Here is a 47,843-nt window from a genome sequence, read left to right on the forward strand (position 1 = left end):
GAAGATGACTCCTGTCGAGGACTCCAACGTGGGGCTCATAGGTCTCCCTCCTGCTAGAGTGAATGGATCCCTGCATTCTAGAGGAGAGATAAACTGCGTATGGTCTCGCTTCCGCTTATACTATGGCAGCGAATTTGCCAGTCGCGTCATGGATGCCTGGGCCTATCGCCACGACATTCACCTCGACTTTATTCGACCAGGCAAGCCGGTCGAGAATGGGTTCATCGAGAGTTTTAATGGGCGGCTTCGCGATGAATGTCTGAATGTGGAAGTCTTCTTCACGCTTGACGGTGCGCGGGAGACGTTGGCGCGGTGGCAGGCAGACTACAATCTCTGCCGCCCACACAGTGCACTGGAAGATCAGGCACCGGCAGCCTTTGCGGCGGAGTGGGCCATGACCGACAATACCGCCGGCGAGTCCCCTGAATTATTGGAGACCGTCACGTGAGCTATGCTAGGTTCGCATCGCCGCATAGGCGGCTTAAACCGATCACGCCCAGGCCAAATCCTCAGGTCTCGATCGGTCTACATTTGCGGGGCGGGTCAAACACCGCCAGGCTCCACCTAAGAAAGAAAACATTCTGTCTAACCAACCGGGGCCACCTCTGGCTCAACTTGCCGCCTTCGATCTTTACGAGCTTGCTGTCACTGGTGCCTTAGTCGAAGAAGAGGAATCCGAGGAAGAGGAAGCAAAGGGGGGCAGCGAGGAATCTGAACCTGAGAAACCGCAGAAATCTAAGAAATTGAGGAAAGTAGGCGGAATGAAACGCGACATACTGTTTGTTGAGAGATGTCTAGATCTCCTTAAGCCTGGTGGCCGCATGGCAATTGTACTTCCTCAGGGCAATTTAAATAATCTAGGAACTCGTGCGCTTCGTGCCTATATGGCTGGACGCGCGCGTTTGCTCGGAGTCATTGGTTTACATGTAAATTCCTTTAAACCGTTCACAGGCACTAAGACAAGTGTCGTTTTCCTTCAAAAGTGGGGAGATGATGGGGGTGAACTTCTTCAAAACTATCCTGTGTTTATGGCGACGAGTCAGCGGAGTGGGAAAAACAACAGTGGAGAATACGAATTTAAAACGGACGACAAGGGCATCCAGATAGATGAGGACGGCGTTCCCGTTACTGAGAGCGGGCGCCCCGCGGCCATCGATCATGATCTCGACGACATCGCTAATGCCTTTGTAAAGTGGGGACAAAAAGAAGGGCTCCATTTCTTGGCTGAAAATTAGCTATGGCTATTGTTGCAACAGTTGAGATCAATCAATTGCTGGACTATCGCTTTGATGCAGAGTGTTACCGGCCAGAGCTGCAAGAAGCTGAACGGCGTGTAGCGGCGCTGAAGCCCCGTACACTCGAAAGCGTAGCTACCATTTCCGATGGGAACCACGTTTCCATCGCTGGTTATTTCCGCAGTTCGGGTGTGCGCTATCTTAAAGGCGCAGAGGTTGCGGATGCGTTCGTGGATGATGCAGAACCCACGTATATACCTCCTAGCGTCTATTCTGATATTAAGCGAGCACAGGTCTTTCCTGGTGATGTGCTGCTATCAGTTATTGGATCTGTTGGACCAGTTGCGCTCGTCACTGAGAAGTATGATCGGTTGAGTTGTAGCTGCAAGCTGGCAATTCTCCGCCCATACGGGATAAGTGCCGCACTGCTGGTGGCCTATCTGCTTTCACCCACTGGACAGGCCCTGTTATTGCGCCGCAATCGTGGTTCGGTTCAACAGGGGGTTGTACTTCCCGATATCCGGAGCTTTCCAGTCCCGCGCTTCAGTAACGGCCTACGTATTAAAGTAGAGGAGTTAATGTCCGAGGCAGCGAAAGAGAAACGGCGTGCCGATGTGCTCTATCCAGAGGCTGAAGCAGAGTTGCTCGAACGACTGGGTTGGAAAGAATTGCAGCAACAGCCTCACGAACTGTCGTATGTAACTGACTTTAAGGAAGTGTTGAATGCAGTTCGTGCAGATGCCGAGTTTTTCGAGCCGCGGCATAAGCGGCTTTCTCATCAATTGCAAAAAGCCGGCGCATTAAGAATCAGCCAATTCTGTGAGAAGCCATCCCGAGGTGTACAGCCGCTTCTCGTCGAAAACGGGGAAATTGCTGTGGTAGACAGCAAGGCCGTGCGGCCATTGGGCGTCCAGCCTGCGCCGTCAGAGAGAACAACGCGTGCTTTCTACGCAGAACCGACGAATGCGAAGGGGCGCGTCCGGAGTGGGGATGTATTATTGAACTCCACCGGTCGCGGTACCCTAGGGCGCGCGGCCCCTTATCAATCTACCTTACCTGCTCTATGCGACAACCACCTAACGATTTTGCGTTCCGATCCTGATTTATGCCATTACAAATACCTCGCACTCTTTCTTAATTCTCCTGCTGGGCTGGCGCAGAGTCTCCAATTTCAGACTGGTTCTTCTGGTCAGCTTGAGATTTATCCAGAGCATATTCAGCAGTTCCAAGTCTTCCTCCCGCGTCAAGGTAACGGCAGGGTAGACCTCGCATGGCAGCAACGCCTCGCCGCTATGGTTACAGACGCCCGAGAATTGAAGAACTCCGCACGCACTAAGCTGGATGAAGCCAAACGCTTGGTTGAAAGAGCCATAATGGCTTAGACCTATTGGTGGAAGGTCAACTTACTTGGTTTTGGTTCTGGCGACCGAGAGCCCAGCCCAGCAATACTTACATGCAACAAAGAAGAATAAGGGGGTATGTGTGGCCGTAAAACCGGCATATAACAGAGCTGCTTTAGCCAGGTTTCCCGCCACTTTATATCACTGGACGAATATCGCTAAGTTGCTGTAATGGATGAAGATAGCGAAACCACGCACTAGCGTAAGACGTCTCAAAAGTGGCTCAAATCAAATCCCGGCTTTTGGCACTAGCCATCGGCATATCTCGCAAGTCATAGCTGTTTCTCCACCTCTCCTATGAGCCTGCCCGCAGATACCCTCAACGCTTCCGATAGCTTCAGGATCACTCTGAAAGTAGGGGACTTTAGTCCCCGTTCAAGTTGACTTATATAGGTCCGATGAACCTCCACTCTGAACGCCAGCTCCTCATGAGAAATGCCCAAACGCCTGCGCATGCGCGCAATTGCATATTCCGACGAAGTCGGCCACCGATTCCGAGAAGGCTCGAAAAAGTGGCCGACTTCGTCTCGGGATCAGTGGCCGCGTTCCGTCGGAACGGGTGGCCGACTTGCGTCGGAATCAGTGGCCGGCTTGGGTCGGAATACGCACGCAATCTCGTTACCCCCCAAATTATCTCAGGGGTCTGCCCGCTGGCCACCATGCCAACGATCCTACCCAGATAAATACTATCGACTACAGACTATAGTATTCACCTGCCTTACATTGCCTTCTTTTAAGGAATGAACCAAACCGAAAGGATATCTTCAGCACTCACCTTGACTCTTTTTTCTGCAACCTTGGAAGAATCGGAAGACGAATCCATGTAAATAGGCAGATCGAACGGCCTAGCCCGTCGACACAACCTTAATGAGCACGGCGACAAACACTCTTTCATTTAAAGAGATCGGAGATTGCCCAAGGCCTTGGAAGGCGAGACACCTGTGGCGAGAAAGAAGAATGGCTGAAAATGAAGATGGTCCGCCGATTGTCGATGTCGCGGACAGTATCGTCAATGAACAAGACCGGGACAGAATGCTACAAACCGTTCAGCGCAATGCACTGCTTCATGATGATCTAAAGAAGGAAGTTAAGAAACACTGGCCATTCCAGTGGCCATTTCGAGAGAAAGTCTAAGCATGTGGATTCGTCACATCGTTGAAGATTTATACTACCTGCGCAAATATTGATCGATAGTCCATGGCGGTTAATGGGAATCTTGTTCGGGTACTATTTCTGAAGCGTCATCTGTTTCTGTATTCATACTATTCCAACCTTCAATGATAGCCACAAAAGTTGGTCCTTATGCCGCTTGGATGTGGAAGTAGCCAGAAATAGGGTTACAGCTAGTCAAAACCGAACGTTGATCACCTCCCCCAGTGGTTGCAACAAAGGAGTCTTCTTAAATGCCCGATAACAAATGGCCCCATGCAACAGAATGGAAGAATCTTTCCATAGGATTGTACTCGCTTGCGATTCTTGTTTGGCTGGGTGCTGTGTTGATGGGGAAGGTTGTGGAATCCTTTGGAGAAATAACGTTGGGGATAACCAAAATCCTATGGGAAGGGCTATTCGGCATAAGGGAAGGAGGCGAGCTGGCCATGCTGTGGTTGCTAACGGTAGCAGTCACTCTCTATAGCCTCACTCGAACTGCCAGTTTCTTATATGAGTATTGGATGGATCGTCGGGTGGTCTATAACATCCTCAAGTGCCGAGATTTTGCGCTTGAAGGCTATGTGAAGGCAGTTCATCGGGAGACACGACATATGAATCTACGCCTTGCTTTCGCTGAAGTTCGAGAGCGTGCAGAAAATGTACTTGTAATACTTAAAGAGATAGAAGCCGCACAACAATCGAAACATTCATAAGCTTGACACTACCAAACTCATTTTAAGTTCAGACGTCCTGTTATCCCGGCTTCCTGCTCATGACCGACGAAACTCCTAATTAAGCACGTAAACCAAATATTAGCTTCAAACTGGGGTCGCATCCTAACTGGACCCAGCAGGATTTAAACGATGCCATGCAATCGGCCTCATGGGATCATTCCCCTTCACTGTAAATGTCTCAACAAGCCCTACTTGCCTGAGGAGTGCTATGGCTGATCTGACTCGCTGTGAATCGAGCTGATGACTTAGCCAACGAAGCAGTCGACTATGGGGAATCATTCCATTACATTTCAAAAGAACACGCATAACAAGTAAAGCATCCCACCAGCCACGAGCATCCTCTGACATCGCGAATCTATTCTTTACAGTTCGAACCGACGCTCCTTTCCGCAGCGGCTCCATAAGGTAGATAAGCGGCGGACAATTTCGATATATCTGAAAAACAATCGGATCTATCGCCATTTTTTCGCACACGACCTTCAAGAGGGCCTTTGACTCCTCTCGTTCAGTCCACCAATCCTCAAGGACCGAAAACAGCTCAGCAACCATTCTCTTGTCTGCCCAGTCGATTTCTTCGATAACTTCCAACAACTCTCCCTCTTGTTCCTTATCTGCCATGGCTTGAATTCCCATCTGTCTTTTTCTAAATAACGGACCTCAGCATCCAAGCAATGCAACCAGCTGAGACAGCCCCTAAGCCTTTCGAAGACACTGTCTGTACTGCGTCAGAAACAGGGTACTGCTAGCGGCAATGATGAGGGCCGATACTCAGCCGAGAGCTTCTGCTTGATCGAGCATTCCAGCCTTGCGAGATTTTTACTCCGCCTGACAGGACAGCTTTCCTAGACATGCTATTCACTCTTCACTATTCACCTGCCTGCTGCATCAGGAGTGAATGAGTGAATACGGTGAATGGGTGGATGAGTGAACGGGATGAACGGTGAACAGAAGGAATGGTGAATATATATATTAAGATTACATGGCGGATGCATGTGCAGCTGCATAAGTCCCATCTTCCTTGCTCACTACATGTCCATCTCTAAGAAGAGCTCTGACGAGATGCTTGACGCTATCATGCGACAACTCACAAGATGCCGCGATCTCCTTTGGACTCATTGCCCTTCCTGCCTTTTCCAAGAAGCCTACAATTGCCTTACGCTCAGGGCTCAGCATCGATTTCGAGTCAACTTTCACTGTCTTCCATTCACAAGTTTCTTCGTCGAATGAGAGATTTATTTCTTGTTCGTCAAGGTCTCTCCCAGTGACTATCAACGCGGCATCTCGTGCACCTCGCCTCCGTGTCAGTATTGCGATGGAATCCGCTGCGCCAGTGAGTCCTGTTGAACCCAGAACCGTGTCTACAGCGTCTGATGCTTTAGCCTTGCGAGTGTGATGAATGGCCACCACCGCCAGGTGATGCTTTTGCCCAAGAGCCTGTAACATTGCTCCCAGCATTCCATCTTCTTCATATGCGTCAGCGTTTTTTACGTGTGGCGGGCGCAGACGAGCGAGCGTATCCGTGATGATCAACCGACAACGACTATGCATTTTCACCCAATCCTCCAGTAGTTCCAACCCGCCGTCCTTTAAGCGAGGCCATTCCGTTACTAGGTGCAGACTGTCCGGGGCAGGTGCGCCACCTAGAATTTTCTTCAATCGATCCTGGAGCCGTCGCCGGTTATCCTCCAAGGCTAGATAGAGCACCTCACCCGCCTCAACCTCGATCTCTCCAAACACTCTCCGCCCATTAGTAATCGCGAGCGCAATGGACAGCGCCATCCAACTCTTGCCCAACTTCGGCTTTCCTACGAGCAGGTTAAATCCCTCAGGAATCAAGTTGGGCACAGCCCATCTCGGCTCAGGCAATTCAATACTGACAAGTGCAGACGCGGAGATAATTTTCGCGTGAGTATCCCTCCCTGCTCCTAGCGTCTCACTCACGAGGCTCATCCCGGCAGACCAGCATGTGATCAGCGGTCTCATAGGCTGCTTTGGCAAGCTCCCAATCTTCTAGATGCGGCGCAAGTGCCTGTAGGGCAAACAAGGCAAATAAGTCCCGCAATGTGAGTTCAGCAAGTGTAGGCATAATCTTCTTCCTCATTTTGTTTGTGATTCAAACTATAGGCTTTCTTTGCTCAGGAGCCCGCATCCATCTGTTCAACCTGATCAATTGCCCGAGCAAATCCTTTGGCAAGAATTCGATTTATCGACTCCTCGGGAATCCTCACCGCGCGTGCACCTGGCCTGACTGTATCAATGCGTTTTTCGAGAATCATTCGACGAATAGTAGAGGCCCGAAGGCATAATTTTTCAGCCGCCTGCTGCACGGTCAGTAACCTTCCAATGTGACGCATACGCTTCCTCCCAAGTGGTTATTTGCTCATGTATGGCGTTCTATGCTACAAAGCCACTACGCATACAAGAAGATAGGATAGGCTAGTTTTTAAAAGCAATAAATCGTGATCTCTCGTTAGGGGAAAAATCACCGCAATCAGAATAGTCGCGGCTTTTCCCTCATACGAGCACTGAAATCCCCTACTCATGGAGCAAAAGATGGATCCAACGACAAATGAATCTGACCATGTGCCTTTGGAAGCGCATTCCGAATGGTCCGCCCATGCGAGACATTATGAAGAGTTAGAGAAGGCTCAATCTCGGATCGGCAGGACGCCGCTTAAGACAATGCAATGGGCCATGGGGCTCCAAGCGATTACAGAGGAACGGCTCGCAAGTCTGTCGAAAGGAGACTTTGAAAATCTCTCCTATGAGCTCGCTCTATTTTCAATCCTGGGGACGCGAAGACTACAACGAATCAAGGCTGGTAAGACCATTCTTATGGACGGCACATGGGGAGGAGCCAACTGGGGAGATAAGAAATCATTTGGCGAGTCTATTCCAAACTCACGAGAAGTCAGAAATTTGTTGGTAGAACTGACCCGATTGATTGAAAACGTACTCACCTATAAAAAAGCGGACATTACACTTGATCAAACAAAGATCGTCATATGGGTGGGAAAAGATTGTGGTGGACTCATCACCCTTTACGGACGCATTCAAGATCGATTTAAGTTTCATATCGCCCAGCTTCTAGCCGACTTCGGTTCAAGGCTCAAACGATGCGCCGCCGATGACTGTTCAAAAAGTTTTGTCTCTGTGAGAGAGAAGCAGCTTTACTGCTCAAAAAAATGTGAAAGCCGGATCACGACCCGTCGGTTAAGACACGCTCAGGCTGGCATAGAAAAACAAATCCCCGCGCCACAACCCAAACTCAATAATAAGCACCATCGGACATCTTTGCCTGATAACGTCGCAAATAAAAAAGGAGCGTCACATGGCCAGACTAGGCGGTAAGGACAGAGGCATTGTCCAACGCAAAGACAGAAAAGGTTGGTGGGTGCGACTCTATGCGAATGGCCGCCAACAGTGGTTCAAATGCGATACGAAGTCACAAGCCAAGGCTTTGTATGGCCGACTCAAAGCCGAACATCGGGAAGGGAAGTACTTTAACAAGGCAAAACCGGTTCCCTTTCGAGAAATTGCCGAAGAATATCTCCATGTCACAGATTCCCGTCGCCGTCGAAAAGGCGATGATCGATCACGCATGAAACGCTGGCTCAGTGCGTTTGGGGAACAAGATGCCGCAACCATTACTGCCCGACAAATCGAGAAAGTTTTGACAGATCTACAAGCTGAGGGAAGGAAGCCGGCAACCCTCTTGCGACATTTGACGGTACTGAAAGCGACATTTAATCGAGCGAGGCGACTAGGCGTCTTGCGAGAGAATCCAGCCGCCTTCATCAAGACTGCGAAGCCCAACAATGTCCTCATTCGATATTTGACGGAGGTACAAGAATCTCAGCTATTCGAAATGCTCCCCGTTGCTTACCATGATGTCGTCATCGTCGCCATGCATACAGGTTTGCGACAGGGCGAACTGCTAAGACTGACGTGGGCAGATATTGACTGGAATGTGGGAGTGATCACGGTCCAGGAATCCAAGGCGGACGAGCGGCAACGGATTCCGATGAACTCGACGGTGGTTGGAGTGCTCTCCAAGTTGAAGGGAGAAGGGGTGCCTGCCCCACTCGATCCCGTCTTTGGCCATGATGCCCGATACCTGCGACGGGCCTTCGAAAGGGCCGTGAAACGGGCTGGCTTGAGTCCCTTTCGCTTTCACGACCTGCGGCATACCTTTGCCTCACGGCTTGCCATGCAGGGAGCCAATGACCGCACGCTTATGGCATTGGGACGGTGGAAGTCCTCGGCGATGCTGACCCGCTATGCGCACCTGTCTCCAGCCCACCTCTGGGAAGCCGTCGAAGGGCTAACCAAAGAGGGAACCGTGACCAAAACCGTAACCGAGCCAAACGTGGAATGTGAAGAAGCCGCGAAGTTATTGAATGATATGGTGAGTCGGCTGGGATTCGAACCCAGGACCCTCGCCTTAAAAGGGCAATTCTCAAATGAGAATTATTCTTATACTTACAAGAGCTTATGGAAAAATTCCCACATGAGAATAACAGCGAAATAGAGAACGACATTTCAATAGGTTACAAGCCAAATCAATTTCTGAACAGTTGATTGAAAGATAAATAAATATACTTAACATCATTACTCAAACTAGTTTTCTCACATGGGAAAGGCCGTTAGCCTCCCGTTTCTCACTTGAGAATTTCATTTCCAGGCAAATCGCCAGACCAATTTTCCTAGATCTCGGAAAGAAACCTGCCTTAACCATGATCTCAACTTGACACCCTCGCACCATGTCGAAGCCAAGGCCTCCAGCCTCTCAATAAGAATCGAAACACCGCCCCTTTGGCAGCAGCTCGCGTTGGTAGCATGAGGAAGCTTGGGAGTAATTCCACGAGTGACACCAGAAGGGAGATGTCCTATCGGGCAAAGGCATTCCACTGCGGCTCTTGATGTGATCCCTCGCGAAGCGATCCGTCACAACGGCGGGAATTTCCACCAGGAAGCCAGTCTACGACGCATTAACACGGACAGAATCGCGGGACCCAGAACAGAAGCATCAAAGGGAGGCTCCTGGAAAGCAACCCATACCACAAAATAAATAATTTATTCGTTATCAGACATATAAATATTAACTTACTGTTTCAAATTATATTATTAAGTTGACATAAGTTCTCATATGCCCATATACTTTCCCCTGAGATTAGGCTTTTTGCTTTTCCAACAAAGGAGAGACAGCAACCGCACACCACCCCATCACTTCCGTCAATACCCATACCCTTGGCTTCTTCCGCCTTTCCACAGGGCGGTCAATTGTCGTTGATCGCCCTGTGCCTAGGTGGCGTCAATCACGCTACCCGCATCGACTGGAATGTCCCAGACGAATTCGGAGTACGCTATGGAAGCCTCTTTACAGGGTTCACGGGCTAATCGCCTGTCAGGTTCTGAACATCCCTCATCGACCGTACGATGCGGCAAGGATACAGGTGCGTCCGCATCGCACACGGACCAATCTGTTCAAGCCGACAAAACCACAAAGCAAGTCGATAAAGAAAATCCGCTCAACCTCGAGCCCCATCCTATCCTCGCTGAAATCATTGAGAATACCGCAGAGCCAAACGCCATCGACGCGTTCTCCAAAGACACATTAGAGGCACTAATGGCCTCCCTTCCCATGGTCGAAGTCGTCAGCATGAAGGGGCGGTACTGCGTAATTCGCGGATGGGAATTTGTCAGATTGGCTCGTCGACATAAGGTTACATCCTTTTTGATACAGATCCTCACCTTTTCCACGACAGAGAGACTGCGTGATTACATCTACCTGACTTGCCTCCTCGCCACACAACTCGTTCCCGTACGAGAGCTGAGCGCCTTCCGAGCCAGCCTGAACAAGATGCAGATCAAGTCAAAGTCCAAGCTGCTTACAGGCTCGCCTGCGCAGCAACTCATGAATGGCTTGCCAATTTCGACAGGTTATCGACTGAAGGGCCCGACTCCTGGAACAACGCGTGGGAGAAAGAAAAAGCCAAAACCTGCTGACGCTGACATGATGGACGGATCGTGTGTTTGCTGGGGTGCGTGCTCGCCAAGCCGTAGCAGTAAATCAGAGGACTAAACTCTCATGAACTCTCAGACAGAACACATCCTCACCCAGCTCTATAACACTTTTATTGCGATGGACTACTGGCCCCATGTGCCATTTCGGCTTCGCCCCATATGCCTAAGCATGCAACGATTGATCGGCATCGATACGCGCACTCTTTGCTTGTCTAAGGAGGACAGGGAGGCGGCGGCGGAGCTTGACCATGCCTTGGTTGGTGTGTTTGTGGCGTTCTTTTTGCCTCCCGCCTCCGCCTCCGCAATCGCGACGGTGTTGACCGAACTCGAGTGCTGCCTAAGACACTTCATTCTTCTCAACCCCGCACTTGCGAGCGCCGAACAACATATCCTCCAAAGCTTTAATCGGATCCGAAATCATATTGAGCTTTTATCAGAACAAGAGTCTCCTGACCTCCAACGCCTAGGAGATTCCTGCCTTTACGGAGACTATCCTGTGTACAGACTCCATGCCGACTATCGCACTCAAGCCGCCTACCCGCCTCTTGCGTTGACCCTCACTCTGCGGTTGCAGTGGCTTTTCCTAGTGATGGAAGACGAATACCGCTATATTGAGAAAACAAGACAACGCAATGTTGATGGACTCCTCAAAGCTGCACTCGCCCGACGCGGCCGAATGGCCCGGCAATTGGTTCTGGGCTGCGCGAATACCCTCCTCCCAACTACCTCCCCCATTACGACACCTACCGCAGCTCATTTCAAGACGAATACAATTCCGCCTGCGCTTGAGAAGATCATTCATTTCCTTTTCCATGCCACATATTCTGGGAAAGGCCATCGTCCCCAAGCGACTAATTCCTTCAATGCGTCGTCGGCCGCTACTGCGAATACGGTCTCAACGACCTATGGGCTGCCACCTTCCACAATAGTGGCACAATCGCTGACCACCCATACGGTGCCCCCTCCTGCTGGCATCGATGCGACTGCGATCCCGCAAAGTGAACTTGAAGAGACCAACGTACAATCTCCTCCAGCTCATCCGGACCTCCCAAAAGAGCCATCTCTCCGGCCCTTCCTGAATTACCAGGTACAAATCAAGCACGCACAAATGGCAATGCCGTCGGTTCATGATATTCGCATTATCCAAATGCCAGAATATCAGGCTCTTTTCAGCCGATTGCCGCTTGTGACGCCCTTGCACAAGGTCGACCGAAAAAATCTCATTATGTCCACTGTGACGCTCGCAGTTATGCTTTATGGATTGGAACCGACGACACTACTGCAGGCCACCATCACCGAGTTAGCGCCTGAGCCACCTGGCTTTGAGGAAACAAATGATACCATCCACCTTGACTATTCTCGCTCACGCCATACATTGGCCTACCTCTTCCCTCGCAACTGGCTTGGGTACACTGGATCAGATGAGCATCCTTTCTTACAATCCTGCATCCCAACGACTCGATATGTGTATTTGCCATTGTTCGCACCGTTCGCAGACTTATTTCAGGAATGTTATTGGAGGAATGCCCCCCGCATTTTCCGCGAATGCCAACAGCGAGGGCGAGCGTTGCTATTCGACCACCACGACCTCCCATCCGATCCCAAGGAGTGCGAGAAGCAGATTGATGCGTGGCTTGGCAACTTAGAGCCTCCTCATCGTCCAAGTCGATGGACACTTGCCAATCTGGCTGAATCATGGTCTGTGCAGGCAATCCAGCGGTTCAACATGGATCCCATCATTGCCCTCTGGATTTCCGGCCACAGGCAATGGGCCGTCCGATCCCCTTCCCAATACACCGCCTTTCCGGCTGCTCGGTTGGTGCGCGAATTGAAAGCGCTTCACATGAAATGGTGGGAACTTCTCGATGCCCCTAGGGTGAAGTCATGATGCAGTGGCGAGCAGCGCTCAAAACAGAACCTTCCGCATCAGCGGTGCCACGAGGAAGCTGGCACGGGTCTCGTTGCGTGCCAACCACAACGGCTGTGCGAGCGTTTGTTCGGGCGCTTGAGGCCGAGTTGCACCGCCCTTCTCGCCGCAAGACCCTGCTGGAGCATCTGACGTACCACAATCTGTATACGCTCTACGTTGTTGTCATTATTGAGTTCACTACAGTTGTCCGCCCTCGTCTGATCTCGCCGGTGACTACACAGACTGTGGATATCAACGCCGGAATCGCGCTGATTGCAGATAAAGATTCGCAGTATACCGAGGAGCGTCTCGCCGTCCTCCCCCCTAAAGCGCTCCTTGCATTACGTGACCTTCAGGACGTTGCAAACCCCGCAATCCTGGAACGCTTGCTCGCAAGTAGCCGAGTTGATATCGATGGATGGCGGCAATTGAATAACCCGTTGTTCTATTTTATCGATCCCGAGACCAAGGCCATTCGTGCGTTCGGCTGCAATCGTATTGTAGAGGTACTTGCGGGCTATCCGGCCCTGCAAGCCCAATGGCCTTTCCCCCCGAATGTTCATCGGCATTTCGTCCGCACGTGGCTGTTTAACAGTGCACGGCTCCCTTTTGAGGTGATCAATTATGTGATGGGCCATAAACACTTTTGTCACGAACCATTTCACGTCCATAGCTCCGCTCAGATCCATGACCTCCATGCCGTCCTTGCTGACGAACTCGATCGAGTCTTATCAATTATCGGGGTTACCCCTGTGAGGTTTGGTCAATGACAACCTCCGAATCAAAGCCGCGCCATCGAAATCTTGCCGCTCCTCTCCATAAGCACGACCTCTGGGCAGACCTTCCCCAGTTTGTCGGATTCGTGATGCACAGGAGTCTTTCCACCGATCTCCGTCCAGGTCATTGTGTCGATCATTGTAAGGCCGAAACAGACCTGGCTGGGACGCTCCTCCTTTTATTGGTCCTAGCTGGCGCATTTCCCCGCGTCACCGTCCATACGGAATTGACCGAGCTCACCACATCTAACTTTCCCATCTGCCGAACATGGTTCGCAATCGATGCGTACAAGCCTCGTCGGCGACCGTCGGGCACACGAAAACCATCCAAACGACAGCAGAAACTCCGCTTTCCTTTGCCCCCGCTCTGCCTTGCGCTTTTGTACCGATTAGTCCGCTTCTATGCTCTGCACGGCGCCGCGGACCCGGACCGGTTTCCCGGCCAATCAGGCCCACATGTCCTTGACCTTACTGCGAATGACGAGCCTCTCTTTTCTTCGCGTATCCGCACCAAGAAGCGTTTTTTTATCAAATGGCTCAAGAGCGCCTACCGTGATTTTCAGACGAGTCCGCAGGTGGATACGGGACACCCGCTAGGCACCGCACATAAGCCCCCCACAACACTCTCGTTCGAACAATTCATGAACGCCTGTCAAATCCGGCGACTGCAAGATTTATCTCCCTGGATAGTTGCGGCCTTGAGCCAGCAATGGAAGTCCTGCCCCAGCGAACCACTCGATGTAATCCGCCTCCTGTTAAACCAAAACGTACAACGGAATAGTCATAGGACACGAGATCGGTCTCTCGAACAGAACGATCAACATGCACGCGAACAGAGCCCCCCAATTCCCATCGTGAAGTGTTATGTCGAGTTTCCGCCACCATTGGCGGAAGCCTATTCCCAGGTAACAGAAGCCTTGGCAAGCATGCATGCGGATATGACACGGGACGAACGACACGCTGTCCTGAGCCACGTTCAGCACACAAGGAGAACCTTTGGAGCCGTAGTTGGATTGACACCGAACGGTCTTCTGAAGAATGCGGGCTATCTACTCCAGTGGTTGGAATGGGCGCTGTCCGGGCGGTCATTGTCCCCAGAAACGATCCTGAAGCACTACAAGAAGCTCCAAGTCTTCATCTTCCATAGCCTGGATGATGTGAGCCTCACAGACATCGACGAACCGGATGAACTCATCGATATCATCTGCGACTGCATGGATTGTTACGATAACCCGGGAAGCCAAGCTGAAGTGCGAAAGAGCTTTCAGTCCTTTCTCAACTGGATGGCAAATGAGGGCCTGATCGAACAAATCAAATGGAACAATATCGCGCTCCATGTCTATCGCGATGCCAAGGATAGGGCCATCGTCAGCTTCGAGGACATCGACAAATTACTGCGAGACATTGACCAATCAGTCGAAGGCCGTCGTTTTTCTTCGGAACAAGCGGCGCGCTATAGGATTTTTATTATCCTGTGCTTTTTTCTGGGGCTGCGAAGCCGGGAGGCCGTTCGGCTCATGCTGACGGATTTCGACGTAACGCATCATGGAATATTACTGTGGATTCTTCGGTCCAAAACTCGTCATGGAATCCGATGCCTACCCGCGGATCTCTTAATCCCAGAACCCTACCTGACCGAACTCGTCACCTTCTATCACCGAGTCAAAGAACAGGCCGGACTATCGCAAGCAACACCTCTTCTGCCAGACGATGATGGCAATTTATGTCGTAGCTCGTACTATGGCAAGCGCATCGGGAAGCGGATGAAGAAGGTCTTAGACTATGGCTCACCGCATGATCTTCGCCATGGTTTTGCAACCTGGTTTCTGGTCCGAAGCGATTTCCTCCTGCACGGCAAACCCTGCCAACTCAGCAGTTCGGAATTCGATCATCCAGTCTTCCAACAGCCAGCGATGACTCAATTCAGTCACCTTCTGTTCAGTCGCCCACTTTCGGCAGTATCTCGAGGAGAGCAAGCCCTAGCTCGGCCCATCGCGCTCCTGTCCAGACTCTTGGGTCACAGCTGCCCAGAAATCACACTCAGCATTTACGCCCATTCCCTTGATTGGATCTATTACTTTGCACTGCTGAGGCAGGAAGATAACCCTACACTTCTTGGAACGCCTGTTCGTCTGGGACCTCAGCAAGCCGCCAATCTCCTTGTACAATCCCCTGAAAACCAATCCCAGAATGAATTCTCGCGCACGCCAACCTTGCGGACAATCCTCATGCTCCAGCAATCACAACTTGGGCTCTCATCTGATTAGGTCCCAGCACTAAACAACTTACTCCGCCATTCTTAAGCCTCCGTTCCGTCCAAAGATCGAACGATCTCCCCCACCAGACAAAAGATCTTGGAACTTCAACAAGCCAACTGGGGAGGCCTAACGGCTTCGGGTTAATACCTATCTCACAGATTGAGCCATCCAGGATCCGCCTCCTGAACTGCTTGCCCAAGGGCTGTACCGCCCGATGACGCAAGCCCAATCCAGGAGGTCGATATGTCCACCAACATCTATCTCACGCCCAAAGAACTCGCCCTGCGACTCAAGGTCCACCCCCAGACCCTGCGCAATTGGCGAAAATCTGGACGCTTGACTCCGACTTTCGCTGCAGGACGCGTCGTCCGGTACGAATGGGCTGACGTCATCCGAACACTGAACTGGCAGCCGAAACAACTGCATCCAGCGTTCGAGGAGGTGCAGGCATGAAACCACCTGTCACCGTCCGTGCACGCCGGACAAAACATGGCGTCGTATATGACTGTTACTTTCGGCACAACAAGGAGCGCGTCCGATTTACGCTGAAGGATGTCGGCACTTTCCAAGAAGCTGAACGGAAAGCAGCGCAGTTGCGTGACGGAGTCGTAGCGGGAACTCTGTCTTTTAAAGGAAAGGCGGAACGCAAATACCAAGCCGGCTCCTTCGGAGCATTCCGCAAGATGTATCAGAAGGAGGTGGAAGTGGAACAGCTGATGGATGTGAACCGAGCCCTGGGCATCGTCGATCGCTTCTTAATCCCACGCTGGGGCCATCTTCCCTTCACTGCCCTGGAGCGTAAACATGGACTAGATCTCGTCCTGGATTTGCGAAAAGAGGGATACCAAGAACAAGGCATCCGTCGAATCGTGAATGTCGCTCGGCGCTACGTGACACTGGCGATGCGCCATCGCGTATTGCCACCGAACACGTCCAACCCCCTTGCCGATTTGCCACTCGGCCAATACATCGCCCGAGACCGTACCGCCAGCCGTGAAGAGGTGCAGCTGCTGCTGTCGACTGGCTCATTCCGTATGCAGACGGCCATCACATTGGCGTTCAATGTTCCCCTCAGACAGGAACTGATTTTGGAAATGTCTCGCGAGCACGTGTATCGACGAGCGGACGGCCTTTGGTATCGCCCACCGAAAGCACCAACGGTCATCAAAGGGCGGCCCCTGGAGTTGCCCCTCAATGCGACGGCTGCCGCCATCTTCGAGGCCTTGCCCCCGAAGTCGCCTCTAGTCCTTGGCGAATGGAAATCGGATAAGTTCCGCAAATCCTGGCGGCGTGTCTGCAAGAAGGCCGAGCCATCTATCGAAGACCTACATTTCCACGACCTTCGACGGAATGCTGGAGCGGCTCTGCAGGAAGCTCGTGTCCACCCGGGTGTGACGTCCCTGATCCTCGGCCACAAGTCTCAAGCAGTATCCGATATCTATAAAACGTTCGACTCCTACCGTCCGGATCTACGGCATGCCGTTGAGGTGCTGGATGCCGCATGGCGACGCCTTTCTGATCCAACGCGACACGCTGAAGAAGAGTGAACGCCAAACAGTCTTCTTATCTCACATGAGATGTTCTGACTGAGCCATCCGGTGTGAACACACAGAGGCACAGTCGTTTCAACGGGCCATCCGCTGCCCATATGGAGCTGAGGCCGAACATGTCGGCCTCACCGGCCCACACAAACGGAGGTTCATAATGACTCGTTTTGCACCGTTTACCGTATTGCGTCAGCAGATACACGAGGCGAAGGAAAAGGGAACTCTGACTCCCTCAACGGAAGCCTTACGCAAACAGTTTGAGTCCCTTGTGATGAATGACGTGAGCCCGATGCTCAAACATTTGGCGAGCATCCTGTGCCAAGAAGGTGTCCCTGCCTCCGTCCATATGAACCTGGAACACCGTCCAGCTTATGCCGAACTCCGTCTTGACGAAGCCAGCGTTCAATTCTTCATTGTCGACATGTTGGACAGTGCACACATCAGAGTGGACCGACACCTTAGCGGTGAACCTGACCCTTCCCACACGACCTTGATACCGATCAGCGGGCAGATACGGGAACGCCTCTCTTTTCGTTTAGAGGAGTTGCTCATTCAGACACTCGTGGCTCATTAGCATCGCCCGCCAGCCACGTGATGTGGGCTCTCAATACCGAGTCATCAGAGCAACGAGTTGAACTGTTTTCCCAGGAGAACAACATATGGATACGTACTCTTCGGATGCCGCACACAACCAGGCACCGTGTGACATTAATCGAGTCGAATTGACCGGCGTCGTCATGATGCCACTGGACTTATGCGCGGACCCTTATGGCGCATTGATTGTCACAAGCTTGCTCTGCAGTCGCTCCCACCCACAAATGGCTCTCTGGGGAACCTTTGGGCAGCAGATGTATCTCTTCAATGTGATCGCCTTGGGATCGGCGGGGGAACAGCTCGCCACGATTCAGCGAGGAAGTGTGATCTTGATCCATGGCTCATTGGACTACGCCTACAACCCCTCAGCCAAGTCGAGTGAGAGCCAATGGACCCAAGCGGTCCGTGCAGAGACCATCACGGTTCTGCAGATACCAAGCCCCGAGGTGACAGAATGACGGCGAACCTAATGAATGGAACAAACCTGCGTAGGCGTTCTACTGAACTGACCTGGAGAGGTCTTGTCGCGTTGACGACCGTCGCCTATTTAGTGCTGGAAGGTTGCATCCCGATCACTGAAGCGGTGAAGGAAGGGCCAGTCGTGAAAGCAGTGAGAGCCGTTCACACTCAGGGAAACATTGAGATGAACGTACTTCCACACCCCGACAACCAAGGATGGACAGCCAGGCTGTCGCGACCTATCCTGCGCGAAGTGGAAGAGCATCGTGACGTAACAGTCCTCCGCCGATACTACTATTGGCAACCGCTAGCCTTGCCGGCTGGACTGTTTGCCTGCCCGACCTCCGCTTGGGCCTGGGCCTGGCATATCGTCACACCTATGGCTGCCCCGGAAATCCGTCGGAATCTTGCACATTACACCGTAGAAGCCTGCCTGCTCGCGCTCATGATCGCGAAGTCGGATCTCAAAAGAACAGTCGACGACCAAGTGGTGTCCACACGATTCGAGCCAGACTCCTTCCCTGTCCGAGAAGGCCATCTCACATTACGCTGGAACGGCCCCAAACAGGTCGAATTGTCATACCCAATCGATACGGATGGTCGGGCCGTCATACGCCTCAGCCATTTGGCCACTGCCATCCAGAATGCGGGCTATGGGTTGTATAACATTCCCACAGCTCAGGTCAGTCTCGAGGCGTGGCATGATAACCGACTGCAGTCGAAACAGCTGCTACAGATAGCCCCAACAGCCCTTCAGCTAGCTGCTCGCCATCAAGAGCCGGCCATCGCGAGAACAGAACGTTGGCCACACCCGTTGGTGATGAAGGTCCGCATCCAGGGCAACACCTCCAAAGTGCTTGGCATAGAAGCGCACCTAAGCCGAATAGCGCTGAGACACCACATCCCGCTTGTCACACCGGAAGAGGTTCGCCCCCTTCTCCGCTTGGAACTCGAGCACATCATGAGCGGGATCACAGAAGATCAAACCGCTGTTTCTCCTGGCCACTGGCTCGCTCCAACCATATTACTTACAGTGCAAGCCGTGGATAAAACAGCAGGGTCCATACTCTCCCTCCAGTGCCACAATATTCACACGGGGGAGTTGCTGGCTCATATTTCGATACCTTCCAGCCCAGATGGGTTGGGGCAAGCCAAAGATCTGGCACTCTCCATATTTGACGACGCCCTCGGCGCCATCACCGTTTCTCGCAATTGAAGCTTGGCGGATGATCTCGCTAGATCCTATAGCCAACAGTTAGGCGTATCACACGCCATGAATGCGACTAATCTTATCCACTAGTGTTTCGCCATTCTCGTCCTCGTCATTGTCGTCACAGATTTGGTATTCGCCGATCGGTGGTAGCTGGATTAAGGAGAGCGTAAAATCGTAGTTCTCCGAAACGATGCTCATCTCGTGGCAGGGTTCAGCAAACCAGATGCCCGCAGGATGATTTATACCCAGACGTGCGTCCGCGCAAGCCTTGGGGCAGGCGGCTACCGAACTGTCAGGGACGGGAAGAACGCGGCCCGAGGTCTTGATGTAGACACCTGACTTGTACGCAGTCTTACTTGAGCGTGCCCAAAGTATGAATCCATCGCGAGATACAACCAATACCGCCCGTTTTTCGGTGTAAAGCAGCCAGCGGAGCGTTGCGGCTATCAGCGAAACTTCATAACGCTCCGCGCAGTGACTCAGCATGTCAAATGTCACCACCGTCCGCGCGTTGATCTGCCGGCGGTAATCGTCCAAAGGCATCAACAGATGTGCGGCAAACGTGTTGGCTTCGGACTCGATTTGTTTATATTCGGAATCCCATCTCACGACATCTTGCTGACTACAACGCATTCCATTGGGAAATGCGAGACGGTGAATCAGGTAATGGCCGAACTCATGCGCAAGAGTGAAGTTGATTCTGCCCTTGGAGGTGATGCCGTTGTTGTAAAGAATGCCCCAGCCCATTTTGCCGGGCGGTGCAGGTAAAAGAGCGCCATCGAAACCGGGCAACTCGTGCCCCTGTACTAACGAGAGAGGATCATCAGGAAACCAATGCCTGGAAAGACCCAGCGCGACTTCGGTGACCGAAACCGGAAAATGATTGGGACCGTGAACGGCGCTAAGGATGGCAGATATGTCTGTGGCCCAGCGCGTTGGTAATCGCGCCTCGATCACTCTTTTTTGCCCCATATCTTTACAAGCTCGCGCAGCTTCTCCTTTGTCGATTCGTCCAGATCCTGATATTCGCGAAAGAACGCTTGATCCAAAACATCCTCGTTTGGAGCAACAGTTTTGGCGCTGACAAGATAGTCAGAGGTGACGCCCAAAACGCTAGCGATTTTGGCGACCTTTTCAGCCGATGGGCGAGGTGGCTCCTTGTTCTCCAACTCCCATATGTAGCTCTTGCTGGATTCGGTTAACTCCGCCAACTTTTCTAGGGTGTACCCGTTCTGTTTACGCAAAGCTCTAATTTTATTGCCAAGTGACGTCATCCTGCGTCGCCTCCACAAGTTCTGACCAATGATACAACAGGTACTTGACTAGCGAAAGTTGTATGTTATGATCAAGTTCTGAGTAGCGATACTTTCTGTTCTCCAATTAGAAAGGGAGGAAGTTTAATGAAGTCCCCAAAAGGTCCACAAACGCATCATGTCGTCCACAATCCGCGGGGCGGCTGGGATGTAAAGCGGGGTGGTAGCGAACGGGCTAGCAGCCACCACGACACGAAGCGCGAAGCCGTCGATCAGGCCCGAGAGATCAGCCGCAATCAGAGCACGGAACTGCGAATTCATAAGCTCAACGGTCGAATCGGCAGCAGTGACAGTCACGGCGGCGACCCAAACCCGCCACGCGGGTAAGATTTAACCAAAACTTCCAAGGATAGGAAATCGTAAATGACACAAGAAAACTTAAGCCACTCCCTAGAGGCTTTCAAACACCATAAGTCTTTCACGATCGTCGTTAATGGCCGCCGTCGCACCATCACGGAAGACAAGCTCACTTACATCGAAGCCGTGCATTTGGCCTACCCAGGCGAGCAACCCTCGGACACGGTCTCCTTCACGGTCACCTATTCAAATCCACATGGCAAGGACGGATCTTTGGTTGAAGGTCAAGAAACGAAGATTCACGAAGGGATGATTATCAATGTCCGCAAGACTGATCGCTCGTAGCTCAGACCTCAAGCGGCTGCAAGATGAGGGGTACGAGATCGAGGTCCGGAGTGGATTTCTTATCGTCCGTTCCGTTCCTTATGTCACATCCCGGAGAACGGTGGAGCGCGGGACCGTCGTCACAGACCTCGCACTGAATGACGACATCACACAGAAGCCAAAAGACCATCAAGTGTGGTTTGCAGGGGAGCAGCCCTGCCATGCCACTGGTGCGCCAATTACCGCGCTTGGCTCACAGCAGGCCAAGCAGACTCTGTACGACGGCGTGGTAGTGGACCTTCGCTTCTCAGCAAAGGCGGACTATCCCGACTACTATGCAAAGATTACGCAGTATGTTGAAATCCTATCCAATCCTGCGAAGTCCATTAAACCTGAGGAACCAGGTATAACAGCGCAGACCTTTCGGCCAATAGAGGCGTGCGAGGAAGATTCCATTTTTGTGTACACCGACTCTGCAACGAGCCGGGCGGGCATCGTACTCGCATCCGTTAAGCTCGCGATGAAGAAGATTGCCATTGTGGGTTTGGGGGGAACTGGCTCTTATGTGCTCGACCTTCTCGCCAAGACGCCTGTAACCGAAATCCATCTCTTCGACAATGACCAATTCATTCAGCACAACGCCTTCCGCTCACCTGGCGCAGCTTCAATGGATGACCTACGGCAGTATGTGTCCAAGGTTGAATATTACACAGCGCTCTACAGCCGTATGCGTCGCGGCGTGATCCCTCACCGCATGTTCATCAGTGATGAGACCATTGACCATCTTAAGAACTTCGATTTTGTTTTCGTATGCGTAGATCGTCCGGCCGCCCGTAAGCTCATTTCGAACTTTTTGACTTCGGAGAACACGCCATTCGTTGATGTGGGCATGGAGCTTGAGTTGATCGATGATCAGGCAAGCCTTGTAGGAGCATGTCGAGTCACACTAAGTACGCCAGGGAAACGCGATCATTTCCGCCGTCACGTCTCGCTTGAAGGATCCGTTGCCGATGATTTGTATGGCAGAAACATTCAGGTTGCCGATATGAACGCTTTGAACGCCGCGCTAGCCGTTTTAAAATGGAAGAAATTCTGCGGTTTCTATCAGGACTGTTATCAAGAACACCAATCCGTTTATGCAATCAATGCGCACCAGCTCACCCGGGACGAAACGGGCACGGTATGAGACAGCTGTTCCTCAGACCAGAGTTTGTGGAATTCATACCGGAGCGTCTAGAAGATGGGGTCCTCTATATTTCCCAGCAATATCACACAGCCATACATCGCTGCTGCTGTGGCTGCGGGGAGGAAGTTGTAACCCCTCTTACCCCGACGGACTGGTCCTTGCAAATCGTTCAGGGTACCGTAACACTCTACCCCTCTATCGGGAACTGGAGCAACTCCTGTCGGTCACACTACTGGATTCGCGATAGCCAAGTGGTGTGGACCGGATCGATGACCAAGCAACAGATCGAATACGGTCGTGCGTTGGACCAGCGCAATAGGGATGTGTTTTTCGCCGAGTTGAATCGCCAGAAGGAGTGTCGCACAGCAGCGTCGCCGTCACAGCGGATGGACCGGACGGACCGGCACTCCGGCTTGGTCAACGTGATACGGAACGCCTTCAAGAAATGGCTTGGCTGACACTACGTCCCCGTGAGGCGCAATATCTTGCAGTGTCTGGGGCCTCAGTTCTGCTGGCGAACTCAACAAATTGCTATTTGGCGACAGCCGCTCATCTCATCACGAGCATGAGTCGAGTGACTTGCTCCTGTCCTTCAGTGCTCCAGCGACGCAGCTCTCTCCGCTGATCATGATATTTCGATCACTGGCGGCGGAGATGAGACATAATTTATTTTTTAAGATGACCATCTATCGTATCGACCGAGCTCTGACCCAATCTCATGCCTCCACTGAAAAGGATCGCCGATCAGAACTAGAGTAGAATCGATAATTGCCATTCCTAGACAGTACCTTGCACACCCTCCCCGCAAAAACTGCGTTCACAATTCAGTTGCATGAGCCAACCTGGAACCCCGACCTGTAATAACCAACACAGGAGGTGCCCATGGATGACCAGCTCGAATACGAATCTGTTCCCGACCTGCCCGCGCACGAAGAAGTCCGGAGTATGGCCCGTGATCTTTACAACAACATGGCGACGAATCATGCCGAAACGTGGTGTCATATCCTCTACCGACTTATGATGCACACGCGTACCGGCGTGCTATTCCAGCTTGTGTGTGTCACATACGAGCTCATGTGGCAATTCCCATACAAGATATCGGAAGACGAGCTGTACCAGGAAGTGGACCTGGATAACGCCTACCTGTTGGGGCTTTCGAGCCACGACATGCCGCTAGAAAGCACCTTGACGTTGCATTCGATTCTAGAGGCAGCGGAACAAGAATTGGGGTCTGACCACATCGACATGCAGCCCGTTCATCGGGTAAGACGTGGATTGCGAGAACGGGCCAAGCTTCTGGCGAAAGGGATCGATATGGAGGATGTGGTGATATAAACGACGGGAGCCCGGGCGGCGAAGAGGCCGCCCCGCGGCGATTGGTAGTACAGCGTGCCATCCGCCACCGGTGTGGTCGTGGGCACCGTCGCCGAGGCTACCACCAACGGCGTGCCCAGGGGCGTCGTCGAAGCAAACGTCGCGCGGGCGGGAAACAACAGCCGGCTTTCGCGCACCTGGTTCGTGGCTTGGTCGCGCGTCATCAGATAGAGCGGGGCATTGCCGCCAATGCCCCCCGTATCGATCAGGTCCACCGCGAGCGTGCCAGTGGCCGCGGCGGCCGTGACATCGATCGGCGCGATCGGCTGTTCGAGGCCCGTCGAGTCAATCGGCTGGCCGATCGCCGGAGCCGGCATGCCGGAGACAAAGACAAAACCCACCGATACCTGGCCGTTCACCTTAATCCCATCATCCACCACCGGCCCTCGCAGGCCGTCAGGGGTGGAGGCCAGCACCGCCGTCTGCCCGCTGCCGAGACCCGGCACCATCGGCGTCCGGCTCAACGGTTCATCGATGCCAGGGCCGTGGGTGTACCGCGCCAGGAGCACGTTGTTCCCATCGTACTCCAGCAAAATGTCTTCGCCATCGTAGAGGTAGCGCTTCGTCTGCCCATTGGCCACTTTCTCAATTCTTCGCCCCAAGCCATCGTACCGGTACGTGGACGTCGTGACAGCCGTGGGATTGCCGGCGGCGAATTCCTGGACCTGCGTCAGACGGTTCTCCGCATCATACGTGTACTGAGTATAGTTCCCGGTAGCGAGCAGGGTCTTCTTGATCAGATTCCCGTTGTCGTCATACTGGTAGCCAAAGTTGCTATCCGCCGTCAGCTGATTCCCCGCATTCACGACACTCCCGCCCGTCGTTCGATTCCCCACCGCGTCATAGGCAAAGGCTTGCGGATCGAGCAGGAGCGGATGGCTGGCACTGATGAGTCGGTCCAGTTGGTCATACCCGAAGGTCTGCGGCCCTCGGCGGTCGGTCAGACTGGTCCGATTGCCCACCGAGTTGTAGACGTAGTCGGCCTTGTTGATGGACGTGCTGGTGGCCGTCAGCTGATGGATGGTCTTCGCACCTGATTGGCTGGATTGTAGGCGAACATGGTACAGAAAACCGTCTATAGATGCCATCCAAAGAAAATCTGAAGATAGCTTCTGCGATTGGGGAGATTACCCGCGGCTATTGATTGGGAGAGCTCGCGGATACAACTAATGGAACTGTCGACGTTGTCTTTTGCGAACGCACGACCAGCGCTAGTATCGAGTATGGCGATGGCTTCCAGAGCATCACAGCGAAAATGGTCCATTTCTGAAACGTCTTCCAGAATGCTTTCTAACACTGGAACTGCCGATGTGTCATCTAGATGCCCAAGAGCAGCAATGGCGTAACGACGTTGTAGCATGTCCTTATCTCTAATCTTCTCTAGAAGTAGCGGAACGATTTTCTTACCACCCAGGATAAGAGAGTCGACTAATTCTCCCTCGGCCAATTCTCCCGAGTAAAAATTGTTCAGGGCCTCTTCAGGAGAGGAAGGAAGCTGCCAGTACACATAGAGCGCAATTATCAGGAATATAGTCACGCCCACAATTGCCCATCTCTGAAAACATTGCATAGTCGTCACGCTAGAATACGGTCAAGGGAACACTGTGATTGGGGTCGCTTAAGAGATCGAACAGCAGCTTATCAGTGAGACCATTACCCATAATCCCTCCGCCGATATCAATACACCCCGCTGAACCTGGCCGACTTCCACCGTGCAAGAAAAAGCCACCACGAGGCGATATGGTTGTTCCTTTATCGGGCATGATTGGCACACGCCAATCACCCCAATCACGGAATCCTGGCCCCCTAAAATGCCGCTTTAGGTCACCGAAGAGATCGGGATTGGAAAGATCGTTTGTATCTATCGTGTAATCACCTGGTGGGATCGGTCCCTCACCTTGTCTTTGCGAACATCGCGGATTATTCATACAGCTCCCAGAGCCCGATGTGGCTGACATGTCATATGGAGTCTTTCCCTGCTGCTCGGGATCAACGTGCAGGCGCTTATTCTTTACGTCATACGTGAGCTTCGTAAGTCCTGACGGATCTATGAAGTCCATCGGGGCGTTCTGAGAGTAGCGATATAAATTCAGGTCACCCCCTAGAAGCCCGATCGGATCCTTCTGCAAAAACCTCCCCGTCGCGGCGTCATAATACCGTGCTCGGTAGTAGTAGAGCCCAGTCTCTTGATCCAACTCCCGTCCCGTATACGTATACGGCTGCTCCACCGTGCCCGGCGATTCCAGGATACTGCCGTAGGCATCGTACGCATACGCCTTGGCCACCGCGCCGTTGCTATCGGTCAGTTCCGTTACTGTGCCGAGGCCGTCCTGGTGGTAGAACAAGGTGCTTCCGGCCACTGCGCTACTGACCGGAACCGTCGTCGAGGCGATCACCGTGGGCAGACCGGGCTGAGCCGTGGAGGTGGCGGTCAGACGCGCGGGAAAGAGGAGCTGGCTGTCCAGCACCCGCCCCGTCGCCTACTCGCGCAACACGAGATAGAGCGGCGCATTCCCGCTGAGGGTCGCCGTATCGACCAGCGACACCGTCAGGGTCCCGCTAGTGGCCGCCGCCGTCACGTCGATCGGCGCCACCGGCAGATGGGAGCTGGTGCTGTCGATCGGTGGGCCCACGGGAGGCATGAAGCTGGAGCCGGTAATAAAACCCAGGTAGATCTGCCCGTTGACGACAATCGTATCGTCCACCAGCGGGCCCCGGAGACCATCGGCGGTCGAGGCCAACAGGGCGGTCACGCCGCCGCTCACCCCGGACGTCACCACGGTCCGGCTCAAAGGTTCATCGATCCCGGGCCCGTGGGTGTAAGTGGCGTGCACGACATTGCTGCCGTCGTACTCCAGCAGAATATCTTCCCCATCATAGATGTAGCGTGTGGTCTGCCCGTTGGCGACCTTCTCGATTCGACGCCCTAAGCCATCGTAGCGATAGGTGCTGGTCGTGACAGCCGTGGGATTCCCCGCGGCAAACTCCTCGACAGTGATGAGCCGATTTTCCGCATCATACGTGTAACTCGTGAAATTGCCCGTCGCGAGCAGGGTCTTACGGGTCAGATTGCCATTGTCGTCGTACTGGTAGCCAAAGTTCGCATCGGCGGTCAGTTGATTGCCTGGGTTCACGACACTCCCGCCCGTCGTCCGATTCCCGACCGCGTCGTAGGCGAAGGCTTGTGGATCGAGTAAGAGCGGATGACTCGCACTGGTGAGCCGATCCAGGGTGTCATAGCCGAACGCCTGCACTCCGCGTCGATCCGTCAGACTCGTTCGGTTGCCCACATTGTTATAGACATAGTCGGCCTTATTGATCTGGCTACTGGTCGCGGTGAGCTGATGCAGGATGTTCGTGACCTGTGAGGCGGGATCGTAGCTGTAGGTCGTGACTTCGTTAAGATCCAGCTCCATTAGGTTTGAGATCATGCTACTCGTCGTCAAATGGCGTGAGAAGACTTTGTATTTCGGAATCGCGAAGATACCTCGAGAACAGCTCAGTTCCGTGACCGATCCTGTCATCTTCGACAAGAAAGACTCTCTCAATTCGATCAAAGGTCCATCTCAGTTTTTCTTTTGCCTCCCCTGTACTCCTACTTCGCACCTCGTATTCATGGTCACCTCTCCTGCCAATGATTGTACCTTCACGCTCGGCATCCTCTGGCGAAGGAGCTTCAATCAATATTAGCCGCTCTTCCCACAGAGTAGGACTGTTAGATTGAGAGCTACAATTAGCTCTAAATAGAAGGCTGACTGTGTACCAACTCATTTTCCGTTCCTGTTCATAACTTCGTTCGTTTTACTTTTTGAACCGCAGGTCAGATAATAGTTTCTTAGCAGTTCGCGCGGATTCATCCCCCTTCTTTGCAAGTTCGAATATTTCCTCGAGAGTCTTCTGGCGGAGTTGCTCCGGGAACTCTCGATTAATACTGCCTTTACACTCCTTGGCAATTATGTCTGTGGCCCTACTCCTCAACCTGTCTATTGCAGACTTCGCAGCTTGATTTCCGGTTGCTTCGAGTAGGGCCTCAAGCTCACCAACATCTCCTCTCGCAGCCGCCCGTTTAATTGCCTCGCTAACCGTATCTATCAATCCAAATGGGTCAATCCGATTCGGCACACTGCTGCCGACATAGCTGTACAGGTTCAGGCTACCGCCCCCAAATCCGATCGGATCCTTCTGCAAGAACCTCCCCGTCGCCGCGTCATAGTACCGCGCTCTGTAATAGTACAGGCCGCTCTCGCTGTCGAACTCCCGCCCTGTATACGTATACGGCTGCTCCACCGTACCGGGCGATTCCAGGAGATTGCCGTAGGCATCATAGGCATAGGCCTTGGCAACGTTACCGTTGGTATCCGTCAGTTCCGTCACCGTGCCGAGGCCGTCCTGATGATAGTACAGCGTGCTGCCGGCTACTGCGCTACTGACCGGGACCGTCGTCGAGGCGATCACCGTGGGGAGACCGGGCTGAGCCGTGGAGGTGGCGGTCAGACGCGCGGGAAAGAGGAGCTGGCTGTCCAGCACCCGGCCCGTCGCCTGCTCGCGCAGCACGAGATAGAGTGGCGCGTTCCCACTGAGGGTCGCGGTATCGACCAGCGACACCGTCAGGGTCCCGCTAGTGGCCGCCGCCGTCACGTCGATCGGCGCCACCGGCAAATGGGAGCTGGTGCTGTCGATCGGTGGGCCCACGGGAGGCATGAAGCTGGAGCCGGTGATAAAACCCAGGTAGATCTGCCCGTTGACGACAATCGTATCGTCCACCAGCGGACCCCGGAGACCATCGGCGGTCGAAGCCAACAGAGCGGTCACGCCGCCGCTCACCCCGGACGTCACCACGGTCCGGCTCAAAGGTTCATCGATCCCGGGCCCGTGGGTGTAAGTGGCGTGCACGACATTGCTGCCGTCATATTCCAGCAGGAAATCTTCGCCATCGTAGATGTAGCGCGTGGTCTGGCCGTTGGCCACCTTCTCAATCCGACGACCTAAGCCATCGTAGCGGTAACTGCTGGTCGTGATGGCGGTCGGATTCCCGGCCGCAAACTCCTCGACTGTGATAAGCCGATTTTCCGCATCATAGCTATACTGCGTGTAGTTCCCAGTGGCCAGCAGGGTCTTCCGGGTGAGATTCCCATTGTCGTCATACTGATAGCCAAAGTTCGCATCGGCGGTCGGTTAATTGCCTGGGTTGACCACACTCCCACCCGTCGTCCGGTTGCCGACCGCATCATAGGTAAAGGCTTGCGGATCGAGCAGCAGCGGATGGCTGGCGCTGGTGAGGCGATCCAAGGTGTCATAGCCGAACGCCTGACTGCCACGTCGGTCCGTGAGAGATGTTCTGTTCCCCATCGCATTGTAACCATACTCGGCCTTGTTGATCAGTTGGCTGAGCGCTGACAGCTGATGGCTGACCGCTGAGAGCTGACTGGCCGCATCATAGCTGTACGTTGTCTGGATGCCATTGGGCAGCGTGAGGCACGTCCGCCGGGAGAGCGCATCGTACCTCCACGAGGCGTTCGGTTGCTCGTGCAGGCGCGGCGTCTGCAACTCCGCCGGCGTCCAGGCCCGGTCGGCAAACGTGATCTCATCCAACTGCCCGGTGAACGGACTGGTGCCGCACCGGCCCGTGCCAATCCGCAGGCCGCCGGCCTGGAGGCCAGGATATTGAGCCGGAGACACGTGGCAGACATCGTGCTCAACCAGGTTGACATTGTCAAAGGTAGGTGTACCGCTCAAAAACGTGACGAAAGAATTAATCAGCTGGATTTTGAGCAGGCATCAATGTGCGGGTTAATATGGTTTCCCAGCTTTCCAAGTGTACACAATGTCCTCACACTGAATAAGCCATCGTGCACGGGTGAATTTGATTTCGTGAATGACTCGCCCATTTTCCGATAAACGGATTTCATCAATTAACCAGTCGCCATGAGGCCGATGAATTTTAGGCCACGACTCATCTGAGGTACCCGACATCTCGTATTCGAACACTCCTTTGTATCGAAGCTCGATGAAGCCATCATGGAATGCGCCAAGTAGCCTCACCATGATCTCTAATCCACGATCATCCTTCGTTTCTCCATCCGCGGGTTCAAAGATCGTAATTGTCTCTACCCAACTGTCATGTGGGCACTTAGGATTCGTGAAGTCATAATGCCAGTCAGCTTCTGCAAAATCTCGAGCGTTCGATGGGAGCTGGTCTTTAATCGTATCCAAATAGGCCGGATATCTCTCATCACTCATATCGTAGCCACGGCCGGTCCAATTGCACTGGATATATTTCATCAGATTAGTAGGCCTCGTCACATCCAAATGGGCATACAAACGATTCTGAAGCAGCTTCAGTGGCCTCTGAAACGCTGCTTCCATCTGCCAACGCTGCTCCCGCCCCAATCGCCGCCCCGGCGATACCGCAAACTGGGCAGCCTTTGCCTACATGATTGCGCCAGTTGTTTCCCTTAATGTCTGCGCGCCCCTTCGGAGGAAACTTGCCCCGTGCTCGCAATTCCTCTAACGCTACCCCTTTGAGGGCAGTTTCCAATTCGGCAGGAATTGCTGTTGGTATACCTTTACCGTGTTTATTAATCCAGCCCTCTGGACCATAGATTCCAATTTCTTGACCACGGCCATCACACACATGGATTTCAAATGATGATTCCCCCTTATGATTAAATGGATCCACTCGGGCACCATATCCTCCAGGCAAGTTATAGTCTGGATAGTTAGGATGCCTTGGCGATCGAGGCTTAAGGCCCAATGCATCAGTAAAAAGCACGGGGCGACCGCCCACATATGTATACAAGTTGGCGTCTCCACCTAAAAATGAAATCGGGTCCTTCTGCAAGAACCTTCCGGTCGGCGCGTCGTAATATCTCACCCGGTAATAATAGAGCCCTGACTCTGCATCGAACTCCCTCCCCGTATAGGCATACGGCTGCTCCACCGTGCCCGGCGATTCCAGAAGATTGCCATACGCGTCGTACGCATAGGCCTTGACCACGCTCCCGTTGGTATCCGTCAGTTCCGTCACCGTGCCGAGGCCGTCCTGATGGTAGTACAGCGTGCTGCCGGCCACTGCGCTACTGACCGGGACCGTCGTCGAGGCGATCACCGTGGGCAGACCGGGCTGAGCCGTCGAGGTGGCGGTCAGACGGGCGGGAAAGAGGAGCTGGCTGTCCAGCACCCGTCCGGTCGCCTGCTCACGGAGGACCAAATAGACCGGCGCATTGCCGCTGAGGGTTGCCGTATCGACCAGCGACACCGTCAGGGTCCCGCTATTGGCCGCCGCCGTCACGTCGATCGGCGCGACGGGCAGATGCGAGCTGGTGCTATCGATCGGTTGGCCCACGGGGGGCAGAAAGCTCGTGCCGGTGATAAAACCCAGGTAGATCTGCCCGTTGACGACAATCGTATCGTCCACCAGCGGACCCCGGAGGCCATCGGCTGTCGAAGCCAACAGGGCGGTCACGCCGCTGCTCACCCCGGCGGTGATCACCGTCCGGCTCAAGGGTTCATCGATCCCAGGCCCGTGGGTGTAGGTGACTTGCAGGACATTGCTGCCGTCATACTCCAGCAAGATGTCTTCGCCGTCGTAGATGTAGCGCTTGGTCTGCCCGTTGGCGACTTTTTCGATCCGTCGCCCTAAGCCATCATAACGATAGCTGCTGGTCGTGACGGCGGTCGGGTTCCCGGCCGCAAACTCCTCGACTGTGATAAGCCGATTTTCCACATCATACGTGTACTGGGTGTAGTTGCCGGTGGTAAGCAGAGTCTTGCGGGTGAGATTCCCGTTGTCGTCGTACTGGTAGCCAAAGTTCGCATCGGCGGTCAGCTGATTGCCTGGGTTGACCACACTCCCACCGGTCGTTCGATTGCCCACCGCATCATAGGCAAAGGCTTGTGGATCCAGCAGCAGCGGATGGCTGGCGCTGGTCAGCCGATCCAGTTGGTCATACCCGAAGGTCTGCGGCCCTCGGCGGTCCGTCAGACTGGTCCGATTGCCGACAGGGTTGTAGACGTAGTCCGCTTTGTTGATCGGCGTACTGGTGGCCGTGAGCTGATGCAGGATGGTGGTGACTTGGCTCGCCGGATCGTAGCTATACGTCGTCTGGATGCCGTTGGGGAGCGTGAGGCTCGTCCGCCGGGAGAGCGCATCGTAACTCCAGGACGCATTCGGCTGCTCGTGCAGGCGCGGCGTCTGGAGCTCCGCCGGCGTCCAGACCCGGTCGGCAAACGTGATCTCATCCAACTGCCCGGTAAATGGGCTGGTGCCGCACCCGCCGGTGCCGATCCGCAGGCCGCCGGCCGGGAGGCTCGTCAAGACCGGCGGCCCGTTAATAAAGTTCCAAAAGCCTTCCAGCTGGCCGTCGCGGTAGAGCCGGAGTTCGGTGCCATTGCGGACCACGCCGAGCCGATGCCACTGCCCATCATTGACCCGCTGGGTGGTCGCCACACCGGCGCTCACCAACGTCGTTCCCGCCCCCGCGTCCGGTCCGACCACGGTAAAGCTGGCCGTGCCATTCGGTTGCAGCTGCAGCTCCCATGAGGCCGCGTTGGCCGTGGACGTGACGGTACAGGTCAGCCGATCGCTCATGATGGTCTCGCGCCGGGTCGAGGTGGTCTTGATCAACAGGTCGATCGTGGCTTGGAACCCCATGCGGCCGACGGTGCCAGTGACGCCGATCTCATCGTCCAGGCCGTCGAAACGGAAAGCCTGCCCGACCATGCCGGTGGCGAAACTCACGCCATTGCGCAAGAGACCTGGATTCGTCCCCTGCTCGTCCGCTCCGCTCCCTTCGCCCTTCCACCAGGAGACCAGATTGGTCGCGGGCGGCGCCACGGTAGCGCCGGCGCCCAGCGACGCCAGCCGATTCAGGCCATCATAATGGTAACTGGTCGTCCGCGTCCCTTCGGTCAAGCGGACCCGGTTGCCGTTCGGGTCATAGCCATAGCCGAGGGAGACCGTCGGTTGATTGGGCGAACCGGCGGTCGTGACGTTGAGCAACCGATTGGCTCCGTCGTAGGTCATAGTCAGCACGCTATCGGGATCCGCCACGGTGGTCACGTTGCCGGCGAGATCATAGAGGTAACTCGTCACCTGGCTCCCCGGCAAGGTCTTGCTGAGGAGCTGATTGACGGCATCATAGGCAAAGCTGATGGTCTCGTTCTTGGGCGTGATTCTCGTGAGCAGATTATCGTTGCCGTCATAGGTGTAGCGCTCGATCTTGCCGAGGGGATCGGTGGTGCTGAGCAGCCGGTTCCGGCCGTCATAGGCAAAGGTCGTCACCTGATTTTTGGCGTCGGCGACGGTCAGGAGATTGCCGTTCCCGTCGTAGGCATAGGCCGTGATACCCGTATTGGGATCGGTCACCTGCGTGAGCCGGTTCTTCACGTCATAGACGAACGTGGTGGTCCGATTCAGGGCGTCGGTGCTGGTCGCGACGTTGCCGGCTGCATCATAGGTCAACGTAGTCGTGTGATTCAGCGGATCAGTCGTGGTCAACAATCGGCCCAGGGGGTCATAGGTAAACGTGGTGGTCTGATTGAGGGCATCCTTGGTGGTGAGGAGCAAGCCCTGCGGATTGTAGGTGAACGTCGTGACCTGATTCAGCGCGTCGGTAATCGTCAGCGGGTTGCCCTTGGCATCATACGCAATCTGCGTGAGATTGCCTTTGGGATCGCGGATGCTGGTCACCTGATTGAAGGTCGGCTCATAGGTGAACGTGGTCGTCGCGGCAATGGCCTGCTCGGTGCTGGCCAGTAGATTCCCTGTGGCGTCGTAGGTCATGGTCGTGACGGCGCCATTGGGCCTGGTAATCTGGGTCGGATTGCCTTGGGCATCACGCGTGATGGTCGTCACGCGGTTCAACGCGTCGGTTTGCTTGGTGATGCGCCCGAGCGCATCCATTTCAAAGGCCGTGGTCTGATTCTTCGCATCAGTGAACGTCCCGCGATTCGCGAGATTCACGCTGAGAACCGCCGGACTCGCAGCCGTACCCTGCCCCGCGGCCAGATTCGGCAGGGCGATAGTTTGGCTCGGTGTGATCCCGTGGGTATCTCCACCAGGCAAGGTGGCTCGTGTGAACCGTCCCGCGAAATCGTACGCGTAGTGGGAGACCTGATTGCGCGCATCCGTCCGTTTGACCAGCCGATGTTGCGCATCGTACTCGAACGTCACGGTGGTCGTGTCGGCATGGCGAATCTGCTGCAGATTTCCCGCGCCATCATAGGTCAATTGGGTCACACGGTTGGTGGGATCGGTGATGCTCTGCACGCGGCCGCCGCCGTAGGCGAACGTCGTCACCTGCCCGGTCGGATCGGTGACGGTCAGTAGGCGACCATTGCTGTCGTAGGCATAGGTCGTCTGGTTCCCGTTGCGGTCGCTCACGCTGGTCTGCAGCCCCTGCGCCGAAAATTGATACGCCGTGCCAGTCTTCAGCCGCCGCGTGTATGTGCCATCGGCATTCCGTGTCATCACCGCAACCTCGTCCGGTGGCCCTTGATAGGTCACCACCGTCGCTGCGGCAGGGAGTGTCGGCTTGTACCCAGGGCCCCCAGCCAGATACGCCATCGTATTCAGAAAGAACTTCCGATTCCCTCCCGTCGCATAGGCGGTGGACACAATCTCGTCGTCACCTACCAATACGGCGCGCCCAGCGCCGGTGAAAATGGTGTTCGGCGAATACAGCAGGATATTGGGGCCGACATCGTTCCGGGCGATGGCCGTCGCCGAGCCGATGGTGGCATAGCTGCCGTTTGCGCCAGTCACGAGCGGGCCGGCCACTGTGCCGAACGGGCCGTTCGCCAATGCCGAATTGAGCCCTTCCACGGTGAAATCCGCCGTGACATCCGTGAGGAAGGATCCCGACACCGTCCCCAACAGCATGGGACGAGTGGCAGTGGCGTTCCGGATCTCCAACACCGCACCGCCCTCGCGCACGAACTGCTCCAACACCTGGACCTCGGTGGTGGTGAGTTCTGTGGCGAGAAGATTCACGACAAACACATCCACCCCCGCAAGGGCTGGGAGGGTCAGCGTCGGGATCCCCGTCCGCAGGGTCACCGGGCGACGCACCGTGCCCAGCGCACCGAAATTTGTCGGCGTGACCACATCCGCGCGGGCGGCTGCATGGAGATCTCCGGCCACAAAGCTGGCATTGAGGCCGCTCACGGTGGCGCTGCGGGTTGAGTCGAAACTCTCGATGATGATCGGTCGCCCGGCTGTGCCGTACCAGAGAGTGCTGCCGCTTCCCTTGGCCAACACCAGCGACCCGTCTGCTTGTGGATAGAGTCGATCGAGTGCGGTGAGCGTCCACCCTGCGCCGTAAACACTCGCCTGTTCATTACGAACCACGATTGGCTTGCGCGTGAGGCTTCCAATACTGGATTGCGCATAGTTGGAGAACAGGGTGAGTTCGTAGGGATAGACGCCTGTTGCGAGCGTGCTGGCGTCAAACTGTGTGGCCAAGCGAGAGACCGAGTCCACACTTTGCGGCAAAGCATGGCTGTCCCAATAACGCTCTTGCCCCAATTGCACGCCACCGATCGATAGACGGGCTGACAGCGTATTGGGAACAAACGTCCTGAGGGTCAAGGCGGCGTTGATCGGAAGAATACGCTGCACATCGGCATTGGTCGACCGATAATGCAACGCGAAACTTCGATCCGCGCCGAGGGTGCGGATGCCTGGAATGGGTTCGTCCTGCTCCATCGCGCCGGCCCTCAGATCGGCCTCCGCACCCGCCTTGCACGTCGCGCATTCCCCGTCCTTAGACGGGACCTCCGGCTCTTGGGTCTTCGCCTCCGGAGCCAGGGCAAAATGCCACGCCGTCTTGCGCACACCTCCATCGATGGTTTCTAGGCGCTGTCCATCGGCACTGACCCGCATGCGGCCCACGACCAGAAAAGTCCCGGTGTCGGGATACAGTGACCAGAGATCCAATTCTTTGCCGGGGCTCATGTTATCCGTGTTTGGAAACGTGATGGCCACCGGTGGATCCAAGACGATACCGGCGGGTTGGATCGTCACCGAGAGGCCCGGCCGCAATTCGACAGGGCGCGATTCGGGACGCCCGTATTCCGGGACCGGGCTGATCGTGAGCTGGCCGGTATAGGGACTGCCATCGGCATTCTTCGCCCGGCCCGGCGGAATCACCACGCTGACACGGGCCGTCGCACTCGTGAGCGTGGTCGTGGCCACCGGGTTCACGGTGACCGCCGTCGCCAGATCCAGCGGCGGCGTGGTAACCGGGCTCGGCAGCACGTTCGCCGTATTGGCGAGCAGATCCACCGGCGCCACGAGATTCGCATAGCCGGCTGGGAGTCCGGTGACGACGAGGAGTTGACGCCCCGCCGGATGGCCGGCAAAAGCCAAGGTGAATTCGCCCGCCGTATTCGTCGTGGTCGTCGTCGGAATGTCCCGAAGTGACACAGCCACGCCGACGACAGGATGGCCGGAACTGTCATCCACTCGGCCAGACAAGCTGGTCGGCGCGCCGGGAACGGCCCCCGTCACCGTGAGGGCAATGGTTTCGGACGAGGAGACCGATCCGTCGGAGGCCACAAAGACGAGGTTGAACGTGCCGACCTGCGTCGCATCGGGCGTGAAGCTGAAGACACCCGTCTGGCTGTTGAACGCCATATGGGCCGGCAAGGGTAGCGGCTGCGCCGGCGGCGCCTGTTGGATGCCATAGGTCACAGGCTGTCCGTTGGGATCGACTCCGGACACCGTAAAGGCCAGCGTGCTGCCTAACGGCAGGGTCTTGTTGCCGATGGGCGCGAGCACGGGCGCACTATTGAGGAGCGTGAACGGCAGTGGACTCGTCGCGGTGCCAAGCGGCGTCGTGACCGTCACCGGTCCTGTGAGCGCTCCGGCGGGCACGGCGGTGGTGAGCGAGGTCCCGGTGGTGTTCACGGCCAGCACCGTGGCGATGATGCCACCGAACCGGACCTGATTGTTGACCGCCACCGTGTTGAAACTGGTGCCTGTCAGCGTCACCACCGATCCGACCACACCACTGGCAGGGCTCACGCTGGTGATCACGGGGAGGCCGGCCGTGATCGTGAGCGTGCTGCTGGCCGATTGTCGCACCGGCGCGGAAGCCGTGAGAATCACCGAGCCGATTCCAGTCGCCGTGACTTGTACCGGCGTGGGCGAAGTGGTTTGTCCAGCCGAGATCACCACGGAGACAGGGCTCAGGAGCGCCGTGCCGCTGCCGGACAGCGCCAACGTGACCGTGAGGGCCGAGGTGGGAGCCACGGCAGTTCCAACCGTAAACAGCGCGCTCTGGCCGACCGTCAACGACGTCGTGAGTGGCGTCACCACCAATGCCGGCGCGGGCTGCACCGTGAGGGTCGTCTCCCCGGTCACCGGGCCGACCGAGGTGGTGACGGTGGCCCTGATCGTGGTGGTGCCGACGGTCAGTGCCGTGGCCAGGCCGCTGCTGCCGATGGAGGCGACTGACTGATTGGTCGACGTCCAGGCGATGTCATTCGCCAGCGGCTGGCTGCTGCCGTCAGTGAACAAGCCGGTGGCCGTGAATGAGACCGATTCCCCGACAAAGGCCGTCAGCGAAGAGGGATCGAGCGTGAGCGACTCCACTTCCGGCGCCGTGACGACCACCTGGGCGGTGGCGCTGGTGCTATTGAACGAGGCCGTGATGGTGGCCTGGCCTTCGGTCTGGGTGGTGACCGGGAATGACGCCGTCAATTGCCCGGCGGCGACCGTGACACTCGGTGGGACCGTCACGACCGAGGTCGCACTGTTCTGGAGCGTGATAACGGTCGGATCCGTTGGGGCTCGATTGATCGTGACCTGCAGGACACCCGTGCGGCCCTTGGCCAGGGTCAAGGGAGCGGTGACCGGCGGGATCGGCCCAAGCGCTGTGACGACCGGCGGAGGTGGGACAATAGTCACGGTGGCCGTCGCCGTCCCATTCAAGGTCGCGGTGACAGTCGCCGTCCCGATGGTCAGGCCACTGACCGAAACCGGCGCCGTCGTGAGCCCGGCCGGCACGGTCACGCTGACCGGCACATCCACAACCGTCGCGTTGTTGGTCGTGATCGGGACAATTGTATCCGTCGCTTGCGCGGCATTGAGGGTGACGGTGAGCGTGCCGGTGGCCCCCTGCACCATGGCCAGCGGACTCGGCGTGAGCGCGAGGACTTGCGGCGGCTGCGGCGTTACCGTCACGGTCGCCTGCTTACTGATGGCGCCCAGGGTCGCCGTTACCTGCGCGGTACCCGTGGCCAGGGCCGTGACTGTGAAGATGGCCTGCGTCTGGTTGGGCGGCACGGTCACCGTCTGCGTCGCGGGCATCTGGAGCACGGTCGGCTGATCCACGGAGAGCGCGAGATCCGTCGGGCTACTTTGGGCCGCATTCAAGGTAACGGTCAACGTGCCGATGGCTCCGACCACCAGGGACTGACTCGCCGGCTGGAAATCGATGAGCGCGACGATTGGCGGCACGACATCGATAGCGGCTTCCGCCAGTGAACTGCCGAGCGTCGCCCGGACCATCGCCGTGCCTAACGTAACAGATGTGACCGTGAACGACGCCATCGTTTGCCCGGCCGGGACAATCACGGTCGGCGGCAGGGTGACCACCCCACTGGGCGTGGTCGTGAGGGTCACGGTCGTCGGGCCGACTTGGGCCGCTGAGATCGTCACCGTCAAGGACGTCGTGGCCCCGAGCGTGAGCTGGCTCGCCGGAGGCGTGAGCGAGACTACGGTGGGCAAGGCTGGGGTGACGGTCACATGGCTGGTCGCACTGGTCCCATTGAGCGTCGCGGTGATGTCCGCTTGCCCCACCGTGTTCGCCGCCACGGTGAAGGAAGCACTCACCTGACCAGCCGGCACTGTGACGGTCGCCGGGACCGCCGCGATACTGCCGGCGGAACTGCTGAGGGCGACGACCGTATTCGTCGCTTGGGTGGCATTGAGCGAGACGGTCACCTGCCCACTCCCGCCTTGGGTGATGCTGAGGGCGGAGGGTGTCAGGCTACTGATGGTGGCGGTCCCACCCACCACCCGGACGGTGCTGGTGATGGTCTTGCCATTGAGAGTGACCTTGATCTGGGTTGTGCCGGCGCTCACCCCCGTGACCGGAATGGAGACAAAGCCTTGTCCGATGCCGACCGCGACGCTACTCGGAACCGTGGCCACATTGGGGGCGGTACTGACCACCGACAGGGTCGTTGCCTGGAGCGGGACCGGGAACAACAGGGCCAGCAATGAGCTGGTTGAGCCGGACTGGATGGTTTTCGGATTCGGGAGCAGCACGACCGGCTGCGGCGGCGGCAGGGCAATCGTGACGCCGAGACGGCTTGCCCGAGTGAGGGCGTCGAAATAGGCACGGACCCCCGTCACGTTGGCCTTGGTGCCACAGGCCGTATTGCTGGCCGTGGTCCCCATGCGGGTGGAGACGCGAACCGCGAGGGTTTGGGTCACCGTATCCAGTGGGGTCGTCGGGATACTGCCCAGGGCCACGCTGATGTCTTGGGCCGTAGTGGCGGAGGCTGTCAGGGTACTCACGCAGCGCGTGAGCCCGGAACTCAGGACTTGGCCATTGACCAGCGCCTCAACCAGGACATCGACCTTGCCGCCGACGTCCCCGCTACTCTTGAAGCCCAGCCAGAGATGCGCCGTCGTCAGCGCCGTCAGCGTCGCTTTGCCATTGATCCCGGCGGGCGGGGTCCACGAACCCAGGGTCACCCAGGGATTGCCGCCACTGAACGCGAGACCGGCCGAGTCCTTGGTCTTGGCCGTAAGACTGAGCGGTGGAATCAGATCCGTGGTCAGGGTCGGGGGATTGGCGGTCCCGCCGCTACCATGGAGATACGCATCCAGCGTGATCGTCGAGGATTGTGCGAAGGCTGAGGAGACGGAGAGCAGGATGGCACCCAGAAGGGCCACTCCCCCCGCCCCGATGAGGCGATTCAGCATGCCGGTTCGAACACGCGCGTGGGTCATCGACGATCCTTTGTGAGCGGTGAACAGCAGGGAGTATGGTGCATGCAGCACGCGAGGAACTGGCGTACGTAGCCTTAACTAGCACGGCATCTGGCTTCTGGCGAACAGATTCGTCTTTTCGGATAGCACAAAAATGGATCGAGACGAGAGGCCGTATGCGAGGTCAGCTCGGCCCTATTCGTGATAGGGCGTTCGGGGAGGAGGGAAGGCTACGTAGGACCGAGCGGGAGCATATCGCTCGTACGAGTGAAAGAGAGCGCCGAATTATGAGGGTTCTATTGGTGACTCGGTTTTCAGCTGGATCGTCGTTTCGACGTCAGATTGAGCCGCGAGAATTTTGACGGTCGTGGGAGTGATGGCGGCCACCTGAAACTGGCCGTCGAGGGTATCGCCCAGATGAATGATATAGATCTCCTGGCCCTTGCCGAGAAAGGCTTGTTGTTCACCCTGACCCGCCAGATACCCAAGATAGCGGTACTGCGCCATCACTTCACGCAGTTGCTGCCGGGCGCGCTCCCGCGCCAGTCGCGCGGCCTGTTCGGCCACTACTTCCGGAGAGGGCATCGGGGGCGCGGGTGGAACCACCGGCATCGCGACCACCGGCACCGGGAGCGGAGGTGGCACCGCTTTCTTGTTCATCGCCGCCCTGACGAGGCGCTTGTCCGATGTAGGTGTCTCAGCGGCTTCGAAAATGTTGCGCTTCGGCGTCGACGGCAAGTGCGCCGCCACCATCCGCATCGGACGTAGCTCCAAGGCATCGTCCGTGACGGTCGGTGTTGCCGCCTTCGTCACACGCTGTCCAGACGTATAGGTCAATGGCACCTCACCCAACTCCGGCAGACTGCTGACCTGCACTGCGGCTACCGTCACCCACAGTCCCATCAGCCCACCCAGCATCACGTTCTTGCCCGGAACTCTCATGACAGACTCCCCGTCGGTGGATTCGGCCGCAAGAACGTCGCGACCGTGACATGAAACACCACTGAAGACGACCCCCCCTTGTCACTTTTCGCCGTTCGGCTCGCGTTGAGGCTTTCGATGACCACATAGGAGTCAGCCGACTCCAGTCGGTGAATGAAGCGATAGACCGCCGCATAGTCGCCGGTCACGGAAAACGAGATCGACGCCTTGACCGGCAGGCCATCGGCGTGTGAGCGCTCGACCGCATACTGCATCCCAGGAATGCTCACGCGCTCGGTGCGTCCCAGTTCAGAAATGGCGAGCGCCAATGAGGCAAACTCCGTCTCGGTCGGAAGGCCCCGCCAGACCTCGTCGAGCTTCAGCTTGATCGCCCACATCTCTTCCTGAGTCTTGCGTGTGGCCTGCAGTGCAGCCTGCGCTCGCACGGCGGTGTGATAGGCCGCTTCGGCTTGAGCAAGATGCTCCTGCGCAGGGCTCAGTCTGTAGAAGCCACTCGTCGCGGCAAGGAGACCGGCCACTATCGTGACACCCATGAGCGGCACGCAGGACAGGAGCAACGACCGGCTACATACGGGCAACGGTTTCTGTCTGAACAGATTCGCCATGCGTTCACCCTACAACGACGGTCGATAGCCGACGGTCAACTGAAAGTCAACGCCTCGGGCAGGTTGCAGGGTATCCGGCGTTGCCATGCTCGCCTGCGAGGCTCGCGCCGGCTGACTCTCCTGATGCTCAAGACGATGACTGGCCAACGCCGCATGCCGAAACGCCGCATGCTGTTCCAAATTGGTCATGAACGTATGGATGTCGTGCAGCGACGCCGCCGATCCATGCAGCGCCACCGTCGAGTCCTGAAAGTTCAATTGCACGGTGCGAAGGGCCATATGCGGAGGGATGGTGGTCTCCAAATCGGCCAACAAACGAGACCAGGAGAACGCCCGCTTCTCGGCGAGCTGGTTGACGAATCGCACCTCGCGCGTGATGGTCGCGATCTGCTCCACGGACAACGTCAGTCGCTCACGGGTCATGCGCTCTGCCCGGCTCGTATTGGCCTGATTCAACCGCTGCACCACGCCATCGAGATGTGTGGCGGTCTCCTCCATCACCACACTGTCGCTCCACCACTTGAGCGCAGCTGCCAATGAGGCACAGCACAGGACGACGGCCATCCACTGCATCACACGCAGGATGGCAATGGCCGTCGGCGTGATCGAGAGCGTGATGTAAGGCATGGAACGGCTCGCACTCGGCGAGCGCAGGAACGGAACCCATGCCACGCTCACCGGAGTTTTCATCATCCGACCACCGTCGCCATCGCCGAGAGTCCGTTCAAGGAGCCCGTCTGGTTGTTGAGATGGGCCGGAATCCTGTCCCATCCCAGTGGCACGATCTCGATCTGCCATCCACCCCGAGGGCCAGGCACCGTCACCGTCGCCTCGCCTCCGAGCAGCTGCGTGATCGAGGCTGTCGACTGAGTGCCGATCAGGTACAGGGGAAACGAGGACTCACCCGATTCAAGGACAGTCGTTGCCTGATCCGCCATGTACTGCAAAGTTCCGATCAGTTCGCGCCGAAGATCCTGCGTCCCACCGGTCATCGCCTTCGTGCGGAGACACACGGGTTGCCCCTGATCGAACAGCAGCAGCATGAACTCGTCCCCTGCCCAGTGCATCACGCACAGCCGTCGAGTTCCCGTCATCAGATGACGATAGAGGCCGATGAGTTGAAGGTGCGAAAATCCCAGTGAGACAGGGATGAGCCCAGCCCGCCCACAGACGTCCTCATATTGATCCAGAATTGTCTGACGCACTGCCACAGCCAGGACCTGGGTGCCTGTCCCGGCGGGGAAGAGCTGCAGCATCACCCGAGCATCGCCAATCGTTAGGTTGAGGTCCTCACGGAACCGCCACTTGATCAGGCCTGCTCGTTCTTCGGGATCGTCAGGGAATCGATCGAACGCAAACACCCCCATGTGCATCGCGCGATTGGGCACACTCAGGGCAATCGTCCGCTCGCTGAGCCCCTCGGTCAACGCGCGCAGCTCCTGCGCGAAGGCGTCCAGATCGGTGATGTGTGGCTCCGTGGCGGACACCTTCAGCACGCCACTGGGCAACGCACGCTCCCGCACCTGTTTCACGATCGGCCTACGGAACCAGGGCCGCCGCAGGGCCACCAGACTCAGTGTGGATGCAGACACACTGATGCCGACACGGGGACGATGGATCGGAAAGAGGGTGAGTCTCATACCACTACCCCAAGAATGTCATCCGATTGACTTCGCGCATGGTGGTCTCCCCGCGTCGGACCTTCTCCACGCCGGCTTGACGCAAATCGGTCATCCCCTGTTCGACCGCCGCGCGCCTGATCTCCGACGGGGGCCGTCGATCTAACATTAGTTCCCTGATTCGATCGGTGAGGGGCAGGAACTCCGTGATGGCATGGCGACCGCGATACCCCAGCCCATGACAGTCCAGGCACCCTTTGCCTTCATATACCGGACGGTCCCTAAACAGCTCATAATCAAAGCCCAGTTGTTCACATTGGGCCTGAGACACGGTGTGAGGAGCCTTACAGGATTCACAGATGGTACGGACGAGCCGTTGGGCCATGATGCAGTTCAGCGAGGAGACGAAGTTATAGGGCTCGATCCCCATATTGACGAACCGGCCGATCACATCAAAGGCATTGTTGGCGTGCACCGTAGAAAACACCAAGTGTCCCGTCAGGGCCGATTGGATCGCAATTTGCGCCGTCTCGGCATCACGAATCTCCCCCACCATGATTTTGTCAGGGTCGTGACGTAAAATGGACCGCAATCCCTTCGCGAAGGTGAGCCCCTTCTTCTCATTCACGGGAATTTGCACGACGCCCGCCAACTGATATTCGACCGGATCTTCAATCGTGATGATCTTGTCTTCCTTCGTGTTCACTTCGTTCAAGGCGGCATAGAGCGTCGTCGTCTTCCCGCTTCCTGTCGGGCCTGTCACCAGCACCATGCCGTAGGAGGCGGTGATGGCGCGGCGGAACCGATCCAAATCGTCTTTCTTCAGCCCCAGCGAGTCGAGATGCAGGCCGTTCCGTTTCGCGGCAAATTCTTCTTTGGCGAGAATGCGGATAACGACCGATTCCCCGAACGCGCTGGGGATCACGGAAATCCGGAAATCGATCGTGCGCCGATCGAGGCGGAGCTTAAACCGCCCATCTTGCGGAACCCGACGCTCCGCAATGTCGAGATCCGACATGACTTTGATGCGCGAGACGAGCGGATTGTGGAAGCGGAGATCCAAAGGCTCCATGGCCAGGTACAACACGCCGTCAATGCGATACTTCACCTCCGTGACGCCATCGGCCGGCTCGAGATGGATATCACTGGCTCGTTTCTGCAACGCGTTCAGGATGATCGTATCGACCAGTTGGACAATCGGACTCTGGTCCCGCTGGACCTTGTCCACGGAGAGGACTTCTTCACCGTCGTCGTTTTCATGCACCAACAGCGGACGAAACTCATCCTTGATTTTGGCGACCACCTGGCTGTTTCGTGTACTCTCACGAAGCGACTCCGCGATGGCCGAACGCGGAGCGACGAGGATCCGGCATGGTCTCCCTACCGCTCGTTCGATGTGATCGAGTCGCCGCACATCGGTGGGATCCGCCAGAGCCAGGAGGAGTTCGCCCGCTTCTTCTCCCATGGGCACACATTCAAACTGCCGCATGACCTCGATCGGCATGAAGGAAAAGGCCTCGAAGTCCACCCGGAACTCGTGGAGTGAATGGTAGGACACCCCACACTGTTCGGCCAGCGCCTCGGCCAATTGTATGTCCGTGAGGAGACCAGCGCCCACTAACGACACGTGCAGTTGCCGTTCTGGGCCAGACACCTGAGCTGACGCCTCTTGAGCCTGCGCGGCTGTTAGAGATCCTCGTCGTACCAAGACGTCCAGCAGGGTCGCCTGTCGAACCAGTGTCGGCATCGTTTAACGCTCCCGGTCACGAGGTGAAGAACTGGGGGACGGCACGAGCAATCCCTGGCCTACGGCAATGACATCGGTGTGCAACTGATTGAGCTGCGCAATCGCCGTGACCGTAGTACGGTAGCGGCGCGCCAGACCTGACAAGGAATCCCCTGGTTGCACGCGAACTCGAAGCACGTCAGAAGGCAGCGGCATGGCACGGATGGCCACCAAGGAGACGGCTGATGTCGAAGGGGGAGCTTCATCTACCTGCGAGGTGAGCACCGGGACTGGCGATGGCGTCACCATTGGTGGCAATGATGCGGGAGTCTGTCTCATCGTCGGCAGCGATGCTTTCCCCGACGTGCGTGACGCCTTCTGGCCGATGTCCTGCCGTACGTCTTCGAGTTGTTTGGTGAGCCCCATCAGATCCTCTTTGAGATCTCTGAGTGACTGGTCATGCTTCGTGGCCATCAATTGGTCCCGTTCCGCCTTGAGGGTTTGCATCTCGGTCTGACGTACCTCCATGGTCTGTCGGATTTCCAACAATCGCTGGTGGCTGTCCGTGTTCTCTTGCCGGAGTTGAGCGACCAGGGCCCTCAGCTCAACCAATTCTGCTTCTTTCTTCGCGGCGGCAATCCGGGTCGCGGCCATCTCGGCCCGGAGCGTCGAGAGCTCCGCCTCGCGCTCCCGTGCCACCGCCAGAACCTGCTCCCGTGTGTCCGTCGAGGCAAGACGGTCTTGACGCTGGCTTGCACAACCCACCGGCATCACACAAACGGCGATCAGCGTGACGGCAACTGTGAGGATTCGGAAACGACGGTCCATCCACCTACCATGTGTTATAGGGTGTGCCCTCTGGTCCGACGAGCGGACTGCCACTGTGGATATCGGCGATCCCGCCACCCTCCCCTTCATCGGCCATCACCTGCCAGGTTTGGTCCGAATGGGTAAACGGATCGACGGGAATCCGCTTGAGATACCCCACCTGCACTAATTCGCCCAACGCTGAGGGATAGGTCCCCTTGTCGGCCCGATACTGGTCCAGCACGTCACGCAGGGTGGCCAGGTCATACTTGAGGGTCCCCTCACGGGCCTTGATGACCGAGCGCTGATAGGCGGGAATCGCCAACGTCGCGAGAATCCCCACAATCGTCACGACCATCATCAGTTCAACGAGGGTGAAGCCGCTATTTCCATGTGCATGTGTGCGCATGATCAACCTCACCGCGCACGAATGATGGCGCGGCTGGTACCCGTGACCTCAGGCCCCCCGGTCGAGGTCTTCCCAGGCAACACCTGGAGCTCCAGAGGAATCTGTCCTGGCGCCTTGGCCTGGAAAAACAGCATGGCGAGCAGCCCTTCGCCTGCCGGCACGGCACCGTCACGGCGCAGCGTCAGCATGACCTGGCCGTCGGCCGTGCGAGACGCCAGCGCCACCATCCCGGGTGTCACTCGATGGAACTCCAAGACCTTGGGATCAAACGTCACGGTGACCGAGGTCTCGCTGATCTGTTCGAGATGCAGCGCCGTCAGATCAACTCGAAACTCTTGCCCGACCGCGGCGGAGACCTCCAACGGCCGGAGCACTAGCGATCCAGTCGCCCGCGCGACCAGCTCTCCACCTGAGCCAGGGGTCGCAGCCACTGTCGCCTGTCCGTTTGCCATGACAGGGCCCGATGGTGGAAGTGTTCCCTGCGGCGATCCTGCTCCAACGGTCGCTAACGGATCGGTTGCGGGGGCCCCGCTACTCGGTGGGACAGCAGGCATACCGGGCCGCGATCCCAACGAACTGGGAGCAGGATGCGGCCGTTGGCTCTGCCCGGGTGACTGCGAGACAGGAATCGCTTGCGGAGCATAGAGCTGCGAGGTCGCGAAGGTATTCTCCGTCCCAGACCAAAAGGCCTGTGCGGCGGAGGATGGGAGATCCATGTTACGAACCACGCGAGGCGTAATCGTCAACACGACCTCCGTCGACACTCGATCATCCTGCTTGGAGGTCAGGATGTCGCCGAGAATCGGAATGTCGCCGATGAAGGGGATGGTGGACTTGGTCTTGCGTTTTTCGTCCTGAATGAGCCCGGCGAGCACCACCGTTTCGTCATCCTTCAACATCAACACCGTTTCTGCCGTGCGCGTGCCGAATTTAAACTGTTTGATTTCCGGCGCGGCCTGCAAGGTGACTTGATCGCCCAGCCGCGTCACCTCGACCTTGATCTTCATCATCACTTCGTTCATCAAATTGATGGTCGGTTCGACCGTCAATTTGACGCCCACGTCCTTGAACTCAATGGAGGTCACCGTAGAGGTCGTCGGCACGGCACCGGTCGCGGCTTGACCCGGCAACACGTTCGTCGTGGATAACAAGATCGGCTGCTTGTCGCCGACGTTGATGGACGCCAACTTGTTGTTCATCACGCGGAGTTTGGGAGAGGCTAGGGTCTGCGCATCGGATTCTTGTTTGAAAAAGTCCAGGATGACGCTCGCCGGCAAGGTAAACAGATAACTTTGTGGACCAATGGAGGTGAGCTGCTGATACGTAAATTGTGTCGTCGCCGTAGAGATCCCACCCGATCCGCCCGTCGGAACGAGTCCTGTCCCGGCTTGTTTGGCGTAGTTCAGTCCGTACTTCAGACTCTTGGTGCGATTGACTTCCAGCACCTCGACGTCCAACTCCACCTCCGGTTCACGGCGATCGATCGCAAAGAGTAATTTCTCAGCGAGTTGCAGCTTCACCGGTTCCTCACGCACGACGATCGCATTCACCTTTTCATCGACATAGATATGCTTGCTCTCGAGCATGGTCCTGAGTAGATTCACCGCGTCTTTCGCCTTGGCGTTATTGAGGTAGTAGGTTCGCATCAGGAGATCCTGATACTGCGCCTGCTTTTGCTTATTGTTCGGCATGATCAACAGCGTCTCGGGCGCCACGCGCTGGGCAACCATGCCATTGGTATTCAGGATGAGGTTCAACGCATCGTCAAACGCCATCTCCTTGAGGAAGATCGTGATCGGTTCGTCCCGCACGTCCTTATCGAAAATCACATTCAGGCCGGCCGTCCGCGCGACGATTTCGAAGACCTCTTTGAGCTTGGCGTTTTGGAACCGGAGCGAAATGGGCTGACTGGATCCGCCAAACATCTTCGTGGAGCGCTGTTGTGCCGTGATCTCGGTAATGTGGGTCAGGGCCTGCGTCAGATTCGGATC

The 47,843-nt window shown here is 56.2% G+C and carries 43 protein-coding genes and 2 pseudogenes; 20 read left to right on the plus strand and 25 right to left on the minus strand.

Annotated features, from left to right (window positions below; all coding sequences use genetic code 11):
* The 3 genes from GDA65_19425 to GDA65_19435 all read left to right on the plus strand — a co-directional run.
* Nucleotides 1-448 (plus strand): transposase (locus GDA65_19425; protein MBA5864857.1); only part of this gene is annotated, 448 nt, incomplete at its 5' end.
* Nucleotides 449-761: 313 nt separating this feature from the next.
* Nucleotides 762-1,235, plus strand: a complete 474-nt coding sequence (locus tag GDA65_19430; protein MBA5864858.1) for an N-6 DNA methylase — start codon at nucleotides 762-764, stop codon at nucleotides 1,233-1,235.
* Between the two features lie 2 nt (nucleotides 1,236-1,237).
* Nucleotides 1,238-2,617 carry a hypothetical protein gene (locus GDA65_19435; GenBank protein MBA5864859.1) on the plus strand — a complete coding sequence of 460 codons (1,380 nt, stop codon included), beginning with the start codon at nucleotides 1,238-1,240 and terminating at the stop codon, nucleotides 2,615-2,617.
* Nucleotides 2,618-2,907: 290 nt separating this feature from the next.
* Here the strand turns inward: GDA65_19435 and GDA65_19440 are convergent, their stop codons facing one another.
* Nucleotides 2,908-3,090 carry a helix-turn-helix domain-containing protein gene (locus tag GDA65_19440; protein ID MBA5864860.1) on the minus strand — a complete coding sequence of 61 codons (183 nt, stop codon included), beginning with the start codon at nucleotides 3,088-3,090 and terminating at the stop codon, nucleotides 2,908-2,910.
* The gene (locus tag GDA65_19445) at nucleotides 3,021-3,296 is read right to left on the minus strand and encodes a hypothetical protein (GenBank protein MBA5864861.1); all 276 of its coding nucleotides are present in this window, start codon (nucleotides 3,294-3,296) and stop codon (nucleotides 3,021-3,023) included. Before GDA65_19445 ends, GDA65_19440 begins: the two co-directional genes overlap by 70 nt.
* A gap of 742 nt (nucleotides 3,297-4,038) precedes the next feature.
* Here GDA65_19445 and GDA65_19450 point away from each other — a divergent pair.
* Nucleotides 4,039-4,500 (plus strand): hypothetical protein, encoded by a 462-nt coding sequence (locus GDA65_19450; protein ID MBA5864862.1) that lies wholly within the window; start codon nucleotides 4,039-4,041, stop codon nucleotides 4,498-4,500.
* 123 nt (nucleotides 4,501-4,623) lie between these two features.
* Here the strand turns inward: GDA65_19450 and GDA65_19455 are convergent, their stop codons facing one another.
* The 3 genes from GDA65_19455 to GDA65_19465 all read right to left on the minus strand — a co-directional run bounded on the left by GDA65_19455 (nucleotide 4,624) and on the right by GDA65_19465 (nucleotide 6,875).
* Nucleotides 4,624-5,154, minus strand: coding sequence for a hypothetical protein (locus GDA65_19455; GenBank protein ID MBA5864863.1), 531 nt, complete (start codon nucleotides 5,152-5,154; stop codon nucleotides 4,624-4,626).
* Between the two features lie 342 nt (nucleotides 5,155-5,496).
* A complete protein-coding gene (locus GDA65_19460) occupies nucleotides 5,497-6,504 on the minus strand; it encodes an AAA family ATPase (protein ID MBA5864864.1) in 1,008 nt (335 codons plus the stop codon).
* A 152-nt stretch (nucleotides 6,505-6,656) separates the two neighbouring features.
* The gene (locus GDA65_19465) at nucleotides 6,657-6,875 is read right to left on the minus strand and encodes a helix-turn-helix domain-containing protein (GenBank protein MBA5864865.1); all 219 of its coding nucleotides are present in this window, start codon (nucleotides 6,873-6,875) and stop codon (nucleotides 6,657-6,659) included.
* 199 nt (nucleotides 6,876-7,074) lie between these two features.
* Here GDA65_19465 and GDA65_19470 point away from each other — a divergent pair, with 199 nt between their 5' ends.
* The 11 genes from GDA65_19470 (at nucleotide 7,075) to GDA65_19520 (ending at nucleotide 19,307) form a co-directional block, all read left to right on the plus strand.
* Nucleotides 7,075-7,872: a hypothetical protein gene (locus GDA65_19470; GenBank protein ID MBA5864866.1), complete on the plus strand. Its 798-nt coding sequence runs from the start codon at nucleotides 7,075-7,077 to the stop codon at nucleotides 7,870-7,872.
* Nucleotides 7,853-9,052: a tyrosine-type recombinase/integrase gene (locus GDA65_19475; GenBank protein ID MBA5864867.1), complete on the plus strand. Its 1,200-nt coding sequence runs from the start codon at nucleotides 7,853-7,855 to the stop codon at nucleotides 9,050-9,052. The genes GDA65_19470 and GDA65_19475 overlap by 20 nt, the downstream gene beginning before the upstream one ends.
* Nucleotides 9,053-9,889: 837 nt before the next feature.
* The gene (locus GDA65_19480; GenBank protein ID MBA5864868.1) at nucleotides 9,890-10,606 is read left to right on the plus strand and encodes a hypothetical protein; all 717 of its coding nucleotides are present in this window, start codon (nucleotides 9,890-9,892) and stop codon (nucleotides 10,604-10,606) included.
* 6 nt (nucleotides 10,607-10,612) lie between these two features.
* On the plus strand, nucleotides 10,613-12,436 hold the full coding sequence (locus GDA65_19485) for a hypothetical protein (protein MBA5864869.1): 1,824 nt from the start codon (nucleotides 10,613-10,615) through the stop codon (nucleotides 12,434-12,436).
* Nucleotides 12,433-13,227, plus strand: a complete 795-nt coding sequence (locus tag GDA65_19490) for a hypothetical protein (GenBank protein MBA5864870.1) — start codon at nucleotides 12,433-12,435, stop codon at nucleotides 13,225-13,227. Before GDA65_19485 ends, GDA65_19490 begins: the two co-directional genes overlap by 4 nt.
* Nucleotides 13,224-15,500, plus strand: a complete 2,277-nt coding sequence (locus GDA65_19495) for a tyrosine-type recombinase/integrase (GenBank protein MBA5864871.1) — start codon at nucleotides 13,224-13,226, stop codon at nucleotides 15,498-15,500. Before GDA65_19490 ends, GDA65_19495 begins: the two co-directional genes overlap by 4 nt.
* 234 nt (nucleotides 15,501-15,734) lie before the next feature.
* Entirely contained in the window at nucleotides 15,735-15,944 is a 210-nt protein-coding gene (locus GDA65_19500; GenBank protein ID MBA5864872.1) for a helix-turn-helix domain-containing protein, read from the plus strand.
* Complete coding sequence (locus tag GDA65_19505; GenBank protein ID MBA5864873.1) at nucleotides 15,941-17,038, plus strand: tyrosine-type recombinase/integrase; 1,098 nt, start codon at nucleotides 15,941-15,943, stop codon at nucleotides 17,036-17,038. The genes GDA65_19500 and GDA65_19505 overlap by 4 nt, the downstream gene beginning before the upstream one ends.
* Before the next feature lie 157 nt (nucleotides 17,039-17,195).
* Nucleotides 17,196-17,612, plus strand: coding sequence for a hypothetical protein (locus GDA65_19510; protein ID MBA5864874.1), 417 nt, complete (start codon nucleotides 17,196-17,198; stop codon nucleotides 17,610-17,612).
* Nucleotides 17,613-17,697: 85 nt separating this feature from the next.
* Entirely contained in the window at nucleotides 17,698-18,090 is a 393-nt protein-coding gene (locus GDA65_19515) for a hypothetical protein (protein MBA5864875.1), read from the plus strand.
* A gap of 185 nt (nucleotides 18,091-18,275) precedes the next feature.
* Nucleotides 18,276-19,307, plus strand: a complete 1,032-nt coding sequence (locus GDA65_19520) for a hypothetical protein (GenBank protein MBA5864876.1) — start codon at nucleotides 18,276-18,278, stop codon at nucleotides 19,305-19,307.
* Between the two features lie 48 nt (nucleotides 19,308-19,355).
* On the opposite strand, the gene GDA65_19525 is transcribed toward GDA65_19520, so the two are convergent.
* Nucleotides 19,356-20,276: an ImmA/IrrE family metallo-endopeptidase gene (locus GDA65_19525; GenBank protein ID MBA5864877.1), complete on the minus strand. Its 921-nt coding sequence runs from the start codon at nucleotides 20,274-20,276 to the stop codon at nucleotides 19,356-19,358.
* Nucleotides 20,258-20,578, minus strand: a complete 321-nt coding sequence (locus GDA65_19530) for a helix-turn-helix domain-containing protein (GenBank protein MBA5864878.1) — start codon at nucleotides 20,576-20,578, stop codon at nucleotides 20,258-20,260. The genes GDA65_19525 and GDA65_19530 overlap by 19 nt, the downstream gene beginning before the upstream one ends.
* A 126-nt stretch (nucleotides 20,579-20,704) precedes the next feature.
* Here GDA65_19530 and GDA65_19535 point away from each other — a divergent pair, with 126 nt between their 5' ends.
* The 5 genes and pseudogenes from GDA65_19535 to GDA65_19555 all read left to right on the plus strand — a co-directional run bounded on the left by GDA65_19535 (nucleotide 20,705) and on the right by GDA65_19555 (nucleotide 23,759).
* Nucleotides 20,705-20,944, plus strand: coding sequence for a DUF2188 domain-containing protein (locus GDA65_19535; GenBank protein MBA5864879.1), 240 nt, complete (start codon nucleotides 20,705-20,707; stop codon nucleotides 20,942-20,944).
* A gap of 36 nt (nucleotides 20,945-20,980) precedes the next feature.
* A complete protein-coding gene (locus GDA65_19540; protein ID MBA5864880.1) occupies nucleotides 20,981-21,259 on the plus strand; it encodes a hypothetical protein in 279 nt (92 codons plus the stop codon).
* A complete protein-coding gene (locus GDA65_19545; protein MBA5864881.1) occupies nucleotides 21,234-22,424 on the plus strand; it encodes a ThiF family adenylyltransferase in 1,191 nt (396 codons plus the stop codon). The genes GDA65_19540 and GDA65_19545 overlap by 26 nt, the downstream gene beginning before the upstream one ends.
* A pseudogene (locus GDA65_19550) lies at nucleotides 22,421-22,723 on the plus strand (hypothetical protein). Before GDA65_19545 ends, GDA65_19550 begins: the two are co-directional and overlap by 4 nt.
* Nucleotides 22,724-23,306: 583 nt before the next feature.
* Nucleotides 23,307-23,759: a hypothetical protein gene (locus GDA65_19555; GenBank protein ID MBA5864882.1), complete on the plus strand. Its 453-nt coding sequence runs from the start codon at nucleotides 23,307-23,309 to the stop codon at nucleotides 23,757-23,759.
* Here GDA65_19555 and GDA65_19560 read toward each other — a convergent pair.
* The 18 genes and pseudogenes from GDA65_19560 to GDA65_19645 form a co-directional block, all read right to left on the minus strand.
* Entirely contained in the window at nucleotides 23,681-24,886 is a 1,206-nt protein-coding gene (locus tag GDA65_19560; protein MBA5864883.1) for a hypothetical protein, read from the minus strand. The genes GDA65_19555 and GDA65_19560 overlap by 79 nt on opposite strands.
* A complete protein-coding gene (locus tag GDA65_19565; GenBank protein MBA5864884.1) occupies nucleotides 24,874-25,341 on the minus strand; it encodes a hypothetical protein in 468 nt (155 codons plus the stop codon). Before GDA65_19565 ends, GDA65_19560 begins: the two co-directional genes overlap by 13 nt.
* 37 nt (nucleotides 25,342-25,378) lie before the next feature.
* Complete coding sequence (locus GDA65_19570; protein MBA5864885.1) at nucleotides 25,379-26,266, minus strand: DUF2778 domain-containing protein; 888 nt, start codon at nucleotides 26,264-26,266, stop codon at nucleotides 25,379-25,381.
* Between the two features lie 12 nt (nucleotides 26,267-26,278).
* A complete protein-coding gene (locus tag GDA65_19575) occupies nucleotides 26,279-27,331 on the minus strand; it encodes a hypothetical protein (protein ID MBA5864886.1) in 1,053 nt (350 codons plus the stop codon).
* Nucleotides 27,231-27,569, minus strand: coding sequence for a DUF4288 domain-containing protein (locus tag GDA65_19580; GenBank protein ID MBA5864887.1), 339 nt, complete (start codon nucleotides 27,567-27,569; stop codon nucleotides 27,231-27,233). The genes GDA65_19575 and GDA65_19580 overlap by 101 nt, the downstream gene beginning before the upstream one ends.
* 30 nt (nucleotides 27,570-27,599) lie before the next feature.
* Nucleotides 27,600-28,766 carry a hypothetical protein gene (locus GDA65_19585; GenBank protein MBA5864888.1) on the minus strand — a complete coding sequence of 389 codons (1,167 nt, stop codon included), beginning with the start codon at nucleotides 28,764-28,766 and terminating at the stop codon, nucleotides 27,600-27,602.
* Nucleotides 28,767-28,847: 81 nt separating this feature from the next.
* Nucleotides 28,848-28,943: pseudogene (locus GDA65_19590) on the minus strand (hypothetical protein).
* A 30-nt stretch (nucleotides 28,944-28,973) separates the two neighbouring features.
* Complete coding sequence (locus GDA65_19595) at nucleotides 28,974-29,573, minus strand: hypothetical protein (GenBank protein ID MBA5864889.1); 600 nt, start codon at nucleotides 29,571-29,573, stop codon at nucleotides 28,974-28,976.
* Between the two features lie 15 nt (nucleotides 29,574-29,588).
* Entirely contained in the window at nucleotides 29,589-30,164 is a 576-nt protein-coding gene (locus GDA65_19600) for a hypothetical protein (protein MBA5864890.1), read from the minus strand.
* Complete coding sequence (locus GDA65_19605; GenBank protein MBA5864891.1) at nucleotides 30,085-39,765, minus strand: hypothetical protein; 9,681 nt, start codon at nucleotides 39,763-39,765, stop codon at nucleotides 30,085-30,087. Before GDA65_19605 ends, GDA65_19600 begins: the two co-directional genes overlap by 80 nt.
* Before the next feature lie 264 nt (nucleotides 39,766-40,029).
* Nucleotides 40,030-40,686: a hypothetical protein gene (locus GDA65_19610; protein MBA5864892.1), complete on the minus strand. Its 657-nt coding sequence runs from the start codon at nucleotides 40,684-40,686 to the stop codon at nucleotides 40,030-40,032.
* Complete coding sequence (pilO, locus tag GDA65_19615) at nucleotides 40,683-41,291, minus strand: type 4a pilus biogenesis protein PilO (protein MBA5864893.1); 609 nt, start codon at nucleotides 41,289-41,291, stop codon at nucleotides 40,683-40,685. The genes GDA65_19610 and pilO overlap by 4 nt, the downstream gene beginning before the upstream one ends.
* A gap of 9 nt (nucleotides 41,292-41,300) precedes the next feature.
* Nucleotides 41,301-42,089, minus strand: a complete 789-nt coding sequence (locus tag GDA65_19620; GenBank protein MBA5864894.1) for a hypothetical protein — start codon at nucleotides 42,087-42,089, stop codon at nucleotides 41,301-41,303.
* Nucleotides 41,981-42,931, minus strand: a complete 951-nt coding sequence (locus GDA65_19625; protein MBA5864895.1) for a hypothetical protein — start codon at nucleotides 42,929-42,931, stop codon at nucleotides 41,981-41,983. The genes GDA65_19620 and GDA65_19625 overlap by 109 nt, the downstream gene beginning before the upstream one ends.
* 4 nt (nucleotides 42,932-42,935) lie before the next feature.
* The gene (locus GDA65_19630; protein MBA5864896.1) at nucleotides 42,936-44,657 is read right to left on the minus strand and encodes a pilus assembly protein PilB; all 1,722 of its coding nucleotides are present in this window, start codon (nucleotides 44,655-44,657) and stop codon (nucleotides 42,936-42,938) included.
* Nucleotides 44,658-44,660: 3 nt separating this feature from the next.
* Nucleotides 44,661-45,554 carry a LysM peptidoglycan-binding domain-containing protein gene (locus GDA65_19635; GenBank protein ID MBA5864897.1) on the minus strand — a complete coding sequence of 298 codons (894 nt, stop codon included), beginning with the start codon at nucleotides 45,552-45,554 and terminating at the stop codon, nucleotides 44,661-44,663.
* Entirely contained in the window at nucleotides 45,469-45,852 is a 384-nt protein-coding gene (locus GDA65_19640; protein ID MBA5864898.1) for a prepilin-type N-terminal cleavage/methylation domain-containing protein, read from the minus strand. The genes GDA65_19635 and GDA65_19640 overlap by 86 nt, the downstream gene beginning before the upstream one ends.
* 8 nt (nucleotides 45,853-45,860) lie before the next feature.
* A partial coding sequence (locus tag GDA65_19645) for a hypothetical protein (protein MBA5864899.1) occupies nucleotides 45,861-47,843 on the minus strand: 1,983 nt, incomplete at its 5' end.

The organism is Nitrospira sp. CR1.1 (assembly GCA_014055465.1).
Classification (GTDB): domain Bacteria; phylum Nitrospirota; class Nitrospiria; order Nitrospirales; family Nitrospiraceae; genus Nitrospira_A.

What these genes read in the sequence shown, in the direction of transcription:
- GDA65_19535 (MBA5864879.1), top strand. Translation starts at nt 20,705, where the DNA reads ATGAAGTCCCCAAAAGGTCCACAAACGCATCATGTCGTCCACAATCCG.
- GDA65_19515 (MBA5864875.1), top strand. Translation starts at nt 17,698, where the DNA reads ATGGATACGTACTCTTCGGATGCCGCACACAACCAGGCACCGTGTGAC.
- GDA65_19555 (MBA5864882.1), top strand. Translation starts at nt 23,307, where the DNA reads ATGGATGACCAGCTCGAATACGAATCTGTTCCCGACCTGCCCGCGCAC.
- GDA65_19545 (MBA5864881.1), top strand. Translation starts at nt 21,234, where the DNA reads ATGTCCGCAAGACTGATCGCTCGTAGCTCAGACCTCAAGCGGCTGCAA.
- GDA65_19435 (MBA5864859.1), top strand. Translation starts at nt 1,238, where the DNA reads ATGGCTATTGTTGCAACAGTTGAGATCAATCAATTGCTGGACTATCGC.
- GDA65_19560 (MBA5864883.1), bottom strand. Translation starts at nt 24,886, where the DNA reads ATGGCATCTATAGACGGTTTTCTGTACCATGTTCGCCTACAATCCAGC.
- GDA65_19600 (MBA5864890.1), bottom strand. Translation starts at nt 30,164, where the DNA reads ATGGAAGCAGCGTTTCAGAGGCCACTGAAGCTGCTTCAGAATCGTTTG.
- GDA65_19500 (MBA5864872.1), top strand. Translation starts at nt 15,735, where the DNA reads ATGTCCACCAACATCTATCTCACGCCCAAAGAACTCGCCCTGCGACTC.
- GDA65_19530 (MBA5864878.1), bottom strand. Translation starts at nt 20,578, where the DNA reads ATGACGTCACTTGGCAATAAAATTAGAGCTTTGCGTAAACAGAACGGG.
- GDA65_19450 (MBA5864862.1), top strand. Translation starts at nt 4,039, where the DNA reads ATGCCCGATAACAAATGGCCCCATGCAACAGAATGGAAGAATCTTTCC.
- GDA65_19475 (MBA5864867.1), top strand. Translation starts at nt 7,853, where the DNA reads ATGGCCAGACTAGGCGGTAAGGACAGAGGCATTGTCCAACGCAAAGAC.
- GDA65_19485 (MBA5864869.1), top strand. Translation starts at nt 10,613, where the DNA reads ATGAACTCTCAGACAGAACACATCCTCACCCAGCTCTATAACACTTTT.
- GDA65_19460 (MBA5864864.1), bottom strand. Translation starts at nt 6,504, where the DNA reads ATGAGACCGCTGATCACATGCTGGTCTGCCGGGATGAGCCTCGTGAGT.
- GDA65_19480 (MBA5864868.1), top strand. Translation starts at nt 9,890, where the DNA reads ATGGAAGCCTCTTTACAGGGTTCACGGGCTAATCGCCTGTCAGGTTCT.
- GDA65_19635 (MBA5864897.1), bottom strand. Translation starts at nt 45,554, where the DNA reads ATGAAGGGGAGGGTGGCGGGATCGCCGATATCCACAGTGGCAGTCCGC.
- GDA65_19525 (MBA5864877.1), bottom strand. Translation starts at nt 20,276, where the DNA reads ATGGGGCAAAAAAGAGTGATCGAGGCGCGATTACCAACGCGCTGGGCC.
- GDA65_19630 (MBA5864896.1), bottom strand. Translation starts at nt 44,657, where the DNA reads ATGCCGACACTGGTTCGACAGGCGACCCTGCTGGACGTCTTGGTACGA.
- GDA65_19580 (MBA5864887.1), bottom strand. Translation starts at nt 27,569, where the DNA reads ATGAGTTGGTACACAGTCAGCCTTCTATTTAGAGCTAATTGTAGCTCT.
- GDA65_19540 (MBA5864880.1), top strand. Translation starts at nt 20,981, where the DNA reads ATGACACAAGAAAACTTAAGCCACTCCCTAGAGGCTTTCAAACACCAT.
- GDA65_19520 (MBA5864876.1), top strand. Translation starts at nt 18,276, where the DNA reads ATGAACGTACTTCCACACCCCGACAACCAAGGATGGACAGCCAGGCTG.
- GDA65_19505 (MBA5864873.1), top strand. Translation starts at nt 15,941, where the DNA reads ATGAAACCACCTGTCACCGTCCGTGCACGCCGGACAAAACATGGCGTC.
- GDA65_19470 (MBA5864866.1), top strand. Translation starts at nt 7,075, where the DNA reads ATGGATCCAACGACAAATGAATCTGACCATGTGCCTTTGGAAGCGCAT.
- GDA65_19510 (MBA5864874.1), top strand. Translation starts at nt 17,196, where the DNA reads ATGACTCGTTTTGCACCGTTTACCGTATTGCGTCAGCAGATACACGAG.
- GDA65_19465 (MBA5864865.1), bottom strand. Translation starts at nt 6,875, where the DNA reads ATGCGTCACATTGGAAGGTTACTGACCGTGCAGCAGGCGGCTGAAAAA.
- GDA65_19490 (MBA5864870.1), top strand. Translation starts at nt 12,433, where the DNA reads ATGATGCAGTGGCGAGCAGCGCTCAAAACAGAACCTTCCGCATCAGCG.
- GDA65_19445 (MBA5864861.1), bottom strand. Translation starts at nt 3,296, where the DNA reads ATGGTGGCCAGCGGGCAGACCCCTGAGATAATTTGGGGGGTAACGAGA.
- GDA65_19455 (MBA5864863.1), bottom strand. Translation starts at nt 5,154, where the DNA reads ATGGGAATTCAAGCCATGGCAGATAAGGAACAAGAGGGAGAGTTGTTG.
- GDA65_19495 (MBA5864871.1), top strand. Translation starts at nt 13,224, where the DNA reads ATGACAACCTCCGAATCAAAGCCGCGCCATCGAAATCTTGCCGCTCCT.
- GDA65_19430 (MBA5864858.1), top strand. Translation starts at nt 762, where the DNA reads ATGAAACGCGACATACTGTTTGTTGAGAGATGTCTAGATCTCCTTAAG.
- GDA65_19625 (MBA5864895.1), bottom strand. Translation starts at nt 42,931, where the DNA reads ATGAGACTCACCCTCTTTCCGATCCATCGTCCCCGTGTCGGCATCAGT.
- pilO (MBA5864893.1), bottom strand. Translation starts at nt 41,291, where the DNA reads ATGGCGAATCTGTTCAGACAGAAACCGTTGCCCGTATGTAGCCGGTCG.
- GDA65_19610 (MBA5864892.1), bottom strand. Translation starts at nt 40,686, where the DNA reads ATGAGAGTTCCGGGCAAGAACGTGATGCTGGGTGGGCTGATGGGACTG.
- GDA65_19440 (MBA5864860.1), bottom strand. Translation starts at nt 3,090, where the DNA reads ATGCGCAGGCGTTTGGGCATTTCTCATGAGGAGCTGGCGTTCAGAGTG.
- GDA65_19605 (MBA5864891.1), bottom strand. Translation starts at nt 39,765, where the DNA reads ATGACCCACGCGCGTGTTCGAACCGGCATGCTGAATCGCCTCATCGGG.
- GDA65_19620 (MBA5864894.1), bottom strand. Translation starts at nt 42,089, where the DNA reads ATGGCAGATCGAGATCGTGCCACTGGGATGGGACAGGATTCCGGCCCA.
- GDA65_19640 (MBA5864898.1), bottom strand. Translation starts at nt 45,852, where the DNA reads ATGCGCACACATGCACATGGAAATAGCGGCTTCACCCTCGTTGAACTG.